Genomic DNA, 56,543 nt, shown 5'->3' with positions numbered 1-56,543 from the left:
ACGAACACCGCCACCAGCGAGACGTTCATCGACAGCAGGGTGAAGCCAACCTCCCTGGCCCCCAGGAAGGCAGCGCGCATGGGCGGCTGGCCGTTCTCGATGTGGCGGGAGATGTTCTCCAGCACGACGATGGCATCGTCGACCACCAGGCCGGTGGCGAGGATCAGCGCCATCAGCGACAGGTTGTTCAGGGAAAAGCCGCACAGGTACATGACCGCGAAGGTGCCGACCAGCGACACCGGCACGGCCAGGCTGGGGATCAGTGACGCGCGCAAGTTACCCAGGAACAGGTAGACCACCAGGATCACCAGCACCACGGCGATCAACAAGGTGTGCTCGGCTTCCTTCAGCGTCGCCTTGATCACTGGCGAGCGGTCCATGGCCACGTCCAGCTTGACGCTGGCCGGCAGCAACGACTGCAGGGCAGGCAACTGGGCCTTGATCTGCTCGACCGTCTGGATGATGTTGGCGCCGGACTGGCGGTTGACCACCAGCAGCACGGCGCTCTGGTCGTTGAAGAAGCCGCTGTTGTAGCGGTTCTCCACACCATCGGTGATGGTAGCGACGTCGGACAGGCGAAGGATCGAACCATCCTGCTGGCGGATCACCACCGGCTTGTAGTCGTCGGCTTTTTCCAGCTGGTCGTTGGCCCGCACCTGCCAGTTGCGCTCGGCGTCTTCGACAAAGCCCATGGGCCGGCGCTGGTTGGCATTGGCCACCGCCGTGCGCACCTCGTCCAGAGACAGGCCATACTGGTTGAGCAGCTGTGGCTCCACGGCGATGCGCACCGCCGGCAGCGAACTGCCGCCGATCTGTACTTCCCCTACCCCGCTGACCTGGGACAGGCTCTGGGCCAGAATGGTATCGGCCAAGTCGTAGAGCTGGCCTTTCTGCAGTACGTCCGAGGTCAGTGACAGCACCATGATCGGCGCCTGCGACGGGTTGATCTTGCGGTAGGTGGGCATGCTGCGCATACCGCTGGGCAAAAGGTTGCGAGTAGCGTTGATCGCCGCCTGCACCTCACGCGCCGCACCATCGATGTCGCGGCCCATCTCGAAGCCGATGATCACGCGGGTCGAGCCCTGGTTGGAACTGCTGGTCAGCGTGGTGACCCCGGCGATACTGCCCAGCTTGCGCTCGAGCGGCGTGGCCACCGTCGCAGCCATCACTTCGGGGCTGGCCCCCGGCAGGTTGGCTTGCACCACGATCACCGGGAAGTCCATTTGCGGCAAGGGCGACACGGGCAACAGGCCGAAGCTCACGCCACCGAGCAGCATGATCGCCAGGCTCAGCAGCATGGTTGCCACCGGCCTGCGGATGAACGGACCGGACAGATTCATGCCTCAGCCTGCTGCGCGTCAGTGGCTGGGCGCCAGCGGCGAGCCAGGCGGTCAAAGTACAGGTAGATGACGGGCGTGGTGAACAGCGTCAATACCTGGCTGACCAACAGGCCACCGACCATCACCAACCCCAGCGGTTGGCGTAGCTCAGCGCCGGAGCCGGTGGCGAGCATCAGTGGCACAGCCCCGAACAGCGCGGCCAGGGTGGTCATCAGGATCGGCCGGAAGCGCAGCAGCGCTGCCTGGTAGATCGCATCCTGCGGGGTCATGCCCTGGTGGCGCTCGGCCTCCAGGGCGAAGTCGATCATCATGATGGCGTTTTTCTTGACGATGCCGATCAGCAGGATGATGCCGATGATGGCGATCATGCCCAGGTCATTGCCGCTCAACAGCAAGGCCAGCAACGCGCCGACCGCTGCCGACGGCAATGTCGAGAGGATGGTCACCGGATGGATGTAGCTCTCGTAGAGTACGCCCAGCACGATGTACATGGTCACCACCGCCGCCAGGATCAGCAGCAAGGTGCTCGACAGCGAGGCCTGGAACGCCTCGGCGGCGCCTTGGAAGCGCGTCTGCACGCCCAGCGGCATGCCGATCTCCTGCTGCACCTGCTCGATGACCTTGACCGCCTCGCCCAGGGATGCGCCATGGGCCAGGTTGAACGACATCATCACTGCAGGGAATTGGCCGATGTGGGAAATCGCCAGCTGTGCCTGGCGCTGCTCGATGCGGGCGAGCGCCGAGAGGCGTACCTGGCCGCCGTCGCTGGCCTTGACATGGATCGACTCCAGCGCCTGTGGGCCGATGCTCGACGCCGCCTGGGACTGCAGCACCACGCGGTACTGGCTGGCCTGGGTGTAGATGGTGGAGATCTGCCGCTGGCCGAATGCGTCGTACAAGGCGTTGGTGATCTGCGAAACGCTGATGCCCAGGCGGCTGGCCATGTCACGGTCGATCACCAGGTACACCTGCAGGCCCTTGTCCTGCAGGTCGCTGGCCACGTCCTGGAGCTCCGGGCGTTGCTGCAGGGCCTGGACCAGCTTGCCGCTCCATTCGGCGAGCAGGTCGGCATCCGGGGACGACAGGCTGAACTGGTACTGGGTGCGGCTGACCCGGTCCTCGATGCTCAGGTCCTGCACCGGCTGCATGAACAGGCGGATGCCCACCAGCTTGTCCAGTTGCGGTTGCAGGCGACCGATGACCTCGCTGGCGGTGACATCGCGCTCGGCATGGGGCTTGAGGTTGATCAGCAGGCGGCCGCTGTTGAGGGTGGCATTGTCGCCATCCACACCGATGTAGGACGACAGGCTCTGCACCGCCGGGTCCTGCAGGATCACCTTGCTCAGGGCTTGCTGGCGCTCGCTCATGGCGGCGAACGAGGTGGATTGCGGCGCCTCGGAAATGCCTTGGATCACCCCGGTGTCCTGCACCGGGAAGAACCCCTTGGGCACGATGATATAGAGAAACACCGTCAATGCCAGGCTGGCGACAGCGACCAGTAGGGTCAGCGGCTGATGCTTGAGCACCCATTGCAGGCCACGGCCATAGCGCTCGATCAGCCAGTCGATCCAGGCGCCGCTGGCACGGTAGAAACGCCCCTGCTCCTCTTCCTTGGGCTCGCGCTTGAGCAGGCGTGCGCACATCATCGGCGTGAGGGTCAGGGACACCACCAGGGAAATCAGGATCGCCACCGCCAGGGTGATGGCGAACTCGCGGAACAGTCGGCCGACCACATCGGCCATGAACAGCAGCGGGATCAGCACCGCAATCAGCGAGAACGTCAGCGATACCAAGGTGAAGCCGATCTGCCGGGCGCCCTTGAGCGCCGCCTGCATCGGCGTCTCGCCCTCCTCGATGTGCCGGGAGATGTTCTCCAGCATGACGATGGCGTCGTCGACCACGAAACCGGTGGCGATGGTCAGGGCCATCAGGGTCAGGTTGTTGACCGAGAAGCCGGCCAGGTACATCACGCCGAAGGTGCCGATCAGCGACAGCGGCACGGCAATCGACGGGATGATGGTAGCGCTGAAACGGCGCAGGAAGACGAAGGTGACCATGACCACCAAGGCGATGGCGATCAGCAATTCGTGCTGCACGTCCTTGACCGCGGCGCGGATGGTCTGGGTACGGTCGGTCAGGACCATCACGTCCAGGCCAGCTGGCAGATTGTCGGTGATCGACGGGAGCATGGCCTTGATCAGGTCGACCACTTCGATGACGTTGGCCCCAGGCTGGCGCTGGATATTCAGCAGCACGGCCTGGTTCTCGTTGGCCCATGCCGCCAGGCGCTCGTTCTCGGCGCCATCGACGATCTCGGCGACATCCTTCAGGCGCAGAGGCGCACCGTTGTTGTACGCCAGGATCAGGTTGGCGTATTCCTCGGGCGAACGCAGCTGGTCGTTGGCATCGAGCATCGACACCCGTGTCGGGCCATCGAAGTTGCCCTTGGGCTGGTTGACATTGGATGCGCCGATGAGCGTGCGTACGTCCTCGAGGTTAAGGCCGTTGGCCGCCAGGGCGTCGACGTTGACCTTGATGCGCACCGCCTGGCGCTGGCCACCGGCGATGCTGACCATGCCCACGCCGCTGATCTGCGCAAGCTTCTGCGCCACGCGGGTATCGACCAGGTCGTTGAGCTTGGGCAGCGGCATGGTCTTGGAAGAAATGGCCAGGGTCAGCACCGGGGTGTCGGCCGGATTGACCTTGTTGTACACCGGCGGCGCCGGCAGGTCGCTGGGCAGCAGGTTGGTGGCAGCGTTGATCGCGGCTTGTACCTGCTGTTCGGCGACGTCCATGTTCATGTCGAGGTTGAAGCGCAGGGTCAGTACCGATGCGCCGCCGGAGCTGGTCGAGGCCATCTGGGTCAGGCCGGGCATCTGGCCGAACTGGCGTTCCAGCGGCGCGGTGACCGCGCTGGTCATGACCTGTGGGCTGGCACCGGGGTACAGGGTCATGACGCGGATGGTCGGGTAGTCCACCTGGGGTAGCGCTGAGACCGGCAGCAGCTTGTAGGCGATCAGGCCGGCCAGGACGATGGCCAGCATGCTCAGCGTGGTGGCGACCGGCCGCAGGATGAACAGGCGCGAGAGGTTCATGCGCCCGCCTTGCCCGATTCACCGGCCTGGGCCGAGCCCTTGGCATCCTGGCCCTGCAGGTGTTGGCCGGGGGTGGTCGGCACTTGGGAGCTGTCCTCCACCACTTCGACCTTGCTGCCCTCGCGCAGGCGGTCGGTGCCTTCGAGCACCAATCGATCGCCTGCGGCCAGGCCATCGAGGATCACGCTCTGCTCACCGTCGCTGGCGCCGACCTTGACCTTACGGATATTGACTTTGCTTTCGGCATTCACCACGTAGGCGAAGGTGCCGTCGTTGCCGAACTGGATCGCCGCGGCCGGGGCCAGCACCACCTGCTTGAGCGTATCGGCCAGCAGGCGCACATTGACGAACTGGTTGGGGAACAGCGCCTGGTCCTGGTTATCGAACCTGGCCTTGAACTTCAGGGTGCCGGTGGTGGTATCGATCTGGTTGTCGAGACTGCCCAGCACACCGGTGGACTGCAATTTGCTATCCCCACGATCCCACGCTTCGACCGGCAGGCTGGCACCGCTGCGGTAGCGCGCGAGCACCGTGGAGAGTTCGGTTTCCGGCAGGGTGAAGGCTACGCTGATCGGCTCGGTCTGCGTAATGACCACCAGGGCGGTGGTGTCGTTGGCCGCCACCAAATTGCCCAGGTCAAGCTGGCGCAGGCCTACACGGCCGCTGATCGGAGCACGGATCTGGGTGAAGTCCAGGTTCAGGCGGGCGTCGGCGACCGCGGCCTGGTTGGTCTTGACCAACCCCTGGAACTGCGCGACCTGGGCCTCGGCGGTGTCGAGTGTCTGTTTGGCGATGCTATCTTCGGCATACAGGCCCTTGTAGCGCGCCAGGTCGACCTGGGCGTTCTTCAACTGGGCCTGGTTCTGCGCCAAGGTGCCTTCGGCCTGCTGCAACGCGATGCGGTACGGGCGCGGGTCGATCTCGGCGAGCAGCTCGCCGGCCTTGACCTGTTGGCCCTCCTTGAAGTGGATCTTGACCAGCTCTCCGGCCACGCGGCTGCGCACATTGACGGTATTGGTCGCGGTAACGGTGCCTAGGGCCTTGTAGTACAGCGGGAAGTCACCGACCTGAACCGGCTCCACACGCACCGGCACCGGGTCGCTGGAGGCACCGAAGCCTGGGCGCCCGCCCATCCCCATGCCCATGCCTTTCCCCGGGCGGCCGCTGGGCTGCGCCTGATGGGTCGGCGTCGCGGGCCACAGCCACCAGGCCAGCAAGGCCACCAGCAGCAGGATCAGCAGGCCGAAGAGCCAGCGACGAGGGGAACGAGAGACGGAAGCTTGCATGGGTTGAACGAACCTTGTTCGGAGATAACGACTTGGGGAGATTGAACGATAAGCACTGACTCGGTGTTAGCAAAGAACCTTTACCAGGCATTTACCTTCGCCTTACGTTGCCAAGATGCTGAACTTTAAATGAAAACGGCCTGGAAATCGTTCCAGGCCGTCTGTTTTGAATGCGTAGAGCCCTGCGAGAGCAACCCAGCCTTCGGGCTGCCCCCGTGGGAACGGCCTGATGGGCTGAGCTTCCCCGCGGAATCAACGATGGGGCGCGAAGCGCCCCTGCTGCGCTTACTTCAGGGCAGCCAGCGCCGCGTCGTAGTTCGGCTCGTCGGCGATTTCGCCAACCAGCTCGCTGTGCAGGACCTTGTCGTTCTCGTCCAGCACCACCACCGCACGGGCGGCCAGGCCAGCCAGCGGGCCGTCGGCGATGGCCACGCCATAGTTCTCCAGGAACTCACGACCACGCAGGGTCGACAGGTTCTGCACGTTTTCCAGGCCTTCGGCACCGCAGAAGCGGGCCTGGGCGAACGGCAGGTCGGCGGAGATGCACAGCACGACGGTGTTGGCCAGATCGTTGGCCTGGGCATTGAACTTGCGCACGGAAGTTGCGCAGGTCGGGGTGTCGACGCTTGGGAAAATGTTCAGCACCTTGCGCTTGCCGGCGTAGTCCTTCAGCGACTTGTCGGCCAGGCCATCACCCACCAGGGAAAAAGCCGGTGCCTGGGCGCCCGCCTGTGGCAGGTTGCCGTTGACCTGAACTGGGTTGCCTTTGAGGGTCACTTGAGCCATGACGAAATCCTTATACGGGGTTTGAAAAGGAGCCTGAGTTAAGCATGAAGGCGCGCAGGTGCCTATCGGAAAAGTTAAATCGTTCTATTTCCTGGATTTTTTTGTGGACAAAAAAATACCCAGACAGCAACAAACTGCCTGGGTATTTTTATTCGCAAGGTCAGCCCAACAGGCTGCTGACCACCGAATAGACCACCGAAGACATGGCGATCAGGCCAAGCACCACGACGAAGACGTTGGACATCGCGCCGCTGTACTTGCGCATCGAAGGCACACGGCGGATAGCGTACATCGGCATCAGGAACAGCAGCGCTGCGATGATCGGCCCACCCAGGGACTCGATCATGCCCAGGATGCTAGGGTTGAGCGTGGCGACGATCCAGCACACCACCAGCATCAGCGCGGCGACCATGCGATCCAGGGCCTTGGCACCGGGGCGCAGACCAGCCTTGGCGATGATGCCCTTGAGGCCCTCGCTGGCACCGATGTAGTGGCCCAGGAACGACTTGGCAATGGCGATGAAGGCGATCACCGGTGCCGCAAAGGCAATGGTCGGGTTGCTGAAGTGGTTGGCCAGGTACGACAGGATCGACAGGTTCTGCGCCTTGGCCTCGGCCAGCTGAGCGCTGCTGAGGGTCAGCACGCAACTGAAGACGAAGAACAGCACCATGGCCACCATCAGCAGGTGGGCACGGGCCAGAATCTGACCGCTGCGCTGGTCGGCATGTTCGCCGTAGCGGCGCTTCTGGTCGACCGCGAAGGCCGAGATGATCGGCGAGTGGTTGAAGGAGAACACCATCACCGGGATCGCCAGCCACAGGGTATGCAGGAAAGCCGAGCCGGTCGGCAGCACGGTGGCGCTGTCCAGGATGCCGCCGTTCCAGTGGGGTACCAGGTACAGGGCCAGCAACGCCAGGGCGACGATGAACGGGTACACCAGCAGGCTCATGACCTTGACCGTGGCCTGCTCGCCGCAGCGCACGATCGCCAACAGGCCCAGGATCAACACGAACGACAGGATCGCCCGCGGCGGCGGGGTCATGTGCAGTTGGTGCTCCATGAAGCTGCTGACCGTATTGGTCAGGGCCACACTGTAGATCAGCAGGATGGGGAAGATGGCGAAGAAGTACAGTACGGTGATCAAGGCGCCGGCCTTGAGCCCGAAGTGTTCTTCCACCACTTCGGTGATGTCGCCACTGCGCCCGGAAAGAACGAAGCGGGTCAGGCCACGGTGGGCGTAGTAGGTCATCGGGAAGGCCAGCACGGCCAGGATCAGCAGCGGCCAGAAACCGCCGAGGCCGGCATTGATCGGCAGGAACAAGGTCCCTGCACCGATCGCCGTGCCGAACAGGCCCAGCATCCAGGTGGTATCTTGTCGTGACCAGCTGCCAAGGGTGGCGGGGGTCGATTCTTCGAAGCGCTGTTCGACGCTTGGGGCCTGCTCATTCATTCCGGGTGCAACTCCACTCGCAAGACTGCAACAGGCTGAGAGTGGCGAAACACGGGGCTTCGCGCACCTCAACCGAAAAAGAGGGGCGCGATTGTGCGCCGATCAGGTTGCACTTGCATAGCCCTGACCGAGGAGCGGTTGCACCTTTTGTGTAAGAATTGCCTTAAAAAGCACCACCCAATGAACACAGAAAGTTGCACCTTCAGATTTCATGGGCCGCGAGAAGCTCCGTCAGTACGTCACCCAATGCCCGCACCATGGCATCCGCCGTGGGCCGGTGTACGACCACGATCTCGTAGCTGTCCACTTCCGGCAGCCCTTGCCCTGCTCCCAACACCCTGTGCTCGGCCGTCGCCGCGCGCGGCGGCAGCAGGCTGATGCCCATGCCATCGGCCACTGCAGCCTGTATCCCGCTCAGGCTGGAGCTGGTGAAACTGATGCGCCATCGCCGGCCCATCCCCTCGATGGCAGTGATCATGTCGTCCCGGTACAGCCCCCGGGGTGGGAACGTCACCAAGGGAATAGGGTCCAGCTCGAAGGCCGGGGTCCGCACGCTGTCGATCCACTGCAGGCGTTCCGGCCAGCAGGCCACGCCCTCGCGAGCGTTGCGGCGCTGCTTGAGCAGCACCAGGTCCAGCTCACCGTTGTCGTAGGCCTGGCTGAGGTCGCGGCACAGCCCGCTGGTCACTTCCAGCTTGACCTCAGGATGGCGTCGGCTGAATGCCGACAAGGCATTGGTGGTGCGCCCACCCACGAAGTCCTCGGGGACGCCTAGGCGCACCGTCACGCCCACCATGGCGCCAGCCAGGGCTTCGAGCATCTGGTCATTGAGCGCGAGCATGTGGCGGGCATAGCCGAGCAGTGTCTGCCCCGCATCGGTGGGCAGCACATCGCGGTTACCTCGCACCAACAGGCGATGGCCGACCATGTCTTCTAGCCGACGCACTTTCTGGCTGATGGTGGACTGAGTCGAGTGCAGGCGTGCCGCGGCGGTGGTGAAACTGCCGCAGTCGGCCACCACGACAATGGCACGCAACAGGTCCAGGTCGAACAGAGCCCTATTCGATTTAACGCTGATAGACATAGAGCTATTCAACTTATGAATGACAGGCCCGATTTCTAGCACGCCTACCCATGGCGGGCAACAGCGCCCAAAGGATCAGTCGCCCAGCGCCACCCCTTCGCGACGCGGGTCGGCGCCGGCCGACCAGCCATCGACCGTGCGTAGGATGACCTGGGTGCCGCTGGTCATCGTCATGGGCGTAACGTCGTGCCCGCGGAGCTCGAGTTCGTGCACCAACCCGGGGCTGACCAACCCGGCCTCTACCTCGGTGCCCAGGTTGCGGCTGCCGAAATTGGGCAGGTTGATGGCTTGCTGGGGGTCGAGCTGCCAATCCAGCAGGCCGATCAATGCCTTGTTCACGTAACCGATGATCTGCGAACCACCGGGCGAGCCGAGGCTGGCCACCAGCTCACCGCTCTGACGGGAAAACACCAAGGTTGGCGACATGGACGACAATGGCCGCTTGCCCGGCTCGACGCGATTAGCGACCAACCTGCCACCTTCGCTCGGCACAAAGGAGAAGTCGGTAAGGTGGTTGTTCAGAACGAACCCCTTGACGAACAGATGCGAGCCGAACGCGGCTTCCACCGAGGTGGTCATGGCGATGGCCCCACCCTGCTCGTCGACGGCCGAAACATGGGACGTGGCGATTCGCAACGGCGAGCGATCCGGGGCCAGCGACAGGTCCACGCCAGGCGGAGAACCGGCCGATGCGTGCTTCATGCTCTGCGCCCCGATCAACCTGGCGCGCTTGGCCAGGTAGGCCTTGTCGAGCAGGCCCTGGGTATTGACCGGAACATAGTCGCTGTCGCCCAGGTATTGGGCGCGGTCGGCGTAGGCCAGACGCTCTGCCTCGGCAATCAGGTGAACCGCCATGGGGGTCGGCTCCAGCCCCGCCACCGAGGGCACCGGCACGGGCGGCATGTTTGCAAGGTCCAGCCGAGGCGTCGCCGTTTGCACTGCTTCGAGGATGCCGAGGGTCTGCAGCACGGCGACCGCGCCGGAAGACGGCGGCGGCATGCCGCAGATACGCCAGGCTTTGTACGGGCCGCATAAGGCAGTACGCGATTTGGCTTGGTATTGCCGCAGATCTTCGAGCGACAGGTAGCCGGGATTGGCGTGATCACGCACAGCCGCCACCATCGCCTCTGCGATCTCCCCGGTGTAGAACCCATCAGGCCCCTGGGCTGCGATCAGTTCCAGTGTATGGGCAAGCTCGGGGTTCTTCAGCAGCGCGCCGACTGCCAGTGGCTTGCCCTGGGCATCAAGAAAATACCGGGCCATGCTCGGCGAATCGGCAATGAAGGCATCGGAGGCCAGCAATGCATGCAGGCGGCTGGAAACCGGAAAGCCCGTTCGTGCCAGCTCGATGGCCGGCGCGAACAGGTCGCGCCACGGCAACCGGCCATGCTGCTCATGGGCTAGCTTCAATGCTCGCAGCACACCCGGCACTGCGACCGAACGCCCGCCGATCTGGGCCTCTCTGAAGCCCATTGGTTTGCCGTTGGGCTTGAGGAACAGGTTTGGAGTAACACCACCCGGGGCGCTTTCGCGACCATCGAAAGCCTGCACGTGCCGGCCATCCCAATACAGGATGAACGCCCCGCCGCCGATACCGCTGGACTGCGGCTCGACCAGGGTGAGTACCGCCTGCATGGCGATGGCCGCATCGATGGCGCTGCCACCGGCCCGCAACATGGCCCGCCCCGCCTCGCTGGCCAGCGGGTTGGCCGCCGCCGCCATATGGCGGCTGGCATACGTAGGTACCAGGCCTGCGCGATAGCCGGATGCAAGTTCCGGTGCAGGTGGCAGGGAGGGCTGCCCTGCCCGTCCGCCCAAGCCGCAACCGGTCAGGGCCAGGAAGCCGCAGAGGATAAGCAACAGTGTGTGCGAAGGCCTTTTCAAGCGTGACGTCCTGTAATCCGATGGGCAATGCATGCCAAAAACAGCGATTTTAGTCGAGCCTGCGTAAAAAACCGCAAAACGACTCGCATCAACAAATGCACTGCATGCCATGCGGATAATTAACTTCCAAGCCTGTAGGTGGTTTTCCTAGGATGAAAGCCGGTCAATCAGGAGCCCAGCCCATGCGCTTGCCATTCGCCACTGCACTGTTCGCCTTGTTCACCAGCTTTGCCGTCCACGCCGAGACCTCTGCCATGGATATCCGATTGCTCGATGCCGCCCAACGTGGCGATGCCACCGCTGTACGCCAATTGCTCGACCAAGGGGCCGCCGTGGATGCCCGCGACAGCCAGGACCGCACGGCCCTTTTGGTCGCCACCCACGCCAACCGTGTGGAGGCGGCAAAGGTACTGATCGAGGCCGGTGCCGACGTCAACGCCAAGGACCACATCCAGGACAGCCCTTACCTGTATGCCGGTGCCCGCGGCCTGAACGACATCCTGCGCCTGACCCTGGATCACGGGGCCGACCTCAAGAGCACCAACCGCTACGGCGGCACGGCATTGATTCCCGCTGCCGAGCGCGGGCATGTCGAGACCGTGCAGATGCTGATCGATGCCGGTGTCGACGTGGACCACCTCAACCGGCTGCACTGGACCGCCCTGCTCGAAGCGGTGATTCTCGGCGACGGCGGACCACGTCATGTGGAGATCGTGCGTCGTCTGCTGGCGGCCGGAGCGGACCCGACGATCGCCGACAAGGATGGCGTGACGGCGCTGGAACATGCGCGCCAGCGTGGTTATCGGGAGATGGTGTCCCTGCTGGATAGATAGTATTCCCCCCGCACCTGGAGCGGGCTTGCCCCGCGAACAAGGGCGAAGCCCTTGCCAGGCGACGGTGATATCTGGTCCGGCCCAATCGCGGGACAAGCCCGGGACGGCTCGCTTGACGTAAACGTCAACCTGCCTTTAGCTTACGGCTATTCACTCTTCCGAGCCCGAGCATGAGCAGCCAGACCTACAGCATCTCCGACCTGTCCCGCGAACTGGACATCACCACCCGTGCGATCCGCTTCTACGAGGAACAAGGCCTGCTCAGCCCTGAGCGCAGAGGGCTGGAGCGCATCTATTCAGCGCGTGACAAGGTCACCCTGAAGCTGATCCTGCGCGGCAAGCGCATCGGTTTTTCCCTGGCCGAGTGTCGCGAGCTGATCGAGCTGTACGACCCCAGCGGCGGCAACCTCAAGCAACTGACCAGCATGCTCGCCAAGATCGCCGAACGTCGTGCCCAGCTGGAACAGCAGATGCTCGACATCCAACAAATGCACCTGGAGCTGGATACCGCCCAGGAGCGCTGTGAACAGGCCCTGGCCGCCACCCTGAACAAACAGAACCACAACAACAGCCATTGATCCGCCACGGGAATCCCACCATGTCATTGCCCCAGAAAGTCCGCCTGGTCGAAGTCGGCCCACGCGACGGCCTGCAGAACGAAGCCCAGCCCATCAGCGTCGCCGACAAGGTTCGCCTGGTGGACGACCTGACCGATGCTGGGTTGTCCTATATCGAAGTGGGCAGTTTCGTCTCGCCCAAGTGGGTGCCGCAGATGGCCGGCTCGGCCGAGGTATTCGCCGCGATCAGGCAGCGTGCAGGGGTGACCTATGCCGCGCTCGCACCCAACCTGCGAGGGTTCGAAGATGCCCTGGCAGCCGGCGTCAAGGAGGTAGCGGTATTTGCGGCCGCCTCCGAGGCGTTCTCCCAACGCAACATCAACTGCTCGATCAGCGACAGCCTCAAGCGCTTCGAGCCGATCATGGACGCAGCGCGCAACCACGGGGTACGCGTGCGCGGCTATGTCTCTTGCGTGCTGGGCTGCCCCTATGAAGGCAAGGTCAGTGCCGAGCAGGTCGCCCCAGTGGCACGAGCACTCCACGAGATGGGCTGCTACGAGGTTTCCCTGGGCGATACCATCGGCACGGGTACCGCTGGCGACACCCGCCGGTTGTTCGAGGTGGTTTCGGCCCAAGTGCCGCGCGAACAGCTGGCCGGGCATTTCCACGATACTTATGGCCAGGCCCTGGCCAATGTCTATGCCAGCCTGCTCGAAGGCATCCAGGTATTCGACAGCTCGGTCGCGGGGCTGGGCGGCTGCCCCTATGCCAAGGGCGCTACCGGCAACATCGCCACCGAGGACGTGGTGTATCTGATGCAGGGCCTTGGCATCGAGACTGGCATCGACCTTGCGCAACTGATCGCTGCCGGGCAGCGTATCAGCACAGTCCTGGGCCGCGACAATGGGTCGCGGGTGGCGCGTGCCCGTAGCGCACAATAGGTCATCGAGGTGTCACATTCGTGTGGGTGAAGTGTTACCTCCCCCACGTTTGCCAGCGAAAAATCGGGTAACAGGGAAACAAATCGGCATATTTTCGGGTGCCCTGATTTTTTCATTTTCGCCTAAGCAATTGATTTTAAAGGGTTTTAAAAAGTTGGCACGCCATCTGCTTTATCTCTGGCATAACAAGAACAAAAACGTGACACCCAATAAAAACAACAGGTAACGGCTCTGACATAACAAGAACAACACGGCAGAGGCGTAGCAAGCAGATTTTTTTGGAGTAAACACGCTTTTCAGGGGTTCGCCCCGCGGTCTGGCACAGAACAATAAAACTACCTTCAGGTAGCGGGCAGCCAGGATCGGATCAGCAATGATGAAGGCAGGTCGGCGCTCAAAAAAATACGTTTGCTCTTGTGCCCCGAGTGGGGGCCACCCGCAGTACAGAGGCGAAGGCTGACAAAAACAACAACAGGCCAGTCTCCAATAATAAAAAAGAGCAAGCAACAACGCTTATGAGGGGAGCTTCGGCTCCCCTCAGTGCTTCCTGTCATCCCCCTCCTGCTTCTCCTCCTCGCCCTCGATCTTCTCCACCAGCACAGGCATGCTGCCCAGCACCAACAGCGCCAGCACCGTGCTGATCACTGCCGTGGCCTCGCGTCCCATGCCAGCGGCGGTACCGATGGCAGCGGTCATCCACAACCCGGCGGCGGTGGTCAGGCCTTTCACATGGCTGGTGTCCGTGCCGTTTCCCTTGAGAATGGTACCGGCACCGAGAAAGCCGATGCCCGCGACGATACCCTGGATCACCCGGCTCAATGCCTGCTCGTCCGCCCCGGCCATGCTAGGCGCCAGCACGAACAGCGCTGCCCCCAGGGAGACCAGCATATGCGTGCGCACGCCGGCCGATTTGCCCTTGTGCTCACGCTCGAAACCCAGCACCGCGCCCAGAAGCGCCGCCATGATCAGGCGCACCAGAACCTGAGTAACCTCGCGCTCATCGGCGATATCCGCGAATTCGGCCTGTATGGCCTGCCATATCGTGTGCCACCAGGGTTCCATGCTATGCCTCCCAGGTTCTGCAACGCCCCAACAGGGGCAGCCCAGCGCAACGCGTGCCAGGCGCCTGCCGCTGCGCTCACAACGATGGACCGTTGCGCCTGCTCGGAGTGCGATCGGCCCCGCCGAGCGGAACGATGCAGCAACCGCGAACCTGGCGCGGTCACAACCGATGACCGCCATAAGAGGAATTCGCCATGCCCATTGAAATCGATGAAACCACCCGCCGCTGCACGCTGATCGGCGAGGACCTGCGCATCGAGGCCGAAGGCCCGGACATCGAGATCATTACCGACGAACAGCTGCGCATGTCCGTGGCGCTGCTCGCCGGCCAACGCGTCCCCATCACCGAGGCCGAAGCCGACGCGCTTACCGTGGCCGGTGCGATAGATAGCCGCAGACACCTGAAGAGCAGTGCGCCAGGCTCCGTTATCTAGGGGCTGTGTGACAATCCACGGCCATCTGATACGGTTTTTATCGCGTTACCTGAGACTGTGCTGAAAACAGCTCACGTCTCATAGTGGGCCCCTATACTGATGTGTCACTGCCTGCCGAGCCACGATGAAACGCTACGAACGATTCGCCGACGACATTGCCGAACTGATCCGCTCCGGCGTGCTCGCCCCCGGCCAGCGGGTACCCTCGGTGCGCTACGCGAGCCAGACCCACGGCGTAAGCCCGTCCACGGTGTTCCAGGCCTACTACCTGCTCGAGCGTCGCGGCTTGATCCGTGCCCGGCCGCGCTCGGGCTATTTCGTCAATGCCCATGCGCCACGCCAGTTCAGCGAGCCCCTGAGTCAGGCATCGGTCAGCGAGTCCACCGATGTGGATGTCAGTGCGTTGGTGTTTTCCATCCTCGACTCGATCAAGGACCCGCACACCGTGCCGTTCGGGTCGGCCTTCCCCAGCCCCGAGCTGTTCCCGCTGCAACGCCTGTCGCGCTCCCTGGCCAGTGCCAGCCGCACCATGGACCCGCACATGGTGGTCACCGACCTGTCACCGGGCAACCCGCAGTTGCGTCGGCAGATCGCCCTGCGCTACATGGTCGGCGGCCTGATGTTACCGATGGAGGAACTACTGATCACCAACGGCGCGCTGGAAGCGCTGAACCTTTGTTTGCAGGCGGTGACCCAGCCCGGCGACCTGGTGGCCATCGAAGCCCCGGCTTTCTATGCCTGCCTGCAGGTCCTGGAACGGCTCAAGCTCAAAGCCGTGGAGATTCCGGTCCATCCACGCGAAGGCATGGACCTGGGAGCGTTGGCACAGACTCTGGACAAACATCCGATCAAGGCCGTGTGGTGCATGACCAACTTCCAGAACCCGGTGGGAGCCAGCATGCCCGAAGCGAAGAAGCAGGCGCTGGTCGACCTGTTGCGCCGCCACCAGGTGCCACTGATCGAGGATGATGTCTACGCCGAACTCTATTACTCGCAGCAAGCGCCCAAGCCGGCCAAGGCGTACGACACCGACGGGCTGGTGATGCATTGCGGCTCATTTTCCAAGAGCCTGGCACCAGGCTACCGCATCGGCTGGGTGGCGGCCGGGCGCTTCGCTCAGAAGATCGAACGGCTCAAGCTGATGACCTCGTTGTGTGCCTCGATGCCGGCCCAGGCGGCCATTGCCGATTACCTGCAGCACGGCGGCTACGACCGGCATTTGCGCAAGCTCCGCTATGCCCTGGAGGGCCAGCAACTGAGCATGCTCGCCGCAATCGCCCGGCACTTCCCGGCCCAGACACGGGTCAGCCACCCCACCGGCGGTTACTTCCTGTGGTTGGAACTGCCCGAGCAGATGGACGCCCTCAAGCTGTTCCACTTGGCCCTGGCCCAGGGCATCAGCATTGCCCCAGGGCCGATCTTCTCGCCGACCCGACGCTTTGGAAATTGCATTCGCCTGAACTATGGCAGCCCTTGGCACGACACGGCAGAACAGGCCATGGAGACGCTGGGGAAAATCATCAGGTCATTCTGACCGACCTGCCAGGACACTAGCGTCCTCCCCCAAGGTCGATGAAGCTGCCCGTCGAATAGGACGCCTTGTCCGACAGCAGCCACATGATCGCCTCGGCCACTTCCTCTGGCCGCCCGCCTCGTCCCATGGGCAGGCCAGGCTCGAGCTTGGCCACGCGGTCCGGGTCACCGCTCAGGGCATGAAAGCCCGTATGGATATACCCAGGGCGTACGCCATTGACCCGTACGCCCTCGCCCGCCACTTCCTTGGCCAGCCCCAGCGTGAAGGTATCCAGCGCGCCCTTGGAGGCCGCATAGTCGACATATTCATTGGGCGAACCCAGACGTGCCGCGACCGACGACACGTTGACGATCGACCCGCCTTGCCCGCCATGGCGCCGAGCCATGCGCAACAGGGCATGCTTGGCGCACAGCATCGGCCCGACCACGTTGGTCTTCATCACCTTGAGCAGGCGGAATTCTGACATTTCCTCGACCCGGCTCTGCTGGCCGATGGTCCCGGCGTTGTTGACCAGCGCGGTAACCGGGCCAAGCTCCTGGTCGACGCGATGGAACAGCTGGGACACTTCGTCCTCGACGCTGGCATCGGCCCTCACGGCGATGGCCGTAGCGCCCAACGCGCGCACTTGGACCAGCACCTGTTCGGCGGCCTGGTCGTCGGCGTGGTAGTTGATGCAGATGCGGTAGCCCTGTTGTGCCGCCAGCAGCGCCGTGGCAGCGCCGATGCCACGGCTGGCACCGGTGATGACGATGACCTTCTCCATGAATCCGCCAATTGCTTTGGGAATGGATTCCCGACAATAGGGGAAAAGGCAATGCTTGTGAATGCCCTTGAGAAGCGCATGGGAAAAGCGGCTGACGCAGGGCCTACGGGAGCGGGCCTACCCGTTCCACACAGTTCGCGCAGCCGTCAATGCCCAGCCGAGGCCGGCGCCGCCTTGGCGGTGAACGGTGGTCGCGCCAGCCATACCAGCAGGATCAGGCCGGCGAACACCCAGGTCATCAAGGTGAAGTAGTCCACCGTCGACATCATGTAGGCCTGGCCATTGAGGATACGCTCCAGTTGCGCATAGCTCTGCGGGTTGGCCCCACCCAGCTGCCCCAGGGCATGCTGGGTGGCCGGGTCGTACTCGCTGATGTGCTCGCTCAGGTAGGCATGGTGCTGCTCGGCGCGACGGATCCATATCCAGGTGGTCAGCGACGCGGCGAAGCTGCCGCCCAAAGTACGCAGGAAGGTCGCAAGCCCCGAGCCGTCGGCGATCTGGTGCGGCGGCAGGTCCGACAGCAGGATGCTCAAGGTCGGCATGAAGAACAGCGCCACGCCGATACCCATGAACAGTTGCACCAGGGCCACGTGCTGGAAGTCCACCTCGTTGGTGAAGCCAGCACGCATGTAGCAGCTGGCACCGATCGCCAGGAAGGCCAGGCCAGCCAGCAGGCGCAGGTCGACCCGATGCGCATACTTGCCGACGAAGGGCGACAGGACCACCGGCAACAGGCCGATCGGCGCCACCGCAAGGCCCGCCCAGGTGGCGGTGTAGCCCATCTGCGTCTGCAACCATTGCGGCAGGATCAGGTTGATGCCGAAGAACCCAGCGTAGCCACCGACCATCACCAAGGTGCCCACGCGAAAGTTGCGGTGCACGAACAGCCGCAGGTTGACCACCGGGTGGCGATCGGTCAGCTCCCAGATCACGAAGATCGCCAGGAATATCACCGAGACCAGGCTGCCCACGATGATGAAAGACGACTCGAACCAGTCCAGGTCGTTGCCCTTGTCCAATACCACCTGCAGGGCGCCAACGCCGATGATCAGCGTCAGCAGGCCAACGTAGTCCATCGGCTGGCGGCTGGTGGTGACCGGCCGCGTACGCATCTGCTGGCGCACCACGGCGGCGGCGAACAGGCCGATAGGCACGTTGATGAAAAAGATCCACGGCCAGCTGTAGCTGTCGGTGATCCAGCCACCGAGGATCGGCCCGGCAATCGGCGCCACCACCGTGACCATGGCCAGCAAGGCCAGCGCCATGCCGCGTTTGGCGGGCGGGTACACGGCGATCAGCAAGGTCTGGGTCATGGGGTACAGCGGGCCCGCGACCACCCCCTGGAGCACACGAAACGCCACCAGCTCCGGCATCGACTGGGCGATACCGCACAGGAATGACGCCAGCACGAACAACAAGGTGGCCCAGATGAACAGCTTCACTTCACCAAAGCGCCGGCTCAGCCAGCCAGTCAGCGGCAAGGCAATGGCGTTGCTCACGGCGAACGAGGTGATCACCCAGGTGCCCTGCTCGTAGCTCACGCCGAGGTTGCCAGAGATGGTCGGCAGGGCCACGTTGGCAATGGTGGTGTCGAGCACCTGCATGAAGGTGGCCAGCGACAGCCCGATGGTGGTCAGCAGCAGGCTCGGCGGAGTGAACTGTGCGGGCGCGTTGTTGCTCATCGCTGGGCCGTCTTGCCGCTGGCGCTGTTTTCGTGGATCAGCCGGGCGATCAGGTCGTCCGCCTCGACGAGCTGGCGGTCATACACTTGGGTGGCATAGCTGGCCTGCTGCGGGGGTTGTTGGGCCAAGGCTGGGCCGCTCTGGTCATGCAGGTCGACCTCGACCACCGTGGACAGGCCGATACGCAGCGGGTGTTGCTTGAGCTGCTCAGGGTTCAGGTGGATACGCACCGGTACCCGCTGGACGATCTTGATCCAGTTGCCGGTGGCATTCTGTGCCGGCAGCAAGGCAAACGCGCTGCCGGTACCGGCACCTAGGCTGTCGACCGTGCCGCTGTACTTCACGTCGCTGCCGTACAGGTCGGCGGAAATCTCCACCGGCTGGCCGATGCGCATGTCGCGCAACTGGGTTTCCTTGAAGTTGGCATCGATCCATACCTGGTCCAGGGGAATCACCGCCATGGTCGCCACACCCGGCTGCAGGCGCTGGCCCAATTGCACGGTACGCTTGGCCACGTAGCCGGTGACCGGCGCCACCAGTGTGGTACGGGCATGGTCGAGGTAGGCCTGACGCAGGTCCGCGGCGGCAGCCATGACTTCAGGGTGGGAAGACACCACGGTGTCGTCGACCAGCGCGGCGCTGGTATTGAGCTGCTGACGAGCGCTGTTCAGGGCACTCTGGGCGACGCTCAGATCGTCCCTGGCATGGGAAATCTCCTCGGCCGCGATCGCCCCGCTGTCGGCCAGCACCTTGCGCCGCCGGTAGTTGTCCTGGGCTTTTTGCAACTCGGCCTGGCGGGTTTGCAATTGCGCCTTGAGGGCATCGACATTGCTATACAGCCCGCGCACCTGGCGCACGGTGCGCGCCAGCTTGGCCTCGGCGGCCTGCAGCGCCACCTCGCTGTCGGCGGGGTCGAAACGCAACAGCACCTGGCCTTCGTGCACCAGATCGCCATCGTCGGCGCCGATGCTGGTAACGGTCCCAGTCACCAGCGGCGTGATTTCCACCACGTTGCCGTTGACGTAGGCGTCGTCGGTGCTTTCATGCCAGCGCCCGACCAGGGCATACCATGCCCAGGTAGCGGCGCCTGCCAGAATCAGCACCAGTAGCAGGCCCAGCAGCCAGGCCTTACGCTTGTGCGTGTTGTCCGGCGCAGGTGCTGGGGTGGAAGTATCAGCGGAAGAGGCCATGACAATAACCTTGGAAAGAGTCGTTACAGGGTCAACGGTCGCCGAAACGGCGAATCGTCAGGGGGTCGCCGGCGCTCAGCAGCACCTTGGCCAGCAGGCCTTCGAGGGTCTTGAGCTCCTCAGGCTGCAATGCGCCGACCAGCTCGTTCATTGCCGCCGCTCCGATCTCCGGCAGCCGGTCGGCCAGGCGCTGGCCATCGTCGGTCAACGCCAGGCGGACCTGGCGGCGGTCCTCGGGGCAACGGTTGCGCAGGATGAGGCCCTTCTGCTCGAGACGATCGAGCATGCGCGTCATCGAACCGCTGTCCAGGCCGAGGTAGCGGCACAGTTCGGCTGGGGTATCCACCTCGTACTGGGTGACGATGATCAGCACCTTGAACTGCGCGGCGGTGACGCCGTCTGCTTCCAGGTGCCAATCGAGGATGCGGTCCTTGAGCAACGCGGCGCGGCCCAGGAGCATGCCGATGGTGCAGGTCTGGAAGTTTTCCGGAGAGAAATGAGACATGGCGCAGGCCCGAGCAATATGTGTAGAAATATTACTGCCTAGGCAGTGAATGTCAAAGCCTTGATTAGCGTGCTATGTAAATTTTCGTCAATACGCTGTATCAATCCGCCGGAATCGCGATGAAAAAACGGGCATCTGATAGTCGTTTGCCATTATCTCGGTTCTCGACACTCCCCGGTCGAGGGTAGAATGCGCAAAACCGGGAGCCGCAATGAACCACGATCGCTTGACCCCCAACCCCGACGATGCCCTCGCCGACGCAGCCGCACACTGGTGCATGCGGCTGCATGCCGACGACTGCACGGCAGCCGAGCGCGAGGCATTCCAGCGCTGGCTGGCGGCCGATCCGCGGCATCGGGAGGAGTACCTGGCGATGCAGGACATCTGGCACACCGCCGAGCTCTTGCCCGCTACCGCCACGGTGGTGGACTTCAACCCGGGTGCCCGGCCTGTGGTGCGCCAGCGCTCCTGGCGCCCGCTGGCCTCGGCCGCAGCGGTGTTTCTGCTCGCCCTGCCCCTGGCTGGCTGGGTCGGCTGGGAACAAGGCTGGTTGCCTAGCCGCTACCAGCACTTCGAAAGCGATGGCCGGCTACAGCAAGTGACCCTGAGCGACGGCAGCGTGGTCGAGCTCAACCTGCACACCGAGTTGCGCTACCTGAACTATAAGAACCGGCGTCAGGTCACCTTGGTCAAGGGCGAGGCGTTCTTCAAGGTCAAGCACGACAGCCGTCACCCGTTCATCGTCCGGGCAGGCAGCGGCCAGACCCGGGTCACCGGGACCCAGTTCAATGTCTGGAAACATGAAGATCAGGTCAAGGTGACGCTGGTGGAAGGCTCGGTGCTGGTCACCAGCCATGGCGCCGATGACGGCTACCGCCTTGGCCCTGGCATGCAGGCCAGCTACCGCACCGGCGACTTCGAGCCTGCACTGGCGCAAAGCGACGAGGCTGGCAACAGCCTGGCCTGGCGCAGCGGCAAGTTGATCCTGGACAACCTTACCTTGGCCGAAGCCCTGCCGGTGATCAACCGCTACCTGGACAACCCCTTGCGCCTGGCTGACGAAGGCACGGGCAAGATCCGCATCAGCGGGGTGTACAGCATCGACGAGGTGGAACGCCTGGTGGACAACCTGCCCAAAGTGCTGCCGGTCTATCTGACGCGTAGCCAGGATGGCAGCATCGTGCTCAATCGCATCTCGCCACCGCCCAGCCGTGGCTGAGCAGCGCAAACCGATCCAGAAACCGTAGAGCTTCACACTCCGCAAGACAATTGCCCATCAGGCCCTGTGGGAGATAACCCAGCCCTTCGGGCTGCGCTGTCGCACAAAGGACAAGCGGCTAGCGCCGCCCCCCTGTGGTAGCGGGCTTGTCCCGCGATTGGGCCGGGCCCGATATCACCGTCGCCTGGCAAGGGCTTCGCCCTTGATCGCGGGCAAGCCCGCTCCCACAAGGCCTGCGCTGTCTTCAGAGATACCGCCGTACCTGTGGGAGCTGGCTTGCCAGCGATAGGTCCGGGGCAAGCAACTCAAGACAGCTGGCTGCCACAAGGGGCGAGCTAGCTATCAGCCGCGGGCTCAGAGCACCATCGCCGCCAACCAGCCAAACGCCAGCAGCGGCAGATTGTAGTGGATGAAGGTCGGTACCACGGTGTCCCAGATATGGTGATGCTGGCCATCCACGTTCAGCCCTGACGTCGGGCCGAGGGTGGAGTCCGATGCAGGCGAGCCGGCATCGCCCAACGCTCCGGCGGTGCCCACGATGCACACGGTGGCCAGCGGGTCGAAGCCCAGTTGCACGCACAGCGGCACGAAGATCGCCGCCAGGATCGGCACGGTGGAGAACGACGAGCCGATGCCCATGGTCACCAGCAGCCCTACCAGCAACATGAGCAAGGCGCCGACAGCCTTGCTGTGGTCGATCCACTGTGCCGAAGCCTCGACCAGGCCGTTCACTTCACCCGTGGCCTTCATCACCTCGGCGAAGCCAGAAGCGGCGATCATGATGAAACCGATCATGGCCATCATCTTCATGCCTTCGGTGAACAGGTCGTCGGTGTCTTTCCAGCGCACGATGCCCGACAGCGAGAAGATCAGAAAGCCCACCATGGCCCCGATGATCATCGAGTCCAGCCACAGCTGGATGATGAACGCCGCAGCGATCGCGGCACCGGCCACCAGCAGGGTCAAGGGGTTGTAGCGCACGCTGACCTGCTCGACCTGTTCGATGCGGCCCAGGTCGTAGTCGCGCTTCTTGCGGTAGCTGACGAACACGGCCAGCAACAAGCCGGCGAGCATGCCCGCTGCCGGAATGGCCATGGCATGGGTGACGTTGACGCCACTGACGTCCACACCCGCACGCGCAACGTTGGCCAGCAGGATCTCGTTGAGGAAGATATTGCCAAATCCCACCGGCAGGAACATGTACGGGGTGATCAAGCCGAAGGTGATCACGCAGGCGATCAGCCGCCGGTCGATGCGCAGGCGGGTCAGCACGTACAGCAGCGGCGGTACCAACAGCGGGATGAAGGCGATATGGATGGGCAGGATGTTCTGCGAGCAGACAGCCACCACCAGCATCAGGCCGACCAGCACCCACTTGAGCGCACCATTGTCGGCATGCCCTTGCCGATCGACCATCGCCAAGGCGCGGTCGGCCAGGGCATGGGCCAGGCCTGACTTGGCAATAGCGACGGCAAAGGCGCCGAGCAGCGCGTAGGACAGCGCCACCGTGGCACCACCGCCCAAGCCACTGTTGAAGGCCTTCAGCGTACCTTCGGTACCCAGGCCGCCGACCAGGCCACCGGTCAGGGCACCGACGATCAGGGCGATGACCACATGCACGCGGGACAGGCTCAAGACAAGCATGACACCGACCGCGGCAATGACTGCATTCATGGTGTGGTTTACCTCGTTACGACAGACGAAAAGCGAGTGCGCCGGCGACAGGCTGCCTGCGGGCAGTGGCCGGGCCAGGGGATGTTGTTATGAAGGGCGCACACTCTGAAGCACACCTGGGCGCTTGTCAAAGCGGTCAAACCCGCGACGCGTGTCAGAAGCGCCTGAAAATACAGTTTTTTTATTGAATGCTTGGATAAAGAAAGGGATCGATTCGCCGACATAAAGGGCAGCCCCAGGCCCTGCTGCCGATCGGCCGGGCTGCTGTGCGGTCATCTCGGGACAAGCCCGCTCCTAGGCCTGCGATGGAAGGGTCACAGCAGCCACGACAAGACCGGCTGGCATAGGCCAAGACCTCTTACAAGGGATCCCCAAATGCCTTTGCGTCAACTTTCCATCCAGTGGAAGATCACTCTGTTGGCCGGCTTGTGCCTGGCGACCATCGTCACGGTGCTGATCGGTCTGTCGTTGTACCGCATGGATCACAGTTCGGACCTGGTCAAGGCCAGCAGCATGCAGATGCTCACCGAGTCGGCCCAGGCGCGCATCGAGTCCCAGGGCGAGGTGCAGGCCCTGGATATCCGCCGCCAGTTCATGGATGCCTACCAGTACGGCGCCGGTTTCGCCCGCCAGGTATTGTTCCTGCGTGAACAGGCCGAAAAACGCTTTCTCGACGCCTATGACCTGCGCGAGGACATGACCCGGCAGGTGCGCGCTGCGCTGCAGGCCAACCCGGACCTGCTCGGCCTGTCGCTGGTCTTCGAGCCTAACGCGCTGGATGGCAAGGACAGCCTGTTCAACGGCCAGGCCGAGCTGGGCAGTAACGAAACCGGGCGCTTTGCCTTGTACTGGTCGCAGCCGCGCGCCGGTCAGCTGACGTCCATGGCGTTGCCGGAACAGGACATGGCCAACACCGAGGTCGGCCCCAGCGGCGAGCCGGCCAACACGTGGTGGGTATGCCCGCGTAGCACCCGCAAGGTGTGCGTGAGCGAGCCGTACTTCTATACCATCGATGGCCAGCAGGTGCTGATGACCAGCATCGTGTTCCCGTTGATCGTGGCAGACAAAGTCATCGCCACCCTGTCCATCGACATCAACCTCAACAGCCTTCAAGCCCTGAGCGAGCGCGCCAGCCGTAGTCTCTACGAAGGCCGTACCACGGTCGGCATTCTCAGCCCCGCTGGCCTTCTGGCCGGCTACAGCGCCGACGCCGGCAAGCTGGCCCAGCGCCTGGACCAGGTCGACCCGGCCCAGGGCGGTGAACTGGTGCGCAAGCTGCCAGGCGGCAAGCTGCAGGTCATGCACCACGAACAGCGCCTGAAGGTGCTGGCTGCCTTCGAGCCGATCCCGGGCGGCAAGCCCTGGGGGGTGCTGCTGGATGTGCCGCAGAGCGCCCTGACCGGCCCGGCCGAAGCGCTCAAACAGGAACTCGATGCCCTCAATACCAGCGGCACCTTGCTCGAGCTAGGCCTTGGTTTGGCCGTGGCGATCGTGGGGCTGTTGCTGGTATGGCTGATGGCCCGCGGTGTCACCCGGCCGATTCTTGGTGTTGCCGCCATGCTCAAGGACATCGCCAGCGGCGAAGGCGACCTGACCCGCCGCCTGGCCTACGACAAGCGCGACGAGCTGGGTGAGTTGGCCGGCTGGTTCAACCGCTTCCTCGATAAGCTGCAACCGACCATCGCTGAGGTCAAACGCTCGGTGCAGGCCGCCCGAGGCACGGCCGACCAGTCCGCGTCCATCGCCGCCCAGACCAGCGCCGGCATGGAACAGCAGTACCGCCAGGTCGACCAGGTAGCCACCGCCTCCCATGAAATGAGCGCCACCGCCCAGGACGTAGCGCGTAGCGCCGCCCAGGCCGCCCAAGCCGCGCGAGAGGCCGACCAGGCTACCCGCGAAGGCCTGGCGGTGATCGACCGCACCACCACCCGCATCGATGCGCTGGCCGCCGACATGAGCGGCGCCATGGCCCAGGTCGAAGGCCTGGCCCAGAACAGCGAGAAGATCGGCTCGGTGCTGGAGGTGATTCGCTCGATAGCCGAGCAGACCAACCTGCTGGCCCTCAATGCTGCCATCGAGGCCGCCCGGGCCGGTGAGGCCGGGCGCGGCTTTGCGGTGGTCGCCGACGAGGTACGCAACCTGGCCCGGCGCACCCAGGAGTCGGTGGAAGAGACCCGCCAGGTGATCGAGGCACTGCAGGCCGGTACCCAGGAAGTGGTCGGCGCCATGGACAACAGCCACCGCCAGGCCCAAGGCGGCGTCGAGCAGGTCGGGCAGGCAGTCACCGCACTGCAACGCATCGGCCAGGCAGTGACCGTCATTACCGACATGAACCTGCAGATCGCCTCGGCCGCCGAAGAGCAGAGCGCGGTAGCCGAAGAGATCAACCACAATGTCGCGACCATTCGCGATGTCACCGAATCGCTGTCGGGCCAGGCCAACGAGTCGGCACGTGTCAGCCAGTCGCTCAATGATCTAGCCAACCAGCAACAGGGGCTGATGGACCAGTTCCGCGTCTGAGTGCTCATTCAGCCTTCTTCAGCAACGGTTGTCCTGCTATCGGGGCGCAAAGCGCCCCAACCTTTTACAGCTCATCGGGTGCCGAGTAGAACCGCCCTCCCCTCAGCATCCAACCGCACCAAGGCTCCATGCACATTGAGCCGCGCCAGCCAAGGTGTCGAACCTTCGTCGTCTACACTTGCCCCAACCCAAGGACTGGCAACCTAGAGGCAAACATGAAGAAGATTCCTGCGCTGCTGGCCGGCCTGTTACTCACTTTCGGCCTGACCAGCACCGACAGTGCCGCAGCCGACGAACGCACGCCCATCCACTTCGGCGCCATAGGCTGGGAAAGTGGCGCGTTGACCACCGAGATCCTGCGGCTGATCGTCGAGCACGGTTACGGCTACCCCACCGATACGTTGCCGGGCAGCACCGTCAGCATGGAGGTTGCCCTGGCACGCAACGACCTGCAGGTGATCGCCGAGGAATGGGCCGGGCGCAGCCCTGCCTGGGTCAAGGCCGAGCAAGCGGGCCAGGTATTCGCCCTCGGCGACACGGTAAAAAATGCCGAGGAAGGCTGGTGGGTGCCGGCCTATGTGATCAAGGGCGACCCAGAGCGCAACCTGGCTCCGCTGGCCCCAGACCTGCGTACCGTCGAGGACCTCAAGCGCTACCCGCAGGTATTTCGTGATCCCGAAACTCCGGGCAAAGGCCGCTTCCTCAACAGCCCCAGCGGCTGGACGTCCGAGACGGTCAACAGCCAGAAGCTCAAGGCCTATGGCCTCGACACCCTCTATAACAACTTTCGCAGCGGCTCGGGCGCGGCCCTGGATGCGGAGATCGGCTCGGCGATCCGGCGCGGCCAGCCGGTGCTGTTCTATTACTGGAGCCCGACGCCGCTGATGGGGCGCTACGACCTGGTCCGCCTGGAGGAGCCGCCTTTCGACGCCGCGGCCTGGGCCACGCTGACCGATGCCAAGCACCCGGCGCCCAAGGGCAGCCGCTCATTGCCGGCGAAGCTGTCGGTCGGCGTGTCGGCGCCCTTCCGCCAGCAATACCCGGACCTGGTCGCGGTATTCGAGAAGGTCGACCTGCCGATCGAGCGCCTGAACAAGGCCCTGGCGCGGATGAGCGAAACCCGCCAGCCGCCGCGTGACGCGGCCCTGTCGTTCCTGCGAGACAACCCGGCGGTGTGGAAGGCCTGGCTGCCTGCCGAGGCCGCAGCGAAGGTCGAGGGCGCGCTGTGAGCGCAGGCTTTCCCGAAGCGCTGCAATTTTCTTTCGCCGAATGGGTCAACCGCTTGGTCGATTGGCTGGTGCTGCATTACGGCAACCAGCTGCGTCACCTCTCGGACCACCTATTGCAGGTGCTGGTAGGCCTGGAGAACGGCTTGCGCCTGCTGCCGTGGTGGCTGTTGCTGCTGATGGTGGGCCTGCTCGCCTGGCATGCCAGCCGTAGCCTGGTGCGAGCGGTGGTGCTGTGCGCCTTGCTGGCCCTGATCGGCATGCTCGGGCTTTGGGACAAGCTGCTGCAGACGCTGGCTCTGGTACTGGTCAGCACGGGCCTGTGTGTACTGGTGGGCGTGCCGCTGGGAATCGTCCTGGCGACGCGGCCACTGGCTCGACGCCTGCTGTTGCCGGTGCTCGACGTGATGCAGACCCTGCCGGCATTCGTCTACCTGATCCCGGTGCTGATGCTGTTCGGCCTGGGCAAGGTGCCCGCCGTGTTCGCCACCCTGGTGTATGCCTTGCCGCCCTTGGTGCGCCTGACCCAGCTGGGCCTGGCGCAGATCGACCCCTCGTTGCTGCAGGCCGCCCATGGCCTGGGTGCCAACCGCTGGCAGCGACTGCGACGCATTGCCCTGCCCCTGGCCTTGCCGAGCATCATGGCTGGGCTGAACCAGTCGGTGATGATGGCACTGTCGATGGTGGTGGTAGCCTCGATGATCGGAGCCCGGGGGTTGGGCGAAGATGTGTTGGCCGGCATCCAGACGCTGAATGTCGGCCAAGGGGTCGAGGCCGGGCTGGCGATCGTCGCACTGGCGATGGTCATCGACCGGATCAGCCAGGCGTATGGGCAACCGAGGCGTTCCTGAACCCTCGCCGGCAAGCCCCCACCAGCCCTGAGGAAGATCGCCCAGCCCTTCGGGCTGCACTGGCTTCAGAAATGTAGACGCGCTGTGGGAGCGGCGGTGCGGCGGTCCGACTTGCCTCGCGATCAAGGGCGAAGCCCTTGCCATACCGCCGCTGCTCCCCCAAAAGCCCCATCAACGCTTCATGCAGCGCTGGTAGCGCTCGTCCACCCTGCCCGCAAACCATGCAGTGGTCAGCTTGCGGGTAATCTTCGGGCTTTTGAGTTCGATCCCCGGCAACACGGCCCGCGGCACGGGCTTGCCGGCCGCGGCATCGGCGAGGGCGAACACGCCTTCGTACAGCTCGGTGTCCTCGAACGCGAGGCTATCGCCCTTCTCCAGCTGGCTGCGGATCTGCGTGTTGCGCAATCCAAGCTTGACCCCAAGCTTGCGTGCGGCCCGTTCGGTGCTGCCGGGCATGATCGAGCCTGGCGCGATCAAATCGCCATCGAGCGCCAGCCGCTCCCCGGTCGCAAGGCTCAGGGCTGCCTGGAACGCGGCATTGCGGCTGGCGTACCAGCCGGCATTGAAGTCGGCGAAGCGATATATCTGGCGTTGATAATGGCTGGGGTAGCCCAGCAGGTGGGCAATGCCGAAGTACATCCCACCGCGGCGGGTGAACACTTCCTGACGGATCGTCCCCTGGTGGTTGTAGGGGTAGTCCCTGGCATTGCGCTCGGCGAAATCGATGCTCACCTGCATCGGCCCGCCCGTGCGCACCGGGTTGAGCCCACCGAGCAGCGTCCGCCCCAGGGGTAGGCCCGATATGAAGTCGTCGAACAGGCCGCTCAGTTGCTTCTCGCTGCGCACGGCCAGCAACCGTTGCTGGTAGGTCTGGCCATTGGGCGATGGCGTCTTCAACGCGCCATCGACCAGCAGCTTGGGAATGTGCAGGCGCGCGGCGCGGCGGTCGATCTCCTCCCGGGCGATGCGGCCCAGGTTCGGCACCTGGGGGTCTGCGTTGAACGTCGACTCCTGCTCGGTGACGGCCAACACAGCGCACAGGTTGCTCCTGCTGGGGGCGATGCGCTGGGAGGTGAACGCGACCTGGATGTCTCGTGCCCAACCGTCTCGGTCCCGGGTCGAGGCCGGCAGCAGGCGCTTGACTTGGGCCTGGACCTTGGCCGGGTCGACCTCGGGCGCTTGCGGCGAGGTAGCGCAGCCTTGCAGCAGCACGAGGATGGCCAGCCCGCAGGCCAGCCGCCAGTCGATCATTCCCTTCAAGGCTGCTCGCCCACCAGGTAGGTCTTGCTGATATGACGGAACAAGGGGTGGGCGGCGCTGCCCATCAATTCGAACAGCACCATCTCACGCGTGACCACACAGGCCCCGGCATCGCGCATACGCGCCAGACCGGCCGCCTTGCTGGCCGGGGTACGGCTGTCGCAGACATCCTCGACCACGAACACCTGCTTGCCCAAGGCCAACAGGCCGAGCACGGTCTGCAATACGCAGACGTGAGTCTCCATACCGCAGACGATCACTTGCTCACGCGCCATCAGGCTGGCCGGCAAGCACTGCGCGGCCACGCAGGAAAAATGCTGCTTCTCCACTACTTCGGCTGCCGGCGCCGCTGCCAGCAACTCGGCCAGGGTGTGCCCGAGGCCCTTGGGGTACTGCTCGGAGATCACCGTGGGCACTTCCAGCTCGGCGGTCGCCGCCAATAGCCAATGGGCTCGCGCCCGAGTGCCTTCGGAGTCGCTCATGACGCCTATGAGTTTTTCCTGGATATCGACGACCAGCAGCGTGGCCTTGTGAGGATCGATCAGCATTGACTGCCCCTTGCCTGGGAAAGTAGCGGCCTGCCGTAGGCCACGAAGGCTACTAGGCTGGCCGAGGCAAGGGGGTGGCGTCAATCATGCACAACGCCGATGGGCATCGAGGGCGCTGGCCAGCACCGCCAATACACGGTCTTCATGCTCGTGGATGAAGAAATGCCCGCCGGGGAATACCTCCAGGGAAAAATCGCCCACCGTCTCCTGGCGCCAGGCCAGCAACTGCTCTTGGCTGGCCCGGTCGTCCTCGCCGCCGAGCACATGCAACGGGCAGCGTAGCAAAGGGCGGCAGCGGTAGGCGTATCGGCCACATAGCAGGAAGTCGGCGCGCAGCACCGGCAAGGTCAGGTTCATCAGTTCCTGGTTGGCCAGCACCTCCTCCGGGGTGCCCTGCAAGTCACGCAGCTCTGCGATCAGGACGTGATCGGGCTTGGGCTCGCGCCATTGGCCGGCGTCATAGTCTTCCCGACGGGTCGGCGCCGCGGTGCCACAGGCGAACAGCGCCAGCGGCGGTGGGCAGCCCAGTGCCTGCAGTTCATGGGCGAGCTCGAAGGCCAGCAACGCGCCTAGGCTATGGCCGAGCAAGGCATAAGGCATATTGGCGTGCAAACGCTGTTCGGCGGCCAGCTGCCGGGCCAGGGCCTGCATGTCGGTCTGCAGCGGCTCGCCCAGACGCGCACCACGCCCGGGCAGCTCCACCGGGCACACCCGCAGCCAGGCCGGCACCTTGCGGCGCCAGCGGCTGTACACCATGGCGCTGGCGCCGGAATAAGGCAGGCACAACAGGTTCACTACGGTCACCGCCAACGCCTCATTGCGCCTGGGCTTGCGCCATTTTCTGACGCAGGCTCAGCGGGCGCATGTCGGTCCAGACTTCATCGATATAGGCCAAGCATTCCTGCTTGAAACCGCTCTTGCCCACCGCGCGCCAGCCGTTGGGAATGGCCTTGTAGTCCGGCCAGATGGAATACTGCTCTTCGTGGTTGACCACTACCTGGAACACGATATCGTCGCGGTCGAATACGGACGTCATTGCCTGTCTCCTTGAATGATGAAAGCCGGTGCGCGGCGCGCAGGGCGGCTTCCCATCAAACGAAGGGCGAGCGGGAAAAATTAATCGCCTGACTTTGCAAGCGGCGCCGATGGTGGCATATATCGAGCTCCCCTTCATGGAGCGTTTTCTCATGCTCGGCGTAACCGACTACGGCGCATTCGTCATTGCCTTCCTTATCTTGTTGGCCATCCCAGGGCCTGGCAACTTCGCACTGATCACGGCCACCGGCAAAGGCGGTATCAAGGCAGGCCTGGCCGCGACCTGTGGGGTGATCCTAGGCGACCAGGTGCTGATGTGGTTGGCGGTGGCCGGAGTCGCCACGCTGCTGGCCGCCTACCCTGCCGCTTTCCATGTGGTGCAATGGGCCGGTGCGGCGTACCTGGCCTGGCTTGGCCTACGCATGGTGTTGAGCAAGCCTGACGCAGCCCCGCGGGAAAGTCGCATGGCCAATGGGCATTACCTGCGCCAGACGATGATGATCACCTTGCTCAACCCCAAGGCGATCATGTTCTACATGGCGTTCTTTCCACTGTTCGTCGACCCGGTACGCCACCAGGGCGTGGTCACCTTCGCCTTCATGGCGGTGACCGTGGCGGCGCTGACCTTTCTCTATGGCCTGGTTGCGGTGGTGCTGACCCACCACCTGGCCGAGCGCATGCGCGCCAACCCACGCGTCAGCAACCTGCTCGAGCGCCTGGCGGGCGCCTGCCTGGTCGGGTTCGGCATCAAGCTGGCGGCGATGCGCTGAAGCTCAGGCGTCACGCAACAGGTCGTGGGCATCGAGCAGGCGGAAGGCAACCTGCGGGTTGCGCTCCAGCCCACGACGAATGGCAGCAGGGATCGACTGACGCGTCTTGCGGCACAGCCCCGGCTGCTCGTCCAGTTCGATGACGATGCCACGCATGGTGCGCACCTCGTTGTAGCCCGGAGCGATATGCACGCGGATGCCCAGTTGCTCATACAAGCGCACCTGCAGGCGCTGCAGGTCTTCCAGGTCCTTGAGATTCTCCAGGCGCTCAAGCAAGCGTTTTTCCTCCTGGCGGGTCAGCAACAGGATACGTTGCGCCTGGGGCGGCCCTTCGTGCAGCCGTTCGCGCCCGCAATCGCAGGCGCCCGGCGGGCAGGGTTGGCGAAGGGGAAACTCGGTGGTGGTCATTGAGCAAGCATAGATCTTTCCCTGTCCAAGTTCATGGGGCAGGGATCGCCTGGATGAAAACGCCAATGACGTGCCGCACTTTTCCGGCAGGCGGTGGTCTACCCCCTCTTTTGCCGAGTTGCAATCGATTGCCGGCCGTTATTCGCAATGCACAAGGCGGGGCCAAAAGCCCTGCGCTTGTGTAGGATGAGCAGCGCAACCTAGGCGCTGCCAGTTCATAGGGAGATCTTCATGCGCGTCCTGTCATCCGTTGCCCGTCTTGCCGTCCTGTCGCTGGGTCTGATGGCGTGCGCCAATGCCCTGGCCTTCAGTGGCGAAGAAGGGCAACTGATCGAGTCGATCAACGCCTACCGCAGCCAGGCCCAGCGTTGCGGCGGCGAGGCTTCGCTGGAGTTGCCTCCCCTCAACAGCGACACTCGCCTGGCCTTATCGCCCGAAGGCACCCGTGACTTGCAACAAGCCATGACCCGCGCCGCCTACCCGATGGTCAACGTACAAGCCATCAGCCTGTCTGGCCCGCGCGATGCCCAGGCCGCGATGCACGCCATCGAAGAAAGCTTCTGCCAGGTGGTGCTCGACCCGCAGTTCGTCGATATCGGAGTCAGCCAGGAGGGCCGCGACTGGCGTATCGTCCTGGCCCGTCCGCTGCTCAGCGGGCGCTTGGGCGACTGGCAGGCCGAAGGCCAGAAGCTGCTGCAGGAAATCAATGCCGCACGCAAGGTACCGCGCCAGTGTGGCGGCCAACCCTTCGCAGCAGCGCCGGCGTTAGGCTGGAACACCACCCTCGCAGGGGTTGCCGCCAACCATACCCGAGCGATGGCCAACCAGAACTTCTTCGACCACCTGGACCGCGACGGCCGCACCCCAGGCGACCGCGCGGAGCTTGCGGGCTACCTGTACCAACAGATCGGTGAAACCATCGCCGCCGGGCGCGATACACCGCGCAAGGTGGTCGATGGCTGGCTGGCAAGCCCCGGCCATTGCGCCATCGTGATGAACCCTGATTTTCGCGAATTGGGTGCGGCCTATGCCGTGGACCCCAAGAGCGATGCCGGCATCTACTGGACCGGTGTGTTCGCCTCGCCGCAATGACTTTTGCGGACATTATGAAGCCTGTAGGCGCGCCGCCCGCGCGGCGCGCGATCTCACTGGCCCCGCAGCTGCTGCGGCGCACCCTCTCGCAACGCCAACGCCGTACAACCAAACCGCCGCCGCACGCATTTGCCCAGGTAGCTGGCATCCCCGAGACCCACTTCATCGGCGATCTGCGCCAGGCTATGGCTTGAATTGACCAAGCGCCAGCGCGCCTGCTGCAGTCGCATTTCCTGCCACCAGGCCTTGGCACTCATGCCGTGGCTGGCCAGGAACTGGCGGTCCAACTGGCGGCGACTGATGCCCAGCTCGGCTGCCAGCTGTTCGACCGACAGCGCCGCCGCCAGGTGATGACGCATCAGCGCGGTGGCACGCTGGACCTGACGTCCCTGCCCTGCCCCGGCTTCCAGGGAGCGCAGTGCATGGCGGCTGTCGCGGGTCTCGTCCACCAGCATGTCGGCCAACCCCTTGAGCGCCCGGGCCCGGCCACAGGCCCGTGACAACAGCTCTACCGCCAGGTCGATGGCCGCAGTGCCCCCGGCACAGCTGATACGCGTACCATCGAAACAGTACAGCTGCTCGCGCTGCACCTGCAGATGGGGGAACGAGGCACGAAACTCGGCCTCGTGCCGCCAATGCACCACCACCTTGTGGCCATCGAGCAGGCCGCAGGCGGCCAGTAGAAACGCCGCGTTATCAATACATACCAGCTTCACTCCGGCTCGCACGGCACGCTTGAGCAGTGCCCGGTAACGCGGCGCCAGGGCGGCCGTTGCAGCGGCGCTGCGTCCGCCGAACAAGACCAGGTATTCATAACCTTTGAAGTCTGCTTGCTCGGCGGTAACGTCCACCTGAACCACCGCACCGCTGCTTGAAGGCACGGGCTGCGCATCCAAGCCCAGCAATGCCCAGTTGCAATAACGCTGGCGGCTGTAATCCTCATCGTCGGCGCTGAAGCGCAGCTTGTCGAGGAACGCGCCGAACGGCAACAGAGCAAATTCCGGCAAGGGAAGGATCAACAGGCGAACATCGGGGGTCATTAAAGCGTGTCCAGAAACCTCCATAGAATGTCCGAATATTACCCTCCAAACAGCGTTTCGTGCCCTAGACTGGCGTCCTTTCTTTAGCCAAAGGCACTGTTCATGGCATTGGATACCTGGCTTCTCTATTTGCTGGCCAGCATCGGCCTGTCGTTGACCCCCGGTCCGAATAGCCTGCTGGCCCTGAGCCATGGCGCACTCTACGGCGCCCGTCGCACGTTGTTCACCATCGTAGGTGGTGTGTTCGGCTTCAGTGCCCTGATCGCCCTGGCCATGTTCGGCCTGAGCGCCTTGCTCCACACCTCGGCCTCGTTGTTGCAGATACTCAAGTGGGTCGGTGGGGCCTACCTGCTGTGGCTGGGCATTCAACTCTGGCGCAGCCCGGCAATGCGCCTGGAACTGGCCGAAGGCGCCACCAACCTGGGCAACGGTAGCTTGTTCCGCCAAGGCTTCCTGTCGGCCATGGCCAACCCCAAGGTACTGCTGTTCTACGGCGCATTCCTGCCGCAATTCATCGACCCCCAGCGCGGCCTGGCGATGCAGTTCGTGATCATGGCCGCGACGTTCGCCAGCGTGGAATTTTTCGTCGAATACCTGCTGGCACGCCTGGCCTTTCGCATCCGCCCCTGGCTGGCCAAGGGTGGGCGTGGCTTCAACCGCAGCTGCGGGGCCTTGTTCGCACTCATCGGTCTGGCCTTGCCGTTGGGGCGCTGAGCCAAACGACAGGGTGGCCACATCATCATCAGCTTTTAGCTACAGGGCTTTCAGCTACATAGTCGGGCATCGTCAGGTAATGGCTGTAGCGTTGGCAAGACACGCGCTCGACACTGGGCTCCGACGCGGTTGATCTTCAACCGGCCCTAGAAACTGACGAGACCTCACGATGCGCCCTCTGGTCTATATCCTTGGCGGGCTGGCCCTTAGCAGCCCGTTACACGCCGCCAACACCCCACTCGGCCCCACCCGCCAGCCAGCATTCGCCGAAGCGCCTATGGAGGACCTGAGCCAACGGGGCGCCAAGGCCGCCAGCGAATTGAATACCTGGTTCAACGCAACGCCCGATAACTGCGGCGGCCCGGACAAACCCGCGCACTTGTGCAGCGGCCTGATGCTACGGGCAACCGATACCAACCCGGATTTCCTGCCGTGGGACCCAAGCCCCGGGGCTATCGCACTGGGCGGCGTGTCCTTCTCTTGGCTAAGGCGCGACCATACATTCGCCAGGACCTGGGAAAATTGGAACGGCTTCATCTTCTACCCCGGCCACGCCACTCCGCCGGGCAGGCTCGACAACATCAAAGTGCTCTGCTCGTTCCCGATCAACGCCAACACTTGGCAACGCCCCGACCTGCAAGGCTGCGGCCCGATGGCGGAGGTACCCGAGCTGACCGATACCTGCCAGAACCTCAACATCCACACCGCGTCCGACTGGTTGAGCAAATATTCCAGGACTGCGACCACCAACAAGGTTTGTGGCTGGGACATTCGCGAAGGACGCGAAGCCACCGCCGCCTGGTTCAAGTCATCCATCGACGCACACCAGGGCCTGACAGGGCTTGCCTGGGAAACCTTCGACGAGCTGATGCTTTCCACCTGGCGAACCGGCGATGGCGCCCAACTCCCGTTGCATTCGTTCTTCTATCCGGCGCGAAACCTGGAATCCAGAGCAAAGGCACGCATCGACCAGGCGCGCTATTTCGAACAGTACGGTCAGACACTGCCACTCATACGCTTGGCATTCCCACGGGACCGACACGCAACCACCGTCATCAGCTTCCTCGAGACTGATCAGGCGGTAGGCCTGACGGCACCTCGCTTGGAAGTGGATTTCGAAGACATGCCCACCGGACAACCCGCAGACCTGGTTTCAGGCGGCATGGGCTTCACTGCCAGCGCCTCCGAATTCATCGAGATTCAGGATACGAACCTCGGTACCTCCCTGGTCACCGGTAAATACCTGGTCGTAGACAACCTGCTGGATTTCCCTGTGGACCCGAACGGCAATGATACTGGCACGCGAACGGTTGAGTTTTCCTGGGGTTGCAACAGCTATTGCAGCGTCACCGAACTCGACGGCCATGAGACGGTGCTGGTGGACTCCGAAGCGGTAGGACCTATGCACTTCGGGCGCCACACCATGACCGTTACGCCCCCCGCAGTGATTCGCTTGATGAGCAACATGGAGGATGGCTCACGCATTGTGCTCGACAACCTGACCATCGACTGACCTCGCGCAGGCCACCCCAGAGGCGGCCTGCGATTGCAGGCGGTAAAAGCGCCGTGGCAGCAATACCGCAGCCACGGCCAGGCCAGCGGCAAAGCCGACCCAGACCCCCACCGCACCCAACGGCGAATGAAAGGCCAAGCCATAGCTTAACGGCAACGCCAGCAGCCAATAGCTGACCAGGGTCACCCCCACCGGCCAACGGTAATCCTGCAGGCCACGCAAGGCGCCCAGTGCCGTAGATTGCAGACCATCGGCAACCTGCATGGCCGCCACCACCACGAACATCGGCACGGCAATGGCGATAACCTGCGGGTCGTCGCTCATGGCCTCGGCGATCCGTCGGCCGAACAGCGCCAACAGCACGGTACTGGCGGCCATCCAAGCTGTCACGCTGATGAATGTGGCACTGCCGATGGCGCTGATCCGCAAGCCCTCCCCGCGCCCCTGGGCTTGGCTGATACGAATGCTCACCGCAGCGGCCATACCCAGCGGCAACATGTACAACAACCCGCCGATCGACTGTACCACCTGGTTGGCCGCCAGTGCCGCGGTGCCCAGCCAGCCCAGCATCCAGGCAGCGACCACCACCGCACCGGCTTCGGCCAGGTAACCCAGGCCCAGCGGCCAGCCTTCACCCAACAGCGTGCGCCAGGCCAGTCGCTTTCCGGGCGCGGCACACCGATAGACAGCCAACGACGGCGCCAGTCGCCAATAGGTCAGAGCCAGCAGCACAGCCAGGCCTTCGGCCAGCACGCTGGCGATACCTGCCCCCATCAAGCCCAGGGCGGGCAAGCCGAAATGATCATGGATCAAGCCATAGCTCAAGGGAATGTTGAACAGCACCGCACTCATCACCACCATCACCGCCACCCAGGGTCGGCCGATGGCTTCCAGTACATCCTTGAACACCACCGCCAGGCAGAACGGAATCAGAAACACCGCCATCGCCTGCCAATAGGGTTCGAGCAGGTGCATCGCCGGAAGCGGTACACCGGCCCATTCCAGCACCGGCAGGATCGCGATCATCGCCAGGCAGCCCAGGATGCCAAGCAGCAGCCCATAGCCCAGGCCCGCGCGCAACGTCCGGGCCACGGCATGGGTATCGCCTGCACCGAAGGCGTGCCCCACGCGTACGCTCAGCGTCGCCAACATGCCGTAAAGACCGGCATGGAAGATCAAACCCGCGCTGGCCGTGAGCGACACGCAGGCGAGCACCACGGTCCCCAGCGAAGCCAGCATGAGGGTATCGGTCAGGCTGATCAATTCGCTGGCAGAAAGGCCCAGCACCAAAGGCAAGGCCAGGCGCAGCAAGGCCGGTAGCTCCGCCAGCCAGGTGGTCCTGCGGCACGCGAGGGAAACGGACATTGAAACGAACCTCAATTTACATACGCCGCGTATGCTAATACCACTTAATGACATACGCAACGTATGTTAATTTCGAACCCTCGTATTGCCCTGGAATTATCCGATGCCCACACCACGCCGCAGCCGCGCCGCCATGCGTGCAGACACCACCGAACGCCTCATTGCCGTTGCCCGTCGCCACTTCGCCGAAAAGGGCTTCGCCGCCGTGGTCATGGACGATTTATGTGCCGAAGCCGACCTTACCCGTGGCGCCCTCCACCATCATTTCGGTGGCAAGGCCGGCTTGTTCACCGCAGTGGTGACCCACTTGCTCGACGAGATCAACCAAGCACTGGATGCACGCTTCGCCACCCACAGCGATCCCTGGGAGGGCTACCTCGATACCTGCCTGCACTACTACGACCTGCTGCACGACCCGGCCCTTCGCCGCATCCTCCTGCAGGACGCGCCGGCGATACTCGGCCCGCGTCTGCGCGAGCTTGAGGAGCAGAGTTACATCGGCCCCATGATCGAAGGGTTGGTGGCGTTGCAGCAGGCAGGCGTACTGCGCGACTTCGATCCCGTGGCCATGGCCCATTTGATCAATGGCGCCATGGGCGACAGCGGAATGTGGGTCATCGCCCAGGATGATCCCAAAGACGCGGCAGAACGGATCAAGGGCGCGCTGAAATGCTTGATGGAGGGGCTGCGTCGTTGACGCTCGCCGCTACTCCAGCGAAGTCGATAAAGACCCAAGATCCTTGAATTTTCTGCGTTTTCACCGACATGATCTAAGGCTTTTCCTAGCCTTCTAGCGAGTTCCCTGCCTGCGACAATCCGCCTCGAAAAATTGTGTACTAACTTGTTAATTAGCTTGCTAAGGGCCTAAACTGCACACAGTCCCACCTGCGAGATCCTTGGCAATGACACAAACACCTCGCGCCTCCGGCGCCTCAAACTTCATCCTGGTCGGCCTGGGCGTGATCATCGCCCTGCTCGGCCTGCTCCTGGTCGCTGGCGGCATCAAGCTCGCCGGCCTGGGAGGTTCCTGGTACTTCCTGGTCGGTGGCTTGGCCATGGCCATCTCAGGCGTGCTCATCGCCCGACGCAAGCCTGCTGGCGCCTGGCTGTTCGCCGCGTTTCTGGTCGGCACCGCGATCTGGGCCGTGATGGACGCCGGCCTGGTCTTCTGGCCGTTGTTCTCGCGGCTGTTCATGTTCTCGGCCATTGGCCTGGTGGTGGCGCTGGTGTACCCGATGCTGGTGCGTGCCAGTGGTGGCTGCGCCGGCCGTGGCGCCTATGGCGTGGCAGGCGTCCTGGCCGTAGCCTTGGCGGTTGCCGCCGGCAACATGTTCGTTGCCCACCCAAGCGTTGCCCCGACCGGCAAAGGGCCGGGCCTGACGCCGGTCGAACCGGCCAAGACACAGAAAGACTGGGCCCACTATGGCAATACCGAAGGCGGCAGCCGCTTCGCTGCCCTGGACCAGATCAACCGTGACAACGTCGACAAGCTCCAGGTCGCCTGGACCTACCGCACCGGCGACGTGGCGCTCAGCGACGGCAATGGTGCCGAAGATCAACTGACCCCGTTGCAGGTAGGCGACAAGGTGTTCATCTGCACCCCGCACAACAACCTCATCGCGCTGGATGCCGACACCGGCAAGGAAATCTGGAAGAACGAGATCAACGCCCAGTCCAAGGTCTGGCAGCGTTGCCGCGGCATGGCCTACTTCGACGCGACTGCGCCGCTGGCCCAACCGACCCAGCCCCACAGCTCGCCGATCGTCGCCGCCAGCGTACCGGCCGGTGCCAATTGCCAACGCCGCTTGCTGACCAACACCATCGATGGCCGCCTGATCGCAGTCGACGCCGACACCGGTGCGTTCTGCCAAGGCTTCGGCAACAACGGGCAGGTCGACCTCAAGGCTGGCCTGGGCGATGTCCCGGACTCGTATTACCAGCTCTCCTCGGCCCCGCTGATGGCCGGCACCACCGTGGTGGTCGGCGGCCGTGTCGCCGACAACGTCCAGACCGACATGCCAGGCGGCGTGATCCGAGGTTTCGACGTGACCACCGGTGAAATGCGCTGGGCCTTCGACCCAGGCAACCCGGAAGACCGCCAGGCCCCGCAGGGCGACAGCACCTACGTGCGCAGCACCCCGAACAGCTGGGCACCGATGTCCTACGACCCGGCGATGAATACCGTGTTCCTGCCGATGGGCTCGTCGTCCACCGATATCTACGGCGTTGAACGCAGCAAGCTGGACCACACCTATGGCGCTTCGGTGCTTGCCCTGGACGCCACCACCGGCAACCAGAAGTGGGTGTTCCAGACCGTGCACAACGACCTGTGGGACTTCGACCTGCCGATGCAGCCGAGCCTGATCGACTTCACCAAGGATGACGGCCAGTCGGTACCTGCAGTGGTGATCGGCACCAAGGCCGGGCAGATCTACGTGCTCGACCGTGCCACCGGCAAGCCGCTGACCCAAGTCGACGAAGTACCGGTCAAGCCAAGTAACATTCCGAACGAACCGTATTCGCCAACCCAACCGAAGTCGGTGGGCATGCCGCAGATCGGCGCGCAGACACTGACCGAATCGGACATGTGGGGTGCTACCCCGTATGACCAACTGCTGTGCCGCATCGACTTCAAGAAGATGCGCTACGACGGCCTGTACACCGCGCCGGGCACCGACCTGTCGCTGAGCTTCCCAGGCTCGCTGGGCGGCATGAACTGGGGCAGCATCTCCACCGACCCGGTGCACGGCTTCATTTTCGTCAACGACATGCGCCTGGGCCTGTGGATCCAGATGATCCCGTCGCAGAACAAGGGCCAGGCTGCCTCCGGTGGTGAAGCGCTGAATACCGGCATGGGCGCCGTACCGCTCAAGGGCACCCCCTATGCCGTGAACAAGAACCGCTTCCTGTCGGTGGCCGGTATTCCGTGCCAGGCGCCACCGTTCGGCACCCTGACCGCCATCGACATGAAGAGCCGCCAGATCGCCTGGCAGGTACCGGTGGGCACCGTCGAAGACACCGGCCCCTTGGGCATTCGCATGCATCTGCCGATCAAGATCGGCCTGCCGACTCTCGGCGGCACCCTGTCGACCCAAGGTGGCCTAGTGTTCATCGCCGGCACCCAGGACTTCTACCTGCGTGCCTATGACAGCAGCAATGGCAGCGAGATCTGGAAGGCCCGTCTGCCAGTCGGCAGCCAGGGCGGTCCGATGACCTACGTCTCGCCCAAGACCGGCAAGCAGTACGTGGTGGTCACCGCCGGCGGTGCGCGCCAGTCCACTGACCGTGGCGATTATGTGATGGCCTACGCCTTGCCATAAAACCCGTCGCCCATCGCGGGGCAAGCCTTGGCAGGCCCTTCTGGGCGCGGGCTTGTCCCGCGATTGGGCCAGGCCTGGTAACACCGTCGCCCTTGATCGCGGGGCAAGCCCGCTCCCACAAGGGGGACAGCGCAGCCCGAAGAGCTGGGCGATCTCCCACAAGGACCGTGCATACCGCTGGCCTGTGGGAGCCCGCGTTTATTCCTTATTGATAACCCCGAGACTTTGCAATGCCACCCGTTTTTCGCGTCACCCCCACTGCCCTGCTCGTGGCTCTGGCCAGCACCAGCGCCCTGGCCAGCAACGACCTGATGACCCGTGACACCCTGACCGGCGACTGGGGCGGCCTACGCCACCAGCTGGAGGAAGACGGCATCAAGTTCACCGGCGACTACAGCGGCGAAACCGCCTACAACGCCCATGGCGGCCTGCACCGTTCGGCGCGCTATTCGCAGAACCTCAAGCTCGGTGTGCAGTTCGATCTCTCCAAGCTCTATGACCTGGACAACGGCGGCAAAGTCCAGCTGACCCTCAACGACCGCCGTGGCAACAGCGCCTCCGAAGACCTGGTTGGCAACCGCCTGCCGATCCAGGAGAACTATGGCGGCCTGTATACCCGCCTGACCGAACTGAGCTACGAGCGCACCCTGTTCACGCCGGCATTGAACGTCAAGCTCGGCTACATGGCCATGGGCAATGACCTGGGCGGGCTGGACAGTGTCATCCTGTGCAACTTCATGAACGCCGGTTTCTGCGGTCACCCGCTGAACATGTCCGGTGGCAGCGGCTGGACCAATTATCCCAACGCGCATCTGGGGGTACGGGTGAAATATGACCTGTCGCCAGCCTGGCAACTGCGCGTGGCGGCGTTCAATGTCGACCCCGAAAGCAACGGCAATTCCAGTCGTGCCTGGCACCTGGGGCCCAAGCACACCACCGGTACGGTGGTGCCGGTGGAGCTGGTGTACAAGCTGCAGGGCGAGCTGCCAGGCGAGTACAAGCTGGGCTACTACTACGACAGCTCCGACGTGAAACGCATCGGCAGCGAGAAGGAGGTCTCCGGTCGTGGCGGTCATTACCTGCTGCTCGACCAGGCCGTGTGGAACGATCCGGCATCGCCCGGCCGTAGCCTCCATGCGTTCGGCCAGTATTCTGCATCGAGCAAGGCGGCCTCGCCGTTCACCAAGTGGTATGGCGCGGGCGTTGTGTTGTACAAGCCGTTCGAGGGACGCCCGCGCGACACCCTGGCCCTGGGTTATGGTCGCGCGGTACCCAACCCCCGTAGTCGCGATGTGCTCGAGGATACGGCGCTGGCCGCTGGGCAAGGCTTCCCCAACCTGGACAGCGCCGAGCAGCTGATCGAGCTGAGCTATGGCTACCAGGCCACGCCGTGGCTGAACCTTAGGCCGGATGTGCAATACATCATCGAGCCGGGGGCCTTCTCCGGGCAGGACATCGACAATGCGTTGGTCGTGGGGCTGCAGGTCAAGGCGACATTCTGAACCGAGCCTCGGGGCCGCTTTGCGGCCCTTTCGCGGCATAAGGCCGTTCCTACACATCATCGCCAGGTCTACCCAACTTTTTCCTGCCTACCGAGCATATTTTTAATAATTTTCCGTTTCCGCCCCCTGTTCCAGTATTCGCCGCAACTACAACAACAAAGAGCGGTGAACACGATGAGTACGAGTGCGTCCATGCCTGCCACCGCGCAGGCGAATCAAGCCGGCTTTCGCCGGGTACTGGGGTTGGGGTCGCTGTTGGCCGTGGCCATCGGCCTGGTGGTGTCCCAGGGCGTAATGGTAATGATGCTGCAAGGCGTTGGTGCCGCGGGCCTTGGCTTCATCGTGCCGCTGGGCCTGGCCTACCTGCTGGCGCTGAGCTATGCCTGTTCGTTCTCCGAGCTGGCCTTGCTCATTCCCCGCGCCGGCAGCCTCTCCAGCTATACCGAGGTCGCCCTGGGCCACTTCCCGGCCATCCTGGCGACCTTTTCCGGCTACGTAGTGGTGGCCATGTTCGCCCTGTCGGCCGAGTTGCTGCTGCTCGACCTGATCGTCGCCAAGGTCTACCCCGGGGCCTTCCCGCAATTCTCGGTGGCCTTCGCCGTGCTTGGCCTGTTCACCGTGCTCAACCTCATGGGCATCGACATCTTCGCCAAGCTGCAGAACGCCATGGCGGTAGTGATGGTCATCGTGCTGCTGATCCTTGGCATCGCGGCCATCCGTGAAGGCCATGACGCCGGCGCTACCCATGCCCTGCTGCAAGGCGACTGGAACCCGATGGGCGCAGGCGTGCTGGCATTGACTGCCATGGCCGTGTGGGGCTTCGTCGGCGCCGAGTTCGTCTGCTCGCTGGTAGAGGAAACCCGCAAGCCAGAGCGCAATATTCCGCGTTCGATGATGATCGGCCTGACCGTGATCTTCGCCACCATCGCCCTGTATGGCCTGGGCGCGCTGTTCCTGGTGCCACGCCAGGCGCTGTCTACCGATGCCTTGCCGCATTACCTGTTCGCCACCACGGTGTTCGGCAAGACCGGCGAAGTGTTCTTGGTGATCGCGGCGGTCACCGCCACCTGCAGTACCCTCAACACCTCGCTCGCCGCCATCCCGCGGATGCTCTACGGCATGGCCTGCAGCGGCCAGGCGTTCCCGCAGTTCAAGCGGCTCAGCCCCCGCGCCAATACACCCTGGGTAGCGGTGCTGTTCGTCGCCGCCATCACCGGCCTGCCGATCCTGGTGATGGGCCAGAACGCTGCGGCGATCAACCTGCTGCTGCTTTCCGCGGCCCTGGCCTGGTTGCTGGCGTATATCATCGTGCACCTGGATGTGATCGCCCTGCGCCGTCGCTACCCGCACCTGGCGCGTCCGTTCCGCACACCGTTCTACCCACTGCCGCAAGTGTTCGGCATTGGCGGGATGCTATATGCGATCTGGTATGCCTCGCCGAGCCCCGAGATGGCCGGCAGGATCTTCGGCGTTGCCGGGGTGGTGCTGGCAGTGGTTTCGCTGATCGCAGTGGTGTGGATCAAGGGTGTGATGAAGAAGCCACTGTTCAAGCCTGAGGCGATGTAAGCCTGGAAGGCTTTCGTTGCTGAACCCGCACCATCGCGGGGCAAGCCCACTCCCATAGAACAACGCATAACTATTTAATTTTGCGGGCCCTTTGTGGGAGCGGCGGTGCGGCGATCCGACTTGTCCCGCGATTGGGCCGGGCCCGATATCACCGTCGCCTGGCAAGGGCTTCGCCCTTGATCGCGGGACAAGCCCGCTCCCACGCACTTCTGTGTGGGGCTTGCCCCGCGATGGCGTCGGAACAAACCTCAGCCAAGGCTCAGGTGCTTCACCAACCGCAACAACATCGCATCGCACGCACGCAATTGCTCGACACTGACGAACTCATCCGGCTTGTGCCCTTGGTCCATGCTGCCCGGGCCACACACCACGGTCGGGATCCCCGCCTGGTCGAACAGCCCACCTTCGGTGCCGAACGCCACGGTGCCGAACGCATTCGAACCACTGAGCAGCGCCACCAGTTGCGCCGCCTCACTGTCGGCTGGTGTCGCCAGGCCCGGGTAGGCACTGAGCGGTTGCAAGCGGATGTCGCTGTCGGCACTCACCGCGCGCATGCGTGGCAACAACTCGGCTTGGGCATAGGCCTGCAACTGGTCGGCCACGGCCTGGGCCTCGAAGCCAGGCAAGGCCCGCACCTCGAAGTCGAACGCGCATTCGGCCGGAACGATGTTCAGCGCCCTGCCCCCGCTGATCACACCGGTCTGTACCGTGGAGAACGGCGGGTCGAAGCGCTCGTCGTGGTGCTCGGGCCGGGCTAGGCTGTCGCCGATTTGCCCCAGCTTGCCGATCAGCCGCGCGGCGTATTCGATGGCATTGACCCCATAGGGTGCATACGCCGAATGACAGGCTGCGCCCTGCACCTGACAGCGCATGGCCAGCTTGCCCTTGTGGCCGAGCACCGGCTTGAGTTCGGTGGGCTCGCCAATCAGGCACAGCCGTGGCTTATGCGTACGTTGCTCGAGGGCAGCGAGCATGGCGCGCACGCCCAGGCAGCCGACCTCTTCGTCGTAGGAAAACGCCAGATGCACCGGCAGCTTCAATGGCTGGGCAAGAAACGCTGGCACCGCGGCCAGCACCGACGCGATGAAGCCTTTCATGTCGGCGGTGCCACGCCCATAGAGACGCCCATCACGCTCAGTCAGGGTGAAGGGGTCGGCCGTCCAGGCCTGGCCGTCCACCGGTACCACGTCGGTGTGCCCGGACAGCACCACACCACCGCGGTCCTGGGGACCGATGGTGGCGAACAGGTTGGCCTTGCTGCCTTCATCGTTATGGAACAACTCGCACGCCACCCCCAGCTCGGCTAGGTAATCGCGAATGAAGCCGATCAGCTCCAGGTTCGAGTCGCGGCTGACGGTGGCAAAACCCACAAGCCGCGCCAGCAGCTCACGGCTGTTCGGCTCATTCATCGCCCGGCACCCCATAGCTGGGCGCCGCGGTGGGGTTCAGTGCGCGGGTCACGTAGTCCTGCATCTGTGGGCGATAGGTCTGCCAGAGTTTGCCTAAGGCGCCGATGGGGTCTTCGTCGGCCCAGTCCACCCGCAAATCGACCAGCGGCCAGGTCAGGTCACCGGCAATTTTCATCGCGGCCGAATGCACCGGCCCCGCTTCGCCACCGGCAGCCATTGCGGCGTGCATGGCCGCCAGCAAACGGTCACCCAGGTGCCCTACCGTTTGTTCGAAGGCTTCGACCATCGCCTCTATCACCTGGATTGAGGACAACAAGTTACCCGCGGCCGCGCATTGCTGGCCGGCCACCGCATTGTGCACACCCAGCGCTTCCTTGCCGGTGAACAGGGCGACCTCGCCCTGACTGTCGATCACGGTCACCTGGCGATACTCGCTCCAGCCATTGGCCGTGAGCACTTGGTCCAGGGCTGCGCTCGGCACTTGCCCGCGCTCCAGGGCGTCCAGAACCTGGGGCCCCAGGGCTGGCAACGTGATGTTCTGCGTGGCCACCGCGCCGACGCCGGCACGCACCCAGGGGCATCGAGCCCCCACGGCGATGCTCGACGAGCTGATGGCGATTCCGAGCTGGCCGGTTTCCGGGCAGCGGCCGATGATGGAAAAGGTCATGTTCCAGGGCTCCTGATGGGGGGGTGCCGCGCGAAACAAGCACTTTGCGCGCGGGTAGACGCATTCTGGGCAGAAGCCAATGGCCCACGAAACCAACTTTTTCCTAGGGCTTGGCAAGCAAAAAACTAAGGCAATAAAAATAAAGGAACGTGTATTCCCAAACCCTGCTGACACGCCTGAAAGGCTCGCCGTTCAAGGCCTTCGTTAATTTATGGACAAGCATTAGCTAAATAATATTTTCGCGATGCAAGCGGCGTCCCTAGTCTGGCTCCAGGCAAAGGCGGTACCCCACCGACCTGAATAGAACCGCCTTCGAAGAAGGGCTCAGACATGACATTGAACAACATCGAAATCGACACCCTCGTGGTCGGCGCCGGCCAGGCCGGCGTGGCCATGAGCGAACACCTGAGCAAACTCGGCGTGCCGCACCTGGTACTCGAGCGCAAGCGCATCGCCGAGGCCTGGCGTACCGGGCGCTGGGACTCGCTGGTGGCCAACGGCCCGGTCTGGCACGACCGCTTCCCGGGCCTTGAATTCGACTTGGACCCGGACGCCTTCGCCGGCAAGGACCAGGTCGCCGACTATTTCGAGACCTATGTGCGCACCTACAACCTGCCCGTGCGCACCGGCGTCGACGTCAAGCGCGTGATGCGCAACGCCGATCGCCCGGGGTTCACCATCGAAACCAGCGAGGGCGTGATCCATGCCAACCGCGTGGTGGCCGCCACCGGCCCGTTCCAGCGCCCAGTGATTCCAGCCATCGCGCCGAAGGATGAACGCCTGTACCAGATCCACTCCGCCGCCTACTACAACCCCGAGCAACTGCCCGAGGGCGCCGTGCTGGTAGTGGGCGCGGGTTCTTCAGGGGTGCAGATCGCCGAGGAACTGATGCGCGCGGGGCGCCAGGTGTATTTGTCGGTGGGCGCCCATGACCGCCCCCCGCGCAGCTACCGCAACCGCGATTTCTGCTGGTGGCTGGGTGTGCTCGGCGAATGGGATGCGGAAATCGCCAAGCCCGGCCGTGAACACGTGACCATCGCCGTCAGCGGTGCCCGCGGCGGCCATACCGTGGACTTCCGCGCCCTGGCCCACCAAGGCATGACCCTGGTCGGTCTGACCCAGTCGTTCGACAACGGCGTGGTGCGCTTCCAGGCGGACCTGGCCGACAACATCCGCCGCGGCGATGAGAACTACCTGGCCCTGCTCGATGCCGCCGATGCCTATATCGAACGCAACGGCCTGGACCTGCCGGAGGAGCCCGAGGCCCGCAAGCGCCTCCCGGACCCCGACTGCATCAACAACCCGCTGCGTGAACTGGACCTGGCCAAGGCAGGCGTCAGCACCATCATCTGGGCCACTGGCTATGGCGTGGATTTCAGCTGGCTGCAGGTCGACACCTTCGACGCAAACGGCAAGCCACAGCACCAACGCGGCGTTTCCCGCGAGCCTGGCGTGTACTTCCTCGGCCTGCCCTGGCTGTCGCGACGCGGCTCGTCGTTCATCTGGGGCGTATGGCACGACGCCAAGCATGTGGCAGGCCACATCGCCACCCAACGTACCTACCAGGCCTACCGCGATCGCCAGCAGCGCGAAGCGGATGCCGAACAGACCCCGTCCTCGATCAAGAAAGTCAGCACCCTCGGAGCGCACTGATGCCTACTCATACCCGTATCCGCATGTTCAACACCAAGGCGACCTACCCCAACCAGACGCTGGACAACGACCTCTGCCAGGCAGTACGCGCGGGCAACACGGTCTATGTACGCGGGCAAGTGGGCACCGACTTCGAAGGCCGCCTGGTGGGCCTGGGCGACCCCCGGGCCCAGGCCGAACAGGCGATGAAGAACGTCAAGCAGTTGCTCGAGGAAGCCGGCTCGGACCTGTCGCATATCGTCAAGACCACCACCTACATCACCGACCCACGTTTCCGCGAGCCGGTGTACCAGGAGGTCGGCAAGTGGCTCAAGGGCGTGTTCCCGATTTCTACCGGGCTGGTGGTAGCGGGGTTGGCACAGGCTGAATGGTTGATGGAAATCGATGTGATCGCCGTGGTGCCGGATCAATCGTGACGCAACGAGGGCCGCTCTGCGGCCCAATCGCGGGACAAGCCCGCTCCCACAGAGGGGACGGCGCTAGCCGCTTGTTCTTTGTGCGACAGCGCAGCCCGGGAGGGTTGGGTGATCTCCCACAGGTTCGATTTGTCCCGCGATGCTTTCTATAGCTGCTCCAGCTGCTCCCGACAGAACTCCACGAACAATTGCGCCGGCTTGGTCAGTTGCACGCGCTTCAAGCGCGCCGCCGCCAGCCCCGACAGCGTCACCGGCTCGGCGATATCCACGGTCACCAAGCGCTGCCCGTCGTAGGTGTAGGGCGAATGCGGCCGGGTCACCAACAGCGAAAAACCGAACCCCTGCCCCACCATTCCCCGCACCATCTCGATCGACGGCGAACTGAAGACGATGTTCGGCGTCAGGCCCATCTCGTTGAACAGGCTGACGAAATAGGTACGGCTCGGCGCCACGTCGAGCAAAATCATCGGCTCCGAACACAGGTCCCGTAGGGACACCTGGGCCTGGCCTGCGAAGCGGTGTTTCTCCGGTAGCAGTACGTAGGGCTTTTGCGGCGCCATCAATGGCTCGGCCTCGATGGTGCCGTCGAGGTCATGATCGTAGAGGAATGCCAGGTCGAAGGTGCCGGCGGTCAGCCCCTGGATCAGGTCCTGCTGCTCACCGTCGCGCAGGCGGATATCCACGCCCGGGTAGCGCTCGCGAAAGCCGGCGATCAACCTGGGCAGGTACAACGGTGCCACCGTCTCGAAACACCCGATGTCGATCTGCCCGGCCACCGTGTCGTTGTCGGCCAGGGCGTTCTGCTCGAACTCGTGGGTCATCTGCAGCAGGGCCTTGGTCTTGGCGTAGAAACGCTTGCCGCTGGGTGTCAGCGACACGCCCTGGGCGTGGTGGCGGATGAACAATTGAACACCGAAGCTCTCCTCCAGGCTCTTGATAGCCGTGGAAATGGAGGGCTGTGCGATGTACAGCTGGCGTGACGCCTCGGCGACACTGCCAGCCTCCACGGTGGTGACGAAGTACTTGAGTTGACGCAAGGTATAGGAAGCCACAGGCACCTCTCTGGCGCCGTTGGCGGCGCACGGGATCTTTCCCGCCACCTTACCCTAGCGCCGGCTCGGCCGGCGCTTCGGTGGCCAAGGATTTGCCTATGGCTTGAGCATATTTTTCATTGAACGACACCGCACGCCACCCGAGCCCCACCCCCGCCAAGCTTTTCGGGGTGGTCGCTGTGATTGTCGCCACCGGCATGCACCATCAGGGCATGGCCCTTGAAGTCCTCTGCCTTGAGCCGTGGCGCCAATACCGGCGTCGTGGCCTTGCCGTCGGCACCGACATACAGCGCCGGCAGGTCGCCGCGGTGGCCGCTGTCATCGTAGGGGCCTTTGTGGGCGTTGGATGCATCCGGGTCCCAATGCCCGCCTGCGGCACCGGCCGGCACCGGCTTGCCGTTCTCCTGGGCAGGCTCGCACGAGGGGCGCTGATGCAGGTGGAAACCGTGCACGCCAGGTGGCAGGTCCTTGAGGTCCGGGGTGAGCACGGTGCCATACTGGCCCTGCTCGAGGATGACCGTGCCGATCGGCTTGCCTGGGCCATCCGGGCCGGCCAGTTTCAACTCCACCGTCTGGGCGGCCTGGGCGAGGCCGGCGGTGGCCAGCAATGCGGTCATTACCACTGCTTTCATGACATTTCTCCATGGCGAGGGATATCGGGCTTCATGTATGCCCACCTATCAGGTGGGACTGCGCAGGTTGCCAGCGATTCCATCGCGCCACAGTCAGAAACACTTCCGTCTCTTGTAAGGAACCTCTGCGCAGGAGGGGTTTTCTACCCCATAACCACCACCATTGGAGGCTCATCGAATGCTCGATCCCAAAACCGGCATGCAACCTGGCGAACGCTACACGGTAGATAACGAGGAGCGTACCTGGCAGTTCACTGGCTTCTTCCTCGACGGCAAGTACTACCTCGGCCCCGACTTGCAGACGGCCCTCGGCTGGCTTGAAGGCACGCGGTTCTATTACGACGATGTCGACCCCGACGGTCAGCCGATCTTTCCGGATCGCCTGGCCGGGACCCTCGAAAACCTTGTGTTGACGCTGGCCGACGGCACCACGCTCAAGCTCGTGGGTTCGTTGCAGGGGCATCCGACCGACCAGCGCAAAGGCCTTTGAACCCTGAGCTGGCTGGCCGGTATCACTGTCGACGCACAGCGACTCGAGGCACCTTCGCCTCAACACTATCGAGGCTGTGGACGCCGTTGCCCGTTCAGCCGACGCCCAGCATTCCACGTTCGACGATGAAGTCGATCACCGCCTGCAGCCCCTCCCCCTTCTTCAGATTGCTGAACGTCCACGGCCGCTCCGGGCGCATGCGCCGGGTATCATGCGCCATCACCTCCAGCGAGGCGCCGACATGGGGCGCCAGGTCGGTCTTGTTGATCACCAGGAAATCCGATTTGGTGATACCGGGCCCGCCCTTGCGCGGGATTTTCTCGCCCTCGGCCACATCGATCACGTAGATGGTCAGGTCGGCCAGCTCCGGGCTGAACGTCGCGCTTAGGTTGTCGCCGCCGCTCTCCACGAAGATCACCTCGAGGTTGCCGAACTTGCGCGCCAGCGCTTCCACGGCAGCCAGGTTCATCGAGGCATCCTCGCGGATAGCGGTATGCGGGCAGCCTCCGGTTTCCACACCGACGATGCGCTCGGGCTCCAGCGCGCCGGCCTCGGTGAGGATGCGCTGATCCTCCTTGGTGTAGATGTCGTTGGTCACCACGGCGATCTGGTACTGGTCGCGCATGGCCTTGCACAAGGCTTCGAGCAGCGCGGTCTTGCCGGAGCCAACGGGGCCGCCGACACCGACGCGCAGGGGTTGCTGGTAATGTTGCATCAAGGCAGTCCTCAGGATCGGAACAAACGGGTGTATTGGGTTTCGTGACATGACGAGGCGATCGCCAGCAGTGGCAGGCCACCGCCGAGCTGGTCGTCTGCGAGGGTCAGGGCGCTTTCGAGCACGGCGGGCAGCTCTTCGCTCAAGTCCCGCAGCAGGGTCTGGGCGGCTTGCTGACCAAACGGCACCAACTTAACCCCTGCGGTCACCGCGCCCTCCAGCCAGGCGAAGCCATGGCCCAGGGCCAACTGGCGCAGCGCAATGGACCAATGCGCGCCAAGCCAGGCCATGCCGCCCAGCTGGCAACGTGCAAGGCTCGCACGCCAAGCCGGGGCCTGGCCCAGTTGCCAGCCGTCGAGCATGCGTGCCAGGGCGCTGCCGCGCTGTTGCTCTTCCAGCCGTAGCTCGGCGGTCTCCCGATTGGCCAGCAGGAAGCGGCACCAATGGTCGAAGCGCTCGATATCGCCGTCCAAGCAAGCCCGGTGCAGCCGCGCCAGCACCGGCCAATCGAGCAGCCCCAGGGTGTCGTACATCTGCTGGCGCTGCCAGGCCGCGAAGCTCGAGACATCCTGCACCCAGCCAGCCTCCACCGCCCATTCCAGGCCTTGGGAATAGGTGAAACCGCCCACCGGCAGGCCGGGGCTGGCCAGTTGCAGCAGGCGCAGCAGCGCCAGGTCACCGCTCATCAGCCGACCAGCACGAATGCAGCGCCGGCCAGCAGTCCGCCCCCAAAGACCTTCTGCAGGCGGCTATGACGGCGCAGCAGGCAGCCGAGGGCGAAGCCTGCCACCAGCAGCAGGCCACTGACGGTGACGAAGCCTGCGCTGAACAACCAGAATGCACTTGGGGTGGCTTCCACGCCGTGGGCCCAGCCATGGAACAGCGCGAACACCGGCATGGCCAGGGCCAGCGACAGTTGCCGGTTCGGTAGCAGCAAGGCACCCGCCGCGACCAGAACAGACACCGCGATCATGGTTTCCATGCCCAGCACGCCGCCGAACAGATGACCGCACACCGCGCCGGCGAACATGGCCGCCAAGGTAGCCAACGGCAGGCCGAGGTGGCGCCGGGTCAAGGCTGCCAGCACACCGGTGCCTAGCAACATCAGCAGGTGGTCCAGGCCAGTGAGGGGGTGCAGCAGGCCGTCCTGCAAGGGATTGCTGTCGTGACCTGGGTGGGCGAAGGCCGGCAAGGCCACCAGCAGCAAGGCAAGGGCGAAAGTCTTTTTCATCGAATGCTCCAAGGTATTTCAGGAATGGACGGGTAAACGCACGAACGGATGATCGTGGCCGTGAGGCGCGTTCTGGTAGGCACCGGCCTCCGGCTCGAAAGGCGCCTGCTCGACCAGCACGGTCAGGCCGAGGCCGCGCAGCATCTCGTCCAGTACATGGTCGTGCTGGTAACGCAAAAAGCCCGCCTCGATCTGCAGCGGCACATGGCGGTTGCCCAGGTGATAGGCGGCACGGGCCAGCAACAACGGGTCGGCGCAGCGCGCCGTGGATACCTGCTCGGGGGCTGCCAGTACTCTCACGACTTGCATGCCCTGGGCATCGGCGAGCAATTCGCCACCGCGCAGCAAATGGCCGCGCTCGAGCATCAGCCCGGCTTCACGGCCATCGTCCAGGGTCATGCGCAAACGGCTCTTGATGCGGCGGTCCACATCCAGGGTGACGGTGCCGGTCACCCTTTCGGCTTCGGCGATCCGGCGGGTCAGGACAATCATGGGCACTCCTTCAGAACAGGAAATAACGCTGGGCCAGCGGCAACTCGCAGGCCGGTTCGCATACCAACAGCTCTCCGTCGGCGCGCACCTGGTAGGTCTGGGCATCCACCTCGATATGCGGCTGCAGGTCGTTATGGACCATGTCGGCTTTGCGCACCCGCCGGCAGCCGTGGGCCACGCCGATCAGGCTGCGCAGGCCAAGCTCATCGGCCAGGCCACGCCCCATCGCCACCTGGGGCAGAAAGGTCATGCGCGTGGCGTGCCGCGCCGCGCCCAGGGCACCGAACATGGGGCGGTAATGCACCGGCTGCGGGGTCGGGATAGAACCGTTGATGTCGCCCATCGGCGCGCTGGCGATCATTCCACCCTTGATCACCAGCGCCGGCTTGACCGCGAAGAAGGCAGGCGACCACAACACCAGGTCGGCCAGCTTGCCCACTTCCACCGAACCCACTTCATGGGCGATGCCGTGGGTCCGGGCCGGGTTGATGGTGTATTTGGCGATGTAGCGCTTGACCCGGAAGTTGTCGCTGTAGCTGCCGTCCGCTGCCAGCGGCCCACGGCGCAGCTTCATCTGGTGCGCCACCTGCCAGGTGCGCAGCACCACCTCGCCGACCCGCCCCATGGCCTGGGAGTCGGACGAAGTCATGGCGAAGGCGCCCAGATCATGGAGGATATCTTCCGCGGCGATGGTTTCGCGGCGGATGCGCGACTCGGCGAAGGCCACGTCCTCGGCGATGCTCGGGTCCAAGTGGTGGCAGACCATGAGCATGTCCAGATGCTCATCGACCGTATTGACCGTGTACGGCAAGGTCGGGTTGGTCGATGACGGCAGCACGTTGGCTTGCCCCGCCGCGCGGATGATGTCCGGCGCATGGCCGCCCCCGGCGCCTTCGGTGTGGAAGGTATGGATGGTGCGATCGCCGATGGCCGCCAGGGTGTCCTCGATACAACCGGATTCGTTGAGGGTGTCGGTATGGATCGCCACCTGCACGTCCAGCTCCTCGGCCACGCCCAGGCAGCAGTCGATGGCGGCGGGCGTGGAGCCCCAGTCCTCATGTAGCTTCAGGCCCACCGCACCGGCGGCGATCTGCTCGCGCAGCGCTTCAGGCCGTGAAGCGTTGCCCTTGCCCAGCAGGCCGATATTGATCGGCAGGCTGTCGGCGGCCTGGAGCATGCGCGCCAGGTACCAGGGGCCCGGCGTACAGGTCGTGGCATTAGTGCCGGTGGCAGGCCCCGTACCACCGCCGATGAAGGTGGTGACGCCGCTGGTCAGCGCTTCTTCCACCTGCTGCGGGCAGATGAAGTGGATATGCGAGTCGATCCCGCCAGCGGTGACGATCTTGCCTTCGGCGGCGATCACTTCCGTGCCGGGGCCGACCGGCACGGTGACACCTGGCTGCACGTCGGGGTTGCCCGCCTTGCCGATGGCGGCGATACGCCCGTGCCGGACACCGATGTCGGCCTTGACGATACCCCAGTGGTCGATGATCAAGGCATTGGTCAGTACCAGATCCATGGCGTCGGCGGCGAGCATCTGGCCTTGGCCCATACCGTCGCGGATGACCTTGCCGCCGCCGAACTTGACCTCCTCGCCATAGACGGTGAAGTCCTTTTCCACCTCGACCCACAAGGCGGTATCGGCCAGGCGCACGCGATCGCCCACGGTGGGGCCGAACATGTCGGCATAGGCCTGCCGGGAAATGCGGCTCATGCCCTGCCCTCCAGCGCGCCCATCACCTTGCCCTGGAAGCCGAAGACCTCACGCTTGCCGGCATAGGCCACAAGCTGCACGGTGCGCGCCTGCCCCGGCTCGAAGCGCACCGCGGTGCCGGCGGGGATGTCGAGGCGAAACCCAAGCGCCGCTTCGCGCTCGAAGACCAGGCACTGGTTGACTTCATAGAAGTGATAATGCGACCCGACCTGCACCGGCCGGTCGCCATGGTTGGCCACGCTGACGCGGCGGGTTTCGCGGCCAGCATTGAGCTCGATGTCGCCGTCGGCGACCTGGACTTCTCCGGGAATCATGCTCGGCTCCTTACACAATGGGGTGATGCACAGTCACCAGCTTGGTGCCGTCGGGAAAGGTCGCCTCGACCTGCACGTCATGCAGCATCTCGGGCACCCCCTCCATGACCTGTTCACGCTGCAGTACCTCGCGGCCCAGGCTCATCAGCTCGGCGACCGTGCGCCCATCGCGCGCGCCCTCCAGCACTGCGGCGCTGATCAGCGCCACCGCTTCGGGGTAGTTGAGCCTCACGCCTCGGGCCAGGCGCCGCTCGGCCAACAGCGCGGCGGTGAACAACAGCAGTTTGTCTTTCTCTCTCGGGGTCAGCTCCATGGCGTCTCTCTCAGGTGGCCCAGATGCGCGGCGGGCACGGGGCCAGGCCAAGGATGGCCGGACGCAGCACGTGCCAGAGGCGCTGCAGGGTGTGTTGCAGGTGTTGGTTGTCGTGGTCGAGCAAGCGAATCACCAGCAACGGCCCAAGCAAGGTGGCGCCGGCCGGACTGCCCAGCCCTTCGAGCACTTGCCTCGCCTTCTCCAGCACAGCGGTAGTTGCAGGGGTGGCGCAAAAAGTGGCGACCAAGGGATGACCGCCAAGCTTCTCCAATCGGCCACCTTCGATACGCAGCCGCTCGTGCAGCCCTGGGTCGTCGGGCATTTCGATATGCAGGCGACTGTCCAGGGCACCCTGCACGAAGCGCTCGCCCATCACCGGCCGGCCCAGGCACAGGGTTTCCCAGGCCAGCAACCGGGCGCCGGGCTCGAGGGTGAAACGGCTGTCGAGACTGGCCCGGGCCCCGTTGAAGAAGATGCTGTCCTGGGGCAGCCATTCCAGGGTGCTGCCGGCAGCCAGGTGAAAACGCTGCCCGAGCTGCGCGGTCGGGCCGATGCTGCGGTAGAACTTGCTCGCCCCCGGCATGGTCAGCAGCGCGTGGCTGCCCGGTTCGAGGTGCACATCCAGCACCAGCCGGTCACCGGCAACGATGCCGCCAGGTGGGTGCAGCACATAGACATGGCACGGCGCCCCTTCCGGATGAAACGGACGCTGCACCAAAAGAGGACCGAAATGCCGGCGCGCACCAAGGCGGGTCATGCCCTGGCGTTGGATGAAGCGCAATTGCAACTGCGCACTCCAACCCGCCTCCTTCCCGGTTTTTTCGACCTGCTCCGCCAATGACATCCTGTGGCCCTTGAAATACCTGGCCTCATGGCCGCCAAAGAAGGTCATGCACCGCGCCATGCAACCACGCCGGCCTGACCATTCGATCAAATTCGCTGGCTGGGATATAGCAGGGAACGGGCCAACTCGGCAGGTGAAGGTTGATGAAACTTTCGGGACGTACCCTGAGATGGCGGTATGCAGGAAGCGCTAAATGCAAAAAAAGCGAAGCGTCCTACAAGTGCATAGGAAGGAAGAGTTGTCCTCCTGAAGGCACTCTGCCCTAACGTTCGTACCTGCTCTCTTCGTACCTGCTCTCAATGGCAGGTGATGGAGATTTCGCCTGCTCGGCAGCTCAACGGACAAGGAATTCTTATGCCTCGCCAGCGCTACAGCCACCACTCATCTGGGTACAAGATGATCTTCGCTGCAATTTCATGCGCTTCCAACAAGGCCTCGAAAGCTTCACCTGAGGTCTACCCATGAACCTCAGCCAGAACATCGCCCATGTCATCGCCGAATCGGCACTCCCTCCCGGCCAATGCCAGGCCTGCGAACGCCAGGGGTTGCCTG

The 56,543-nt window shown here is 64.0% G+C and carries 51 protein-coding genes and 2 pseudogenes (1 of these 53 running past the window's edge); 21 read left to right on the top strand and 32 right to left on the bottom strand.

Translation table 11 applies throughout. From position 1 onward, the window contains the following. The 7 genes from IRZ56_RS13215 to ggt all read right to left on the bottom strand — a co-directional run. Positions 1-1,340: the 5' portion of an efflux RND transporter permease subunit gene (locus IRZ56_RS13215; RefSeq protein ID WP_196145354.1), read on the bottom strand. It extends 1,768 nt beyond the left edge of the window; the window shows 1,340 of its 3,108 coding nt (coding positions 1-1,340); its start codon is at positions 1,338-1,340; the stop codon falls past the left edge of the window. Beyond that, positions 1,337-4,435, bottom strand: coding sequence for an MdtB/MuxB family multidrug efflux RND transporter permease subunit (locus IRZ56_RS13210; RefSeq protein ID WP_196145353.1), 3,099 nt, complete (start codon positions 4,433-4,435; stop codon positions 1,337-1,339). Before IRZ56_RS13210 ends, IRZ56_RS13215 begins: the two co-directional genes overlap by 4 nt. Continuing rightward, on the bottom strand, positions 4,432-5,721 hold the full coding sequence (locus IRZ56_RS13205) for an MdtA/MuxA family multidrug efflux RND transporter periplasmic adaptor subunit (protein ID WP_196145352.1): 1,290 nt from the start codon (positions 5,719-5,721) through the stop codon (positions 4,432-4,434). The genes IRZ56_RS13210 and IRZ56_RS13205 overlap by 4 nt, the downstream gene beginning before the upstream one ends. Before the next feature lie 285 nt (positions 5,722-6,006). Continuing rightward, positions 6,007-6,507, bottom strand: a complete 501-nt coding sequence (gene tpx, locus IRZ56_RS13200; RefSeq protein WP_196145351.1) for a thiol peroxidase — start codon at positions 6,505-6,507, stop codon at positions 6,007-6,009. A 160-nt stretch (positions 6,508-6,667) separates the two neighbouring features. After that, entirely contained in the window at positions 6,668-7,957 is a 1,290-nt protein-coding gene (locus IRZ56_RS13195) for a serine/threonine transporter (RefSeq protein WP_196145350.1), read from the bottom strand. A gap of 202 nt (positions 7,958-8,159) precedes the next feature. After that, positions 8,160-9,041 (bottom strand): LysR substrate-binding domain-containing protein, encoded by an 882-nt coding sequence (locus IRZ56_RS13190; RefSeq protein ID WP_196145349.1) that lies wholly within the window; start codon positions 9,039-9,041, stop codon positions 8,160-8,162. A 75-nt stretch (positions 9,042-9,116) separates the two neighbouring features. Beyond that, positions 9,117-10,958 carry a gamma-glutamyltransferase gene (ggt, locus tag IRZ56_RS13185; RefSeq protein ID WP_196145348.1) on the bottom strand — a complete coding sequence of 614 codons (1,842 nt, stop codon included), beginning with the start codon at positions 10,956-10,958 and terminating at the stop codon, positions 9,117-9,119. Positions 10,959-11,107: 149 nt separating this feature from the next. Between ggt and IRZ56_RS13180 the strand changes: the two genes are divergently transcribed. From IRZ56_RS13180 to IRZ56_RS13170, 3 genes are all read left to right on the top strand, one after another. Beyond that, a complete protein-coding gene (locus tag IRZ56_RS13180) occupies positions 11,108-11,758 on the top strand; it encodes an ankyrin repeat domain-containing protein (RefSeq protein ID WP_196145347.1) in 651 nt (216 codons plus the stop codon). A 170-nt stretch (positions 11,759-11,928) separates the two neighbouring features. Continuing rightward, on the top strand, positions 11,929-12,336 hold the full coding sequence (locus IRZ56_RS13175; RefSeq protein WP_196145346.1) for a MerR family transcriptional regulator: 408 nt from the start codon (positions 11,929-11,931) through the stop codon (positions 12,334-12,336). Positions 12,337-12,356: 20 nt separating this feature from the next. Then, on the top strand, positions 12,357-13,256 hold the full coding sequence (locus IRZ56_RS13170; protein WP_196145345.1) for a hydroxymethylglutaryl-CoA lyase: 900 nt from the start codon (positions 12,357-12,359) through the stop codon (positions 13,254-13,256). A 537-nt stretch (positions 13,257-13,793) separates the two neighbouring features. Here IRZ56_RS13170 and IRZ56_RS13165 read toward each other — a convergent pair. Continuing rightward, complete coding sequence (locus IRZ56_RS13165) at positions 13,794-14,318, bottom strand: MgtC/SapB family protein (protein WP_196145344.1); 525 nt, start codon at positions 14,316-14,318, stop codon at positions 13,794-13,796. A 194-nt stretch (positions 14,319-14,512) separates the two neighbouring features. On the opposite strand from IRZ56_RS13165, the gene IRZ56_RS13160 reads away from it, so the two are divergent. Together IRZ56_RS13160 and mapR are read left to right on the top strand one after the other, a co-directional pair. Next, positions 14,513-14,752: a DUF3203 family protein gene (locus IRZ56_RS13160; protein WP_196145343.1), complete on the top strand. Its 240-nt coding sequence runs from the start codon at positions 14,513-14,515 to the stop codon at positions 14,750-14,752. Between the two features lie 124 nt (positions 14,753-14,876). Then, positions 14,877-16,286 (top strand): GntR family transcriptional regulator MpaR, encoded by a 1,410-nt coding sequence (mapR, locus tag IRZ56_RS13155; protein ID WP_196145342.1) that lies wholly within the window; start codon positions 14,877-14,879, stop codon positions 16,284-16,286. Between the two features lie 16 nt (positions 16,287-16,302). On the opposite strand, the gene IRZ56_RS13150 is transcribed toward mapR, so the two are convergent. The 4 genes from IRZ56_RS13150 to IRZ56_RS13135 form a co-directional block, all read right to left on the bottom strand. Next, positions 16,303-17,049, bottom strand: a complete 747-nt coding sequence (locus IRZ56_RS13150; RefSeq protein ID WP_196145341.1) for an SDR family oxidoreductase — start codon at positions 17,047-17,049, stop codon at positions 16,303-16,305. A 146-nt stretch (positions 17,050-17,195) separates the two neighbouring features. Next, positions 17,196-18,731: a DHA2 family efflux MFS transporter permease subunit gene (locus IRZ56_RS13145; protein ID WP_196145340.1), complete on the bottom strand. Its 1,536-nt coding sequence runs from the start codon at positions 18,729-18,731 to the stop codon at positions 17,196-17,198. After that, a complete protein-coding gene (locus IRZ56_RS13140) occupies positions 18,728-19,921 on the bottom strand; it encodes an efflux RND transporter periplasmic adaptor subunit (protein ID WP_196145339.1) in 1,194 nt (397 codons plus the stop codon). Before IRZ56_RS13140 ends, IRZ56_RS13145 begins: the two co-directional genes overlap by 4 nt. Before the next feature lie 31 nt (positions 19,922-19,952). Next, positions 19,953-20,426, bottom strand: a complete 474-nt coding sequence (locus IRZ56_RS13135) for a MarR family winged helix-turn-helix transcriptional regulator (protein WP_196145338.1) — start codon at positions 20,424-20,426, stop codon at positions 19,953-19,955. A gap of 211 nt (positions 20,427-20,637) precedes the next feature. Between IRZ56_RS13135 and IRZ56_RS13130 the strand changes: the two genes are divergently transcribed. Then, complete coding sequence (locus IRZ56_RS13130) at positions 20,638-21,645, top strand: FecR family protein (protein WP_196145337.1); 1,008 nt, start codon at positions 20,638-20,640, stop codon at positions 21,643-21,645. Between the two features lie 354 nt (positions 21,646-21,999). Here the strand turns inward: IRZ56_RS13130 and IRZ56_RS13125 are convergent, their stop codons facing one another. Beyond that, on the bottom strand, positions 22,000-23,319 hold the full coding sequence (locus IRZ56_RS13125; protein ID WP_196145336.1) for a Na+/H+ antiporter family protein: 1,320 nt from the start codon (positions 23,317-23,319) through the stop codon (positions 22,000-22,002). A 375-nt stretch (positions 23,320-23,694) separates the two neighbouring features. On the opposite strand from IRZ56_RS13125, the pseudogene IRZ56_RS23505 reads away from it, so the two are divergent. The 4 genes and pseudogenes from IRZ56_RS23505 to IRZ56_RS13110 all read left to right on the top strand — a co-directional run. Then, positions 23,695-24,981, top strand: a pseudogene (locus IRZ56_RS23505) (HAMP domain-containing protein); the annotation flags it as partial. A gap of 102 nt (positions 24,982-25,083) precedes the next feature. After that, positions 25,084-25,839, top strand: coding sequence for a methyl-accepting chemotaxis protein (locus IRZ56_RS23500; protein ID WP_416765997.1), 756 nt, complete (start codon positions 25,084-25,086; stop codon positions 25,837-25,839). 215 nt (positions 25,840-26,054) lie between these two features. Beyond that, a complete protein-coding gene (locus IRZ56_RS13115; RefSeq protein ID WP_196145334.1) occupies positions 26,055-27,068 on the top strand; it encodes an ABC transporter substrate-binding protein in 1,014 nt (337 codons plus the stop codon). Next, positions 27,065-27,916, top strand: a complete 852-nt coding sequence (locus IRZ56_RS13110) for an ABC transporter permease (RefSeq protein ID WP_196145333.1) — start codon at positions 27,065-27,067, stop codon at positions 27,914-27,916. The genes IRZ56_RS13115 and IRZ56_RS13110 overlap by 4 nt, the downstream gene beginning before the upstream one ends. 171 nt (positions 27,917-28,087) lie before the next feature. On the opposite strand, the gene IRZ56_RS13105 is transcribed toward IRZ56_RS13110, so the two are convergent. The 4 genes from IRZ56_RS13105 to IRZ56_RS13090 all read right to left on the bottom strand — a co-directional run bounded on the left by IRZ56_RS13105 (position 28,088) and on the right by IRZ56_RS13090 (position 30,760). Beyond that, on the bottom strand, positions 28,088-29,167 hold the full coding sequence (locus IRZ56_RS13105) for a DUF1615 domain-containing protein (RefSeq protein ID WP_196145332.1): 1,080 nt from the start codon (positions 29,165-29,167) through the stop codon (positions 28,088-28,090). Between the two features lie 5 nt (positions 29,168-29,172). Next, complete coding sequence (locus tag IRZ56_RS13100; RefSeq protein WP_196145331.1) at positions 29,173-29,724, bottom strand: isochorismatase family protein; 552 nt, start codon at positions 29,722-29,724, stop codon at positions 29,173-29,175. Positions 29,725-29,808: 84 nt separating this feature from the next. Beyond that, a complete protein-coding gene (locus tag IRZ56_RS13095; RefSeq protein WP_196145330.1) occupies positions 29,809-30,528 on the bottom strand; it encodes a thioesterase II family protein in 720 nt (239 codons plus the stop codon). Positions 30,529-30,538: 10 nt separating this feature from the next. Further along, positions 30,539-30,760, bottom strand: coding sequence for an MbtH family protein (locus tag IRZ56_RS13090; protein ID WP_084856942.1), 222 nt, complete (start codon positions 30,758-30,760; stop codon positions 30,539-30,541). Positions 30,761-30,911: 151 nt separating this feature from the next. On the opposite strand from IRZ56_RS13090, the gene IRZ56_RS13085 reads away from it, so the two are divergent. Beyond that, positions 30,912-31,529 carry a LysE family transporter gene (locus IRZ56_RS13085; RefSeq protein ID WP_196145386.1) on the top strand — a complete coding sequence of 206 codons (618 nt, stop codon included), beginning with the start codon at positions 30,912-30,914 and terminating at the stop codon, positions 31,527-31,529. Between the two features lie 3 nt (positions 31,530-31,532). On the opposite strand, the gene IRZ56_RS13080 is transcribed toward IRZ56_RS13085, so the two are convergent. Beyond that, positions 31,533-31,937 carry a hypothetical protein gene (locus IRZ56_RS13080; protein WP_196145329.1) on the bottom strand — a complete coding sequence of 135 codons (405 nt, stop codon included), beginning with the start codon at positions 31,935-31,937 and terminating at the stop codon, positions 31,533-31,535. A 231-nt stretch (positions 31,938-32,168) separates the two neighbouring features. Between IRZ56_RS13080 and IRZ56_RS13075 the strand changes: the two genes are divergently transcribed. After that, positions 32,169-33,029, top strand: a complete 861-nt coding sequence (locus tag IRZ56_RS13075) for a CAP domain-containing protein (protein WP_196145328.1) — start codon at positions 32,169-32,171, stop codon at positions 33,027-33,029. Positions 33,030-33,082: 53 nt separating this feature from the next. On the opposite strand, the gene IRZ56_RS13070 is transcribed toward IRZ56_RS13075, so the two are convergent. Next, positions 33,083-34,069 (bottom strand): GlxA family transcriptional regulator, encoded by a 987-nt coding sequence (locus IRZ56_RS13070; protein WP_196145327.1) that lies wholly within the window; start codon positions 34,067-34,069, stop codon positions 33,083-33,085. Between the two features lie 102 nt (positions 34,070-34,171). On the opposite strand from IRZ56_RS13070, the gene IRZ56_RS13065 reads away from it, so the two are divergent. Both IRZ56_RS13065 and IRZ56_RS13060 read left to right on the top strand, forming a co-directional pair. Continuing rightward, positions 34,172-34,783, top strand: coding sequence for a LysE family translocator (locus tag IRZ56_RS13065; protein WP_196145326.1), 612 nt, complete (start codon positions 34,172-34,174; stop codon positions 34,781-34,783). Positions 34,784-34,952: 169 nt separating this feature from the next. Then, on the top strand, positions 34,953-36,296 hold the full coding sequence (locus tag IRZ56_RS13060; RefSeq protein WP_196145325.1) for a hypothetical protein: 1,344 nt from the start codon (positions 34,953-34,955) through the stop codon (positions 36,294-36,296). Here IRZ56_RS13060 and IRZ56_RS13055 read toward each other — a convergent pair. Beyond that, the gene (locus tag IRZ56_RS13055; RefSeq protein WP_196145324.1) at positions 36,261-37,661 is read right to left on the bottom strand and encodes an MATE family efflux transporter; all 1,401 of its coding nucleotides are present in this window, start codon (positions 37,659-37,661) and stop codon (positions 36,261-36,263) included. The two genes, IRZ56_RS13060 and IRZ56_RS13055, sit on opposite strands and share 36 nt — an antisense overlap. A gap of 103 nt (positions 37,662-37,764) precedes the next feature. Here IRZ56_RS13055 and IRZ56_RS13050 point away from each other — a divergent pair, with 103 nt between their 5' ends. The 4 genes from IRZ56_RS13050 to IRZ56_RS13035 all read left to right on the top strand — a co-directional run bounded on the left by IRZ56_RS13050 (position 37,765) and on the right by IRZ56_RS13035 (position 44,049). Continuing rightward, the gene (locus tag IRZ56_RS13050; RefSeq protein WP_196145323.1) at positions 37,765-38,358 is read left to right on the top strand and encodes a TetR/AcrR family transcriptional regulator; all 594 of its coding nucleotides are present in this window, start codon (positions 37,765-37,767) and stop codon (positions 38,356-38,358) included. A 205-nt stretch (positions 38,359-38,563) separates the two neighbouring features. Continuing rightward, positions 38,564-40,981, top strand: a complete 2,418-nt coding sequence (locus tag IRZ56_RS13045; protein WP_196145322.1) for a glucose/quinate/shikimate family membrane-bound PQQ-dependent dehydrogenase — start codon at positions 38,564-38,566, stop codon at positions 40,979-40,981. A 230-nt stretch (positions 40,982-41,211) separates the two neighbouring features. Further along, positions 41,212-42,483, top strand: a complete 1,272-nt coding sequence (locus tag IRZ56_RS13040) for a carbohydrate porin (protein WP_196145321.1) — start codon at positions 41,212-41,214, stop codon at positions 42,481-42,483. Between the two features lie 192 nt (positions 42,484-42,675). Further along, a complete protein-coding gene (locus tag IRZ56_RS13035) occupies positions 42,676-44,049 on the top strand; it encodes an APC family permease (RefSeq protein WP_196145320.1) in 1,374 nt (457 codons plus the stop codon). 248 nt (positions 44,050-44,297) lie between these two features. On the opposite strand, the gene argE is transcribed toward IRZ56_RS13035, so the two are convergent. Both argE and IRZ56_RS13025 read right to left on the bottom strand, forming a co-directional pair. Beyond that, entirely contained in the window at positions 44,298-45,458 is a 1,161-nt protein-coding gene (gene argE / locus IRZ56_RS13030; RefSeq protein ID WP_196145319.1) for an acetylornithine deacetylase, read from the bottom strand. Continuing rightward, complete coding sequence (locus tag IRZ56_RS13025; RefSeq protein WP_196145318.1) at positions 45,451-46,125, bottom strand: DUF1028 domain-containing protein; 675 nt, start codon at positions 46,123-46,125, stop codon at positions 45,451-45,453. Before IRZ56_RS13025 ends, argE begins: the two co-directional genes overlap by 8 nt. 296 nt (positions 46,126-46,421) lie before the next feature. On the opposite strand from IRZ56_RS13025, the pseudogene IRZ56_RS13020 reads away from it, so the two are divergent. Further along, positions 46,422-47,778 (top strand): annotated as a pseudogene (locus IRZ56_RS13020) (flavin-containing monooxygenase). Beyond that, positions 47,778-48,194, top strand: coding sequence for a RidA family protein (locus tag IRZ56_RS13015; RefSeq protein WP_196145316.1), 417 nt, complete (start codon positions 47,778-47,780; stop codon positions 48,192-48,194). Before IRZ56_RS13020 ends, IRZ56_RS13015 begins: the two are co-directional and overlap by 1 nt. 146 nt (positions 48,195-48,340) lie before the next feature. Here IRZ56_RS13015 and IRZ56_RS13010 read toward each other — a convergent pair whose 3' ends face one another. Then, entirely contained in the window at positions 48,341-49,246 is a 906-nt protein-coding gene (locus IRZ56_RS13010; RefSeq protein WP_196145315.1) for a LysR substrate-binding domain-containing protein, read from the bottom strand. A gap of 116 nt (positions 49,247-49,362) precedes the next feature. Continuing rightward, positions 49,363-49,878 carry a superoxide dismutase family protein gene (gene sodC, locus IRZ56_RS13005; RefSeq protein WP_196145314.1) on the bottom strand — a complete coding sequence of 172 codons (516 nt, stop codon included), beginning with the start codon at positions 49,876-49,878 and terminating at the stop codon, positions 49,363-49,365. Between the two features lie 178 nt (positions 49,879-50,056). Between sodC and IRZ56_RS13000 the strand changes: the two genes are divergently transcribed. After that, complete coding sequence (locus IRZ56_RS13000; RefSeq protein ID WP_196145313.1) at positions 50,057-50,368, top strand: hypothetical protein; 312 nt, start codon at positions 50,057-50,059, stop codon at positions 50,366-50,368. A gap of 94 nt (positions 50,369-50,462) precedes the next feature. Here the strand turns inward: IRZ56_RS13000 and ureG are convergent, their stop codons facing one another. The 8 genes from ureG to IRZ56_RS12960 are packed head-to-tail and all read right to left on the bottom strand — an operon-like array spanning position 50,463 to position 55,991. Next, positions 50,463-51,083 carry an urease accessory protein UreG gene (ureG, locus tag IRZ56_RS12995; protein WP_196145312.1) on the bottom strand — a complete coding sequence of 207 codons (621 nt, stop codon included), beginning with the start codon at positions 51,081-51,083 and terminating at the stop codon, positions 50,463-50,465. A gap of 11 nt (positions 51,084-51,094) precedes the next feature. Next, a complete protein-coding gene (locus IRZ56_RS12990) occupies positions 51,095-51,769 on the bottom strand; it encodes an urease accessory protein UreF (protein ID WP_196145311.1) in 675 nt (224 codons plus the stop codon). After that, on the bottom strand, positions 51,769-52,314 hold the full coding sequence (locus IRZ56_RS12985) for a HupE/UreJ family protein (protein ID WP_196145310.1): 546 nt from the start codon (positions 52,312-52,314) through the stop codon (positions 51,769-51,771). Before IRZ56_RS12985 ends, IRZ56_RS12990 begins: the two co-directional genes overlap by 1 nt. An 18-nt stretch (positions 52,315-52,332) precedes the next feature. Further along, positions 52,333-52,806: an urease accessory protein UreE gene (ureE, locus tag IRZ56_RS12980; RefSeq protein ID WP_196145309.1), complete on the bottom strand. Its 474-nt coding sequence runs from the start codon at positions 52,804-52,806 to the stop codon at positions 52,333-52,335. Between the two features lie 10 nt (positions 52,807-52,816). Next, positions 52,817-54,520 (bottom strand): urease subunit alpha, encoded by a 1,704-nt coding sequence (ureC, locus tag IRZ56_RS12975; protein ID WP_196145308.1) that lies wholly within the window; start codon positions 54,518-54,520, stop codon positions 52,817-52,819. Next, positions 54,517-54,834, bottom strand: coding sequence for an urease subunit beta (locus IRZ56_RS12970; RefSeq protein WP_196145307.1), 318 nt, complete (start codon positions 54,832-54,834; stop codon positions 54,517-54,519). Before IRZ56_RS12970 ends, ureC begins: the two co-directional genes overlap by 4 nt. Before the next feature lie 10 nt (positions 54,835-54,844). Next, positions 54,845-55,147: an urease subunit gamma gene (locus IRZ56_RS12965; protein WP_196145306.1), complete on the bottom strand. Its 303-nt coding sequence runs from the start codon at positions 55,145-55,147 to the stop codon at positions 54,845-54,847. A 10-nt stretch (positions 55,148-55,157) separates the two neighbouring features. Beyond that, positions 55,158-55,991 carry an urease accessory protein UreD gene (locus IRZ56_RS12960; protein WP_196145385.1) on the bottom strand — a complete coding sequence of 278 codons (834 nt, stop codon included), beginning with the start codon at positions 55,989-55,991 and terminating at the stop codon, positions 55,158-55,160. Positions 55,992-56,543: the final 552 nt, after the last annotated feature.

It is taken from the genome of Pseudomonas guariconensis (assembly GCF_015680235.1).
GTDB classification, from domain to species: Bacteria; Pseudomonadota; Gammaproteobacteria; order Pseudomonadales; family Pseudomonadaceae; genus Aquipseudomonas; species Aquipseudomonas guariconensis_A.
Note: the sequence above shows the minus strand (reverse complement) of the source record. Positions and strands in the feature narration are given on the sequence as shown.

Excerpts from the sequence above, each read along its gene's own strand:
- IRZ56_RS13075 (WP_196145328.1), top strand. The coding sequence starts at position 32,169 with ATGCGCGTCCTGTCATCCGTTGCCCGTCTTGCCGTCCTGTCGCTGGGT.
- IRZ56_RS13165 (WP_196145344.1), bottom strand. The coding sequence starts at position 14,318 with ATGGAACCCTGGTGGCACACGATATGGCAGGCCATACAGGCCGAATTC.
- IRZ56_RS13125 (WP_196145336.1), bottom strand. The coding sequence starts at position 23,319 with ATGAATGCAGTCATTGCCGCGGTCGGTGTCATGCTTGTCTTGAGCCTG.
- IRZ56_RS13130 (WP_196145337.1), top strand. The coding sequence starts at position 20,638 with ATGAACCACGATCGCTTGACCCCCAACCCCGACGATGCCCTCGCCGAC.
- IRZ56_RS13060 (WP_196145325.1), top strand. The coding sequence starts at position 34,953 with ATGCGCCCTCTGGTCTATATCCTTGGCGGGCTGGCCCTTAGCAGCCCG.
- IRZ56_RS13025 (WP_196145318.1), bottom strand. The coding sequence starts at position 46,125 with ATGACCTTTTCCATCATCGGCCGCTGCCCGGAAACCGGCCAGCTCGGA.
- IRZ56_RS13035 (WP_196145320.1), top strand. The coding sequence starts at position 42,676 with ATGCCTGCCACCGCGCAGGCGAATCAAGCCGGCTTTCGCCGGGTACTG.
- IRZ56_RS13210 (WP_196145353.1), bottom strand. The coding sequence starts at position 4,435 with ATGAACCTCTCGCGCCTGTTCATCCTGCGGCCGGTCGCCACCACGCTG.
- IRZ56_RS13045 (WP_196145322.1), top strand. The coding sequence starts at position 38,564 with ATGACACAAACACCTCGCGCCTCCGGCGCCTCAAACTTCATCCTGGTC.
- argE (WP_196145319.1), bottom strand. The coding sequence starts at position 45,458 with ATGAATGAGCCGAACAGCCGTGAGCTGCTGGCGCGGCTTGTGGGTTTT.
- IRZ56_RS13070 (WP_196145327.1), bottom strand. The coding sequence starts at position 34,069 with ATGACCCCCGATGTTCGCCTGTTGATCCTTCCCTTGCCGGAATTTGCT.
- IRZ56_RS13000 (WP_196145313.1), top strand. The coding sequence starts at position 50,057 with ATGCTCGATCCCAAAACCGGCATGCAACCTGGCGAACGCTACACGGTA.
- IRZ56_RS12990 (WP_196145311.1), bottom strand. The coding sequence starts at position 51,769 with ATGAGCGGTGACCTGGCGCTGCTGCGCCTGCTGCAACTGGCCAGCCCC.
- mapR (WP_196145342.1), top strand. The coding sequence starts at position 14,877 with ATGAAACGCTACGAACGATTCGCCGACGACATTGCCGAACTGATCCGC.
- IRZ56_RS13085 (WP_196145386.1), top strand. The coding sequence starts at position 30,912 with ATGCTCGGCGTAACCGACTACGGCGCATTCGTCATTGCCTTCCTTATC.
- IRZ56_RS13205 (WP_196145352.1), bottom strand. The coding sequence starts at position 5,721 with ATGCAAGCTTCCGTCTCTCGTTCCCCTCGTCGCTGGCTCTTCGGCCTG.
- ggt (WP_196145348.1), bottom strand. The coding sequence starts at position 10,958 with ATGCATTGCCCATCGGATTACAGGACGTCACGCTTGAAAAGGCCTTCG.
- IRZ56_RS13170 (WP_196145345.1), top strand. The coding sequence starts at position 12,357 with ATGTCATTGCCCCAGAAAGTCCGCCTGGTCGAAGTCGGCCCACGCGAC.
- sodC (WP_196145314.1), bottom strand. The coding sequence starts at position 49,878 with ATGAAAGCAGTGGTAATGACCGCATTGCTGGCCACCGCCGGCCTCGCC.
- IRZ56_RS13175 (WP_196145346.1), top strand. The coding sequence starts at position 11,929 with ATGAGCAGCCAGACCTACAGCATCTCCGACCTGTCCCGCGAACTGGAC.
- IRZ56_RS13145 (WP_196145340.1), bottom strand. The coding sequence starts at position 18,731 with ATGAGCAACAACGCGCCCGCACAGTTCACTCCGCCGAGCCTGCTGCTG.
- IRZ56_RS13090 (WP_084856942.1), bottom strand. The coding sequence starts at position 30,760 with ATGACGTCCGTATTCGACCGCGACGATATCGTGTTCCAGGTAGTGGTC.
- IRZ56_RS13100 (WP_196145331.1), bottom strand. The coding sequence starts at position 29,724 with ATGCTGATCGATCCTCACAAGGCCACGCTGCTGGTCGTCGATATCCAG.
- IRZ56_RS13160 (WP_196145343.1), top strand. The coding sequence starts at position 14,513 with ATGCCCATTGAAATCGATGAAACCACCCGCCGCTGCACGCTGATCGGC.
- IRZ56_RS13150 (WP_196145341.1), bottom strand. The coding sequence starts at position 17,049 with ATGGAGAAGGTCATCGTCATCACCGGTGCCAGCCGTGGCATCGGCGCT.
- IRZ56_RS13015 (WP_196145316.1), top strand. The coding sequence starts at position 47,778 with ATGCCTACTCATACCCGTATCCGCATGTTCAACACCAAGGCGACCTAC.
- IRZ56_RS13140 (WP_196145339.1), bottom strand. The coding sequence starts at position 19,921 with ATGGCCTCTTCCGCTGATACTTCCACCCCAGCACCTGCGCCGGACAAC.
- IRZ56_RS13105 (WP_196145332.1), bottom strand. The coding sequence starts at position 29,167 with ATGATCGACTGGCGGCTGGCCTGCGGGCTGGCCATCCTCGTGCTGCTG.
- IRZ56_RS13080 (WP_196145329.1), bottom strand. The coding sequence starts at position 31,937 with ATGACCACCACCGAGTTTCCCCTTCGCCAACCCTGCCCGCCGGGCGCC.
- IRZ56_RS13180 (WP_196145347.1), top strand. The coding sequence starts at position 11,108 with ATGCGCTTGCCATTCGCCACTGCACTGTTCGCCTTGTTCACCAGCTTT.
- IRZ56_RS13065 (WP_196145326.1), top strand. The coding sequence starts at position 34,172 with ATGGCATTGGATACCTGGCTTCTCTATTTGCTGGCCAGCATCGGCCTG.
- IRZ56_RS13195 (WP_196145350.1), bottom strand. The coding sequence starts at position 7,957 with ATGAATGAGCAGGCCCCAAGCGTCGAACAGCGCTTCGAAGAATCGACC.
- ureC (WP_196145308.1), bottom strand. The coding sequence starts at position 54,520 with ATGAGCCGCATTTCCCGGCAGGCCTATGCCGACATGTTCGGCCCCACC.
- IRZ56_RS13050 (WP_196145323.1), top strand. The coding sequence starts at position 37,765 with ATGCCCACACCACGCCGCAGCCGCGCCGCCATGCGTGCAGACACCACC.
- IRZ56_RS13055 (WP_196145324.1), bottom strand. The coding sequence starts at position 37,661 with ATGTCCGTTTCCCTCGCGTGCCGCAGGACCACCTGGCTGGCGGAGCTA.
- IRZ56_RS12965 (WP_196145306.1), bottom strand. The coding sequence starts at position 55,147 with ATGGAGCTGACCCCGAGAGAGAAAGACAAACTGCTGTTGTTCACCGCC.
- IRZ56_RS13115 (WP_196145334.1), top strand. The coding sequence starts at position 26,055 with ATGAAGAAGATTCCTGCGCTGCTGGCCGGCCTGTTACTCACTTTCGGC.
- ureG (WP_196145312.1), bottom strand. The coding sequence starts at position 51,083 with ATGCAACATTACCAGCAACCCCTGCGCGTCGGTGTCGGCGGCCCCGTT.
- IRZ56_RS23500 (WP_416765997.1), top strand. The coding sequence starts at position 25,084 with ATGGAACAGCAGTACCGCCAGGTCGACCAGGTAGCCACCGCCTCCCAT.
- ureE (WP_196145309.1), bottom strand. The coding sequence starts at position 52,806 with ATGATTGTCCTGACCCGCCGGATCGCCGAAGCCGAAAGGGTGACCGGC.
- IRZ56_RS13190 (WP_196145349.1), bottom strand. The coding sequence starts at position 9,041 with ATGTCTATCAGCGTTAAATCGAATAGGGCTCTGTTCGACCTGGACCTG.
- IRZ56_RS12960 (WP_196145385.1), bottom strand. The coding sequence starts at position 55,991 with ATGTCATTGGCGGAGCAGGTCGAAAAAACCGGGAAGGAGGCGGGTTGG.
- IRZ56_RS13040 (WP_196145321.1), top strand. The coding sequence starts at position 41,212 with ATGCCACCCGTTTTTCGCGTCACCCCCACTGCCCTGCTCGTGGCTCTG.
- IRZ56_RS12985 (WP_196145310.1), bottom strand. The coding sequence starts at position 52,314 with ATGAAAAAGACTTTCGCCCTTGCCTTGCTGCTGGTGGCCTTGCCGGCC.
- tpx (WP_196145351.1), bottom strand. The coding sequence starts at position 6,507 with ATGGCTCAAGTGACCCTCAAAGGCAACCCAGTTCAGGTCAACGGCAAC.
- IRZ56_RS12970 (WP_196145307.1), bottom strand. The coding sequence starts at position 54,834 with ATGATTCCCGGAGAAGTCCAGGTCGCCGACGGCGACATCGAGCTCAAT.
- IRZ56_RS13135 (WP_196145338.1), bottom strand. The coding sequence starts at position 20,426 with ATGTCTCATTTCTCTCCGGAAAACTTCCAGACCTGCACCATCGGCATG.